Origin of the sequence: Methylobacterium indicum (genome assembly GCF_017347565.1) — a bacterium.
Taxonomy (GTDB): Bacteria; Pseudomonadota; Alphaproteobacteria; order Rhizobiales; family Beijerinckiaceae; genus Methylobacterium; species Methylobacterium indicum.
The window spans coordinates 5460180-5517850 of record NZ_AP024145.1 but is presented as its reverse complement, the minus strand read 5'-3'; the positions used below and the strand labels follow the sequence as shown (position 1 = coordinate 5517850).

Here is a 57671-nt window from a genome sequence, read left to right as displayed (position 1 = left end):
TCGTTCCCGTCCGCCACGTAGTCCGGCAGGATACCGATGCCGGCGCCGGTCTCGACCGCGAGCTGGAGCGCCGAGATGTTGTTGACCGTGAAGTGGATCGTGCGGTGCTCGCGGCCCTCGCGCCCGACGGTGGCGAGCCAGTGGGTCGCCATCAGGTAGGAGGGCTGGTCGCCGCCGAACGAGACCAGGCGGTGCTTGTCGAGGTCTTCGATCGTCTTCGGCTCGCCGAAGCGCTTGATGTATTCGAGCGAGGCGAAGACGTGGTAATGCACGGTGAACAGCCGGCGCTGGATCAGGTCCGGCTGGGCCGGGCGGCGGAGCCGAATGGCCACGTCGGCCTCGCGCATGGCGAGGTCGAGCTCCTCGTTGGTCAGGATCAGCTCGACGCGCACGTCCGGGTGCAGATCGAGGAACTCCGCCACCCGCTGCGACAGCCAGGCGGTGCCGAGGCCCACCGTCGTCGTCACCTTGAGGTCGCCGGACGGACGCTCGCTGGTCTCGACGAGGCGCGCGCGCGTCGTCTCCAGCCGCATCTTCATGTCCCGGGCGGCCCGGAACAGGAGGTCGCCCTGCTCGGTCAGGATCAGCCCGCGGGCATGGCGATGGAAGAGCGGCGCCTTCAGCTCGCGCTCCAGCGCGCTGATCTGGCGGCTGACGGCCGACTGGCTGAGGCCGATGTCGTCGCCCGCCTTGGTGAAGCTGCCCGCCTCGGCGACGTTGAGGAAAATCCGGATCTTGTCCCAGTCCACGGCCGTCAACCCCTCGCCAGAGCCCCGGCCGGCTCGAGACAAGCCGGCGAGGCCAGAGCGAACGCCACAAGGCCGGAACCGGGGCTCATCCCCGGCCCCGGTCACATTCTGCTACTCGGCCGCCGCCTTGCGCGGCTCTTCGCCGATCGCGAGGTTCGCCAGGTACTTCTCCGCCTCGAGGGCCGCCATGCAGCCCATGCCAGCGGCGGTGATCGCCTGCCGGTAGACGTCGTCGGTCACGTCGCCCGCCGCGAACACGCCGGGGATCGCCGTCATGGCGGTGCCGGGCGTCACTTCGAGGTAGCCGCCGGCCCGGAAGGGCAGCTGGCCTTCGAACACGCCGGTCGCCGGCTGGTGGCCGATGGCGATGAACACGCCGTCGGCCTTGCGCTCGGTGATCGCGCCGGTGACCGTGTCGCGCAGGCGCAGATGCGTGACCGAGGGGGCCGGCTTGTCGCGCCCGCAGATCTCCTCCACCGCGTGGTTCCACACCACCTCGACGTTCGGGTGCTTGAACAGGCGCTCCTGCAGGATGCGCTCGGCCCGGAAGCTGTCGCGGCGGTGGACCACCGTGACCTTGGAGGCGAGGTTCGCGAGGTAGAGCGCCTCCTCGACCGCGGTGTTGCCGCCGCCGACGACCACGACCTCCTTGTTGCGGAAGAAGAAGCCGTCGCAGGTGGCGCAGGCCGAGACGCCGAAGCCCTGGAACTTCGCCTCGGAGGGCAGGCCGAGCCACTTGGCCTGGGCGCCGGTGGCGATGATCAGCGCGTCGCAGGTGAAGACCGCGCCGGAATCGGCCTCGAGCCGGAACGGCCTCTGCGCGAGATCGACCTTGGCGATGTATTCCGAGACGATGCGGGTGCCGACATGCTCGGCCTGGGAGCGCATCTGCTCCATCAGCCACGGGCCCTGGATCGCCTCGGCGAAGCCGGGATAGTTTTCGACGTCGGTGGTGATCATCAGCTGGCCGCCGGGCTGGAAGCCCGAGATCAGCAGCGGCTCGACCATGGCACGGGCGGCGTAGATCGCGGCGGTGTATCCGGCCGGGCCGGAACCGATGATCACGAGCTTCTCGTGCTGGGGAGCCTGCGGGGTCGTCGACATAGGAATCTCCGGGGCTGCCGCCGGCCGGGTTCTAGGGAACCCCTGGGCGGGCGAGCGCGTGGCGATGCCCCATATAGGCATTCGCCACAGCCTGCGCGATCGCGAGTGTCATGTCTAAGGGTTTGGGGCGCAACGCTTCAACCCGTCCGTCGAAGGCATGCACAGTTCCGTGCCGTTTCAGGTCCTCGAACAGCGTGCGATGGCGGGGGTAGACGTTCGCCGGCTCGAACAGCCGCACCGGAACACCGGCGGCGCAGGCCTCGACGACCATGTTGGCCGAATCGCCCGTCGCCACGATCGTGTCGGCGAGTGCCAGCATCGCGAGGTAGGGATTCCCGCCGCTGCCGTCCCAGGCGAACCCGCCGCGGCGCCGCACGAGATCGGCGAGGGCCGCGCGCAAGGCCGCGGGCGTGCGCCGCGAGGCGGTGATCATCAGGCTCGCACCCTCCGACAGGCGCTCCAGCCCGTCGAGCAGGCGCGCCGCATCCGCCTCCGAGAAGTGCCCGTGCCGGCTGTCGCCGCCGACCAGCACGGCGATGCGGGGCGAGGGGAGGGCGGACAGGCGCGGATCGGGATGGGCGCGCGCCGCGGCGAGACGGGCGGGCGAGACCGGGTGGGGACCGGCCTCGGTCACGATGACGTTGGCGCCCCGGAGCCGGTCATGGGTCGGAACCCAGATCAGGTCGGCGGCCCGCGTCCCGATGCGCGGATCGCGCAGGAACACCGTGAAGGTCTCGTTCCCGGAACGGCGCTTGATGGCACGCAACGCCGGCACCGCGCGCCGGCCGGTCGCGATGGCGAGGTCCGGCCAGGGCGGGGCGAGCGCCCGCTCGCGCGGATCGGCCGGGCCCCGGGGCGCGAGCCAGGAGAAGGGCGGGCGCGGCGCGATGCGCCGCTCCTCGGCACAGGGCCCCAGCGCCTGCGCGAGGCCGCGGCAGGGCGCGAGGTCGCCGACCTTGCCGTCGGTCACGAGCCAGACCGTCGTATCGGGCGGCAGAAGATGGCCGGGCAGAAGACCGTCCGGAGGAGAGGAAGCATCCACGATCGTGGCGATGCGGCGGAGGGCCAAGCGCTGTCAAGCCGGAGCGGCAGAGATCCGCCGGCAACCGGCCGATTGCGCCGCGCTCCGCCGATGCTCTACGAGGGCCGTCATGGCACCCGTCGTACGCTTCGCTCCCTCGCCCACCGGCTTCCTGCATATCGGCAATGCCCGGCCGGCCCTGTTCAACGCCCTGTTCGCCCGCCGGGCGGGCGGCCGGTTCTGGCTGCGCCTCGACGATACCGACACGGCGCGCTCGACGGCCGAATTCGCCGCGGCGATCGAGGAGGATCTGGGCTGGCTCGGCATCGTCCCGGACGGCATGTTTCGCCAGTCGGAGCGCCTCGCGATCTACGACGCGGCCGCCGAGCGCCTGAAGGCGGCCGGCCGGCTCTACCCGGCCTACGAGACCGCCGAGGAGCTGGATCGCCGGCGCAAGCGCCAGCTCGGCCGCGGCCTGCCGCCGGTCTACGACCGCGCCGCCCTGAAGCTCAGCCCTGAGGAGCGGGCCGCCTTCGAGGCCGAGGGACGCCGGCCGCATTGGCGCTTCCGCCTCGATCCCGGCACCGTGACCTGGGACGACCTCGTGCGCGGCCCCTGCCACGTCGAGGCCGACAGCCTGTCCGACCCGGTGCTGATCCGCGAGGACGGCAGCTACCTCTACACGCTGCCCTCCGTGGTGGACGACGCCGAGACCGGCGTGACCCACGTCATCCGGGGCGAGGACCACGTCACCAACACGGCGGTCCAGATCCAGATCTTTTCCGCCCTCGGCGCGCCGGTCCCGGTCTTCGCCCACCACAACCTCCTCACCACGGCGAGCGGCGAGGGGCTGTCGAAGCGCCTCGGCCACCTCTCCCTGCGGGGCCTGCACGACGCCGGCTACGAGCCGATGGCGGTGGCGGCGCTCGCCGTCCTCACCGGCTCGGCCGAGGCGGTGCGGCCGGTCTCCGACCTCGACGAGCTCGCCGCCCTGGTCGACCTCGCCCACGTCTCGCGCGCACCGGCGAAGTTCGACGAGCACGAGCTCGACGGTCTCAACGCCCGCGTGGTCCACGGCCTGCCCTCCGCCGCGGTGGCCGGTCGCCTCGCCGCCCTCGGGGTCGCGCCCGAGCGGGCCGAGGCGTTCTGGGAGGTCGTGAAGGCGAACCTGACCCGCGTGTCGGACGCCGCGGACTGGTGGCGGGTGGTCGAGGGGCCGGTGACGCCGGTGATCGGCGAGACCCCGGACCTCTTCGCCGTCGCCCGCGAGGCCCTGCCGCCGGAGCCCTGGGACGCCACGACGTGGAAGCGGGTGACGGAGACGGTGCGCAACGCCACCGGCCTCAAGGGCAAGGCTCTGTTCCTGCCCCTGCGCCTCGCGCTCACCGGCCTCGACCACGGTCCGGACCTCGCCGGCCTGCTGCCGCTGATCGGGCGGGAGCGGGCCTATGCGCGGCTGAGCGGCGAGACGGCCTGACCGAGATCAGGCCACCACCGGCCACGGCCGGAGCGCGGGCCGGATCCGCTCGAAGGCGCGGGCGAGCCGCAGCACCCCGACATCGTCGAAACGCCGGCCGGCAATCTGCAGGCCGACCGGCAGTCCGTCCGGCGTGAAGCCCGCCGGGACCGAGATCGCCGGCTGCTCCGACATGTTGAACGGCACCGTGTAGGCGATGTGGTGCATCGCCCGGGCGGGGTCGTTGGTCGGCGAGGCGTGCTCGGCCGGGAAGGCCGGGTTCGGCGAGACCGGACCGATCAGGAAATCGAACGGCCGGATCGCCGCGAGCGCGGCATCGCGCATCGCCGCCATCTGGGCCATGCCGTGGAAGACCGCCGCGCCGCTCAAGGCCCGGCCGCCCGCCGCCCAATCGCGGATGAAGGGCAGGACGCGGGCGCGCCGCGCCTCGTCCAGCGCTTCGATGTCGAGGGAGGCGCGCTGGCGCCAGAACCGGTCGAGCCCGTCCAGCATCTCCTGCGTCAGGAAGGCGGGTACCGGCTCGACGATGGCGCCGGCCTGCTCCAGGAGGGCGACCGCCGCCTCGATCACCGCGCGGTTGCCCGGATCGAGCGGCAGGCCGGCGCCCGCCTCCATCACGAGGCCGAGGCGCAGGCCCTTCAGGTCGATGCCGTCGAGGTCGAGCCAGGGCAGGTCGGCGGGGGGCAGGCCGGTCGGATCGCGGTCGTCCGGGCGGCTGACCGAGCGCATCGTCAGCGCCGCGTCGGCGACGCTGCGGGTGAGGGGGCCGGCGCAGCGGCCGTAGAAGGCGTTGTCGATGGGAACGCGACCGTGGCTGGGCTTGTGGCCGACGACACCGCACCAGGAGGCGGGCAGCCGGATCGAGCCGCCGATATCGGTGCCGAGATGGATCGGCCCGTAGCCCGCGGCCGCCGCCGCGCCCGAGCCGGCCGAGGAGCCGCCCGGGCCCCTGGCGAGGTCCCAGGGGTTGCGGGTGAGGGGGTGGAAGCTCGACAGCCCGGAGGACAGCATGCCGTAATCCGGCATCGTCGTGGAGGCGAGGATCACCGCACCGTCCTCGCGCAGGCGGGCGGTGGCCGGCGCGTCGGCCGGGCTCGGGGGCGCGTCGTCCCGGGCGGCGGTGCCGAGCGGCATCGGTACGCCCTTGATGGCGATGTTCTCCTTGATGGTGACCGGCACCCCGTCGAGGGGCAGGGCCTCGCCCTTCATCCAGCGCGCCTCGGAGGCCCGGGCGGATGCGAGCGCGGCCTCCGGCGCGAAGGCGTAGAGCGCGTGAAGGTGCGGCTCCTGCGCCTCGGCCCGGGCGATCACCGCCTGCGTCACCGCGACCGGCGAGACGGTGCGGCGTGCATAGAGGGCGAGAAGCTCCGTCGCCGTGAGATCGGCGAGGGTCGCGGACTGTGTCGGATGGTTCATCGTGTCAGCGCGCCTCTGGCGTCTTGTCGGGCCGCCCGGCGAGGGCGACGTAGAAGCCGAGCCCGTCCTGGGACGGCAGGGTCTGCAGGCGCTCGACCCAGCCGCGCCGCTTGGCGTCGAGGAGCTGGCGGCCGACCGGCTGGAACAGGGTCTCGCCGCCGCCCGGCACCGGCCCGTCGAACCGCACCGCCACGGTCTTGCCCTTGGCGAAGCGGCTGCGCTCCAGCATGTCGGCGAGCGAGGCCTCGGCCTGCGCCCGGGGTGCGCCGCGCAGGTCGAGCACCGATTCGGCGTCGGTCACCCCGAGGGAGCCGCGCAGCTTGTTGGCGTAGAATTCGTCGAAATGGGGCAAGGGCGGCTCGGGCGTCAGAGGGGAATGCCATCGTAGAGCGCGGCGACGGGGATCTCCCCGCCGAGATCGGGCAGCGGAATCGTGTCGCCGCGGCCGAGGACGCGCGGGGACCAGTCCGGGCCGTTCCCACGTGACCAGACCTCCACCCGGGCCTCGTCCTGATAGACGATCAGGTAGGCGCGCAAGGTCTGGAGGCCCTGGTAGAACGCCGCCTTGCGACCGCGGTCGTTGTTCATGGTCGAGGGCGACAGCACCTCGGCGACGATCAAGGGATCGCGGGCGTAGCCGTCAGGAAGAAGTGGACCGCAACGGACGACGAGATCGGGGATGGGGGCGTAATCGTCGATGAAATCGTTGCGCAGGCCGAGCCCGGGCAGCGCTCTGCATCCCAGCTTCTCCGCCAGCGTCGCAAGCTGGCGACCCAGGTTCATGACGATTTGCTGATGCCGCTCACCCGGCGGCGCCATCAGCACCGCCTCGCCGTCGAGAAGCTCCCAGCGCTCCTCGTCCGGCCGGTCGCGGATCATTGCGATGAAATCGGCGACCCGCATCCGCGGGGCGCGCCGCAGCGCGAGCGACATGACGACTCCCTGTCACCGGCGCGATGGTAGCACCGGGCGGGAGCGGACGACAGCCCGCGGCGGTGAGGCACCGCGCCCGACCTTCGGGCGCGGTGCCTGGTTTTCAGGCGCTTTAAGCCCCGTGCACCAGCACGTTGCGGAACTGCCAGGGATCGCTCTCGTCGATGTCCTCCGGGAAGAGGCCCGGGCGGCCCGAGAGCGGGGTCCAGTCGGTGTAGACCCCGACCACGGGGCCGAGATACGGCGTCTGGACCTCGAGGCAGCGGCGGAAATCGACCTCGTCGGCCTCGACGATGCCGGCCTCGGGGTTCTCCAGCGCCCAGACCATGCCGGCGAGCACGGCGGAGGTCACCTGGAGGCCGGTGGCGTTCTGGTAGGGCGCGATGCGGCGGGTCTCCTCGATGGAGAGCTGCGAGCCGTACCAGTAGGCGTTCTTGCCGTGGCCGTAGAGCAGCACGCCGAGCTCGTCGATACCGTCGACGATCTCGTTCTCGTCGAGGATGTGGTGCTTCTCCTGCACCTTGCCGGCCTGGCCCCACATCTCGTGCAGCGAGAGCACCGCCTCGTTGCAGGGATGGTAGGCGTAGTGGCAGGTCGGCCGGTAGACCGCCTTCCCGTCCTGGCGCACCGTGTAGTAGTCGGCGATCGAGATCGCCTCGTTATGCGTGACGAGGAAGCCGAACTGCGCCTGCGCGGTCGGGGTCCAGGAACGTACGCGGGTGTCGGCGCCCGGCTGCAGCAGGTAGATCGCCGGGGCGTCGTTGGGCAGGGTGCGGCCGTTCTCCGGCATCCAGGTCTCGTGGGTGCCCCAGCCGAGTTCCGCCGGCTGGTTGCCCTCGGAGACGAAGCCCTCGACCGACCAGGTATTGACGAAGACGCCCTGCGGCTTCTCCGACTTGGCGCGCTGGGTGTCGCGCTCGGCGATGTGGATGCCCTTGACGCCGACCTCGCGCATCAGCGCGGCCCACTCGTCGCGGGTCTTCGGCTCGGGAGTCTCGAGGCCGAGCTCGGACGAGAGGTTGAGGAGCGCCTGCTTGACGAACCACGACACCATGCCGGGATTCGCGCCGCAGCACGACACCGCGGTCGGACCGCCCGGGTTGCGGCGGCGGGCCTCGAGCACCTGCTCGCGGAGCGCGTAGTTGGTGCGGTCGGCAGGACCGGCATTCTTGTCGAAGTAGAAGCCCGGCCACGGCTCGGCGACGGTGTCGATGTAGAGCGCGCCGATCTCGCGGCACAGCTCCATGATGTCCCGCGACGAGGTGTCGACCGAGAGGTTGACGCAGAAGCCCTGGCCGCCGCCCTCGGTGAGGAGGGGAGTCAGGACCTCGCGGTAATTGTCCTTGGTCAGCGCGACCTGCTCGAAGCGCAAGCCGTGCTGGTCGGCAAGTGCCTTGTGGGCGTCCGACGGCTCCACCACCGTGAACCGGGCCTTGTCGTAGGTGAAGTGGCGCTCGATCAGGGGCAGGGTGCCCCGGCCGATCGAGCCGAAGCCGATCATCACGATGGGGCCGCTGATGCGGCCGTGGACGGGCCAGTCGGTCATGGCGCTGAAGGTCTCCGGAATGATGGTCTGCGGTGAGCCCCGCCTGCGGGGGAAGCGCCCCCAGGCCGGTCGGTTCGACTAGCAGGCCAGGATGACGCGCGGGCGACGGGCTGATTGACCTCTCGGCTCCCCGGGGTCAACCCCGGGACGAGCCGCCGGCCCGAAACGCCCACCCGTCACCACCGGGTTAACCTGGCCGTCGAATTCGACATGCCGGAATCGCATGGCGCCGCTGCACCCGCGACGCTTGTGTGCAGCGCGGCAGCGTCCATATTGCGTTGCAACAAGAACACCGGAAACGCCCGCGCGCAATCTCACAGGAGATCCCGATGCTCGCGGTCATCACTCACTCTCTCATCGCCCCCGCCATCGACGAGCGCTCCGACATGGAGCCCGGCATCCTCACCCTCGTGAGCCGCATGGTCCACGCGATCCACGCCGCCAACCAGCGTCGCCTGGAGCGCCAGATCGGCGAGTACGTCGAGGTCAACGGCGGACGCATCACCGACGATCTCGAGCGCCGGATCGGCCAGCACTTCTGCTGATCGCGCCGCCCCGGTTCACCGGGGCACCGCACTCGATGGTCAAGCAAGGCGCCAGGGGCGGCACACGCCCCTCAGGCGCCTTCTTGATGTTGGGGCGCTGCTCGGCTTCGACTGATCGCGCAGCGGGCTCGACGCGAGCTGTCCTCCCCTCGAGACTGCGCACGGGTCCGGGGCAGCCGAGGGCGGGCCCGAACCGCGGAAGCCGAAACCGGATCGCCTTCGGTACCGATGTCAGACGGAAGCTCCCGCGATCACCGCACCGCTCGTGCCCGCCCCCGATCGCGAAGCGCCAAGGCGGTCAGCCACAATGCCAGTATCGCCGTGATCGGCCAGGCGAGGAGCCAGGCGAAAAATCCGAAGAACAGCAGATCGGTTTGCCATCCCGCCGAGGCTTTGGGGTGGCATCGGAAGGACATCTGGGCGGAAACGTCCTGAAATCCTGCCATCTCCTCCGTCAGGGCCGCGCTCAACCGGTACTGGCCGGGAGGAAGAGGAAGCGATGTGCTCACGGCGCGGTAGAAGCCCTCCGCGTCGAACCCGTCGCTCCCGGTATTCTCTGCTTTGCCCCAGGCCACCAGCTGCCCGGCCATGTCGCGGAAGGACCATTGCAACGGAATGTCGATCCCCTCGGCCGTTCCGTATTGCCCGACGAGGCGCCGCATGTCCTCGCGTGCGCGCGTCTTGCTGGACAGACGGAGACGGAGCCTGTGCGGGCAGGACAGGCGGACGAACACGTCCGTCTCGACACGACCGGGAGGCGACAAGGAGAGGGACGCGTCCAGGGGATCGGCTGTGATCCATCGCGACCAGATGCCGAAGGCGACCGCGAAGGCAACGACGACGAAGAGAGCGACCGTCAGCCACCGGTATCGGATGAAGAAGGCGCCCATGATTCCCGCATGTGCTGGGTGTTGCAGGTCGCACGAACCGGCGACGAACCGCGGCCTTTGCACGACCGGGCCCGATATCCGTCCCTCGGCCTCAGCCGCCCTCTTCGAGACGGGGGGCGTCGACGCGAGAACGGTTCGATCAGCACGCGAGCCCGGACAGTTTCTCAATCCCCCACCAGCGCCAGATCGTCCCGGTGCACCATCGCGGCCCGGCCGGGATAGCCCAGCACCGCCTCGATCTCCCGGCTCGACCGGCCGAGGATGCGGGCGGCGTCGTCGCTGTCGTAGGCGACGAGGCCGCGGGCGAGAACGAGGCCGTCGCCCGAGCGGATCGTCACCGCGTCACCGCGGCTGAAGCTGCCCTCGACACGGGTGACTCCGACAGGAAGCAGGCTCGCCCCGCCCTGCAGCGCACGGGCCGCGCCGGCATCGATCGTCAGGGTGCCACGGGGTTCGAGCGAGCCGCCGATCCAGGTCTTGCGCGCCGCGCCCGGCGTCGAGCCGGCGAGGAACCACGAGCAGCGGGCGCCGCCCGCCACCGCCTTGAGGGGATTCTTGCCCCGCCCGTCGGCGATCATCATCTGGGTGCCGCCCTGGATCGCGATCTTGGCCGCCTCGACCTTGGTGCGCATGCCGCCGCGCGAGAGTTCCGAAGCCGGACCGCCGGCCATGGCGTCGATCTCCGGGGTGATCCGGGCGATGACGGGAAGGTGGCGGGCCGTCGGATCGCTCGCGGGCGGGGCGGTATAGAGCCCGTCGATGTCGGAGAACAGCACCAGGAGGTCGGCGCCGATCATCGTGGCGACCCGGGCGGCGAGGCGGTCGTTGTCGCCGTAGCGGATCTCCGAGGTCGCGACCGTGTCGTTCTCGTTGACGACCGGGACCGCACGTTCCTCGAGGAGCTTCAGGGTGGTGGCTCGCGCGTTGAGATAGCGCCGGCGCGATTCCGTGTCCTGCGGCGTCACCAGGATCTGGCCGGCGACGATGCCGTGATGGGCGAGCGCCTCCGACCAGTGGCGGGCCAGCGCGATCTGGCCCACGGCGGCGGCGGCCTGGCTCTCCTCCAGCCGCAGGGGACCGGGGCCGAAGCCCAGCACCGTGCGGCCGAGGGCGATCGAGCCCGAGGACACCACCAGCACGTCGACGCCGCGCCCGTGCAGGTCGGCGATGTCCTCGGCGAGGGCCGCGAGCCAGGCGTGGCGCAGCCGCCCCCGCGCCCGGTCGACGAGGAGCGCCGATCCGACCTTCAGGACGACGCGGCGGAACTGGTCGAGGGTGGGCGTGAAGGGAGGGGTGTCCCGGGGACCGGGCGCGGAGGGCGTGAGCATGGAACCGAACGTCAGGGTGCGGCGGGAATGAGGTCCGTGTGGACGTCGTCGTTCCCCTCGACGAGGAGCGGCAGATCCCGGGCCCGTGCGACCGCGTAAGCCTGCCGCCGCCCCGGTTCAACTGCCCGGATGGCCGAGAATTCGGCCAGCCCGGATAAACCCGTCGCGAGCCGTGATGGACGCTGCGATCGAAACGGTCGCCGGTCCCTCACGCCTCGAGGTCGGCGGCTTCCTGGGCGGCGTCCTGCGCGGCGGCGGCCTCGTTGAGGCCGGGGCGGGGCAGGCGCACCAGGACGATCGTGCCGACGCCTTCCTCGGAGCGGATGCGCAGGCCGCCGCCATGCAGCTCGGCGAGCGAGCGGGCGATGGCGAGGCCGAGGCCGGAGCCCTTGTAGCTGCGGGCGAAGTTCGTCTCGACCTGCTCGAAGGGGTAGCCGAGCTTCGGCAGGGCCGCCTTCGGGATGCCGATGCCGCTATCCTCGACGAAGATGTGGACCGCGTCGATCGCGCGGCGCGTGCGCACCGCGACCCGGCCGGCCTCGGGCGTGAACTTCACGGCGTTCTGCAGCAGGTTGACCAGGATCTGGTGCAGGGCGCGCTCGTCGGCCATCACCAGGGTGTCGGCACTCATCTCGACGCTGACCGTGAGACCCTTGGCGCGGGCCGGCTCGGCGATCAGCTTGAGGGCGCGCTCCAGCGCCTCGCCCACCGCCACCGGCTGCTTGACGAGCTTCACCCGGCGGGCGTCGATCCGCGACATGTCGAGGATGTCGTCGATGACCGAGAGCAGGTAATGCCCGCTCGACCGGATGTCGCGGCAATATTCGCGGTACTTCTCGGAGCCGAGCGCCCCGAAGACCTCGCCCTCCATCACCTCGGCGAAGCCCAGGATGGCGTTCAGCGGGGTGCGCAGCTCGTGGCTCATATTGGCCAGGAACTCGGACTTGGAGCGGTTGGCGCTCTCGGCCTGGGCCTTCTGGTCGAGGTAGCGCTCGGCGAGGTCGGCGAGCTGCTGGGTCTGGATCTCGAGGGTGCGGCGCGAGCGCTTGAGGTCGGCGATGGTGGCGATGAGCTGGCGCTCGGATTCCACGAGGCGCTCCTGGTGCCGTTTCAGCGCCGTGATGTCGGTGCCGACCGAGACGTAGCCGCCATCCTTGGTGCGGCGCTCGCTGATCTGCAGCCAGCGGCCGTCCGCGAGCTCGGCCTCGAAGGTGCGGGCGCCGGCCTCCGGGAACTCGCCGGCGGGAATCTCGCGCCGCACGGTCGGCAGGGCGGCGCGCCCCATGATGGCGTCGTAGCGGCGCCCGGGCTGCGCCTCGTCGGCGGTGAGGGCATGCAGGCGCCGGAACTTCGAGTTGCACAGGACCAGGCGGTTCTGCGCGTCCCAGAGCACGAAGGCCTCCGACACCGCTTCGACGGCGTCGCGCAGGCGCATGTCGGCGGTGGCGGTCGATTCGGCCAGCCGGCGCTGCTCCGAGATGTCGATGACGATGCCGACGAGGTGGCGGCCGTTATCCTCCAGATCCTGGACGATCTCGGCCCGGGCCTTGAGCCAGACCCAGTCGCCGCCGGCGGCGCGGATGCGGAACTCGTGGTCGACGGTGGTGTCGCGGGCCGCCAGCTGGCGCGCGAGGCCGTAGAGGTCGGTGTCGTCCGGGTGGACCAGGGCGTTGACGTCGCCGAAGGAGAGGAATTCCTGCTCCCGGACGTAACCGAGGAGCTGGTACATCGAATCCGACCAGTAGATCCGGCCGCGCGGGATGTCCCAGTCCCACAGGCCGCAGCGCCCGCGGCCGAGCGCCGTGTCGAGACGCTGGCGCACCTGCTCGCAGACCCGGTCGACGGCCCGGGCCCGGTCGGCCTGGAGCGCGTAGGCGAGGCCGGTGCAGACCACCACCAGGGCCACCGCGCCGACCAGCACCGCCGCGGTCCGCGCCCGGGTGCTCCAGATCGCCGTCACCGAATCGAGGGTCTGGACCACCGCGACCTGCGCGACCCCGCTGCCCCCCGTCACCGTCCGCACGGTGGCGAGCGCCCGCTCGCCGTTGCCGAGCACCACCGGGAGCACGCCGGCGCGCTCGCCCATGATGCCGAGGACCTGAACCTCGCCGACGAGTTCGGCGAAGCCGCGGGGCAGGCCCGGGCGCTCCGGCATGGCGGCCAGGATCGCGTCATCGGCGCCGATCAGCAGCACGGTCCGGCCGGGTGGCAGGCTGCCGACGGGCAGGAGACGCACCAGCCGCTCGCGCAGGACGGCCGGCGTCACGGCTTCCGCAAGCCCGGGCATCGGCGCGGGCCGGGCCAGCGCGGTCGGCAGCGTCCCGGCCAGCAGGCGGGCCACGAGGTCGATCTCGCGCCGCGCATCGCCCACCACCTCCTCGCGGTGACCGGTGAGCTGCAGGGCGGTGACGGTGGCGAGGCAGATCAGGAAGGCCGCCAGCATCGCCGGAACGGCGAAGCGGAGCCAGGATTCGGCATGGGCGAGCCGCTGGTGCGCCGTCTTCGAAGACCGGCTGATCCCGAGGATCGTCGCGGCACGCTCCGAGAAGGGGGCGGGATCCGCCTCCAGCATACCCAAACCCCCAACGGAACAGAAAGACAGATGCCGCGGAGGTTTCCAGCAGGCCCCCGAATCGAGGCTCAATCTGGCATTTCCACAAGCATTTTGTCCAGCGTCTCGCGTCGTGGAAATGAAGTGTTAACCACTGAGCCCGACCCCCACCGGACGGACGGGATGCGCGATTCTACCTGTCGTAACAGAGGTTTGTGCATTATCTCGCCGGAGCGAGCGACCGTCCGGCGATGTCGCTGACGTCGGGGGAGAGGCCCGGTGCCTCCGCGACCCGGCGCAACGCCGCCTCGGCGTGCCGGCGGCGGCCGCCCTCGACCATACGCCAAGTATTGAAGGCGGTTAGCAGCCGCGCCGCGACTTGCGGGTTTTTTCCGTCGAGGGCCAGCACGACCTCCGCGGTCAGGTCGTAGCCGGCGCCGTCGGGCCGGTGGAACTGGCTCGGATTGTTCAGGCTGAAGCTCGCGATCAGGGAGCGGACCCGGTTCGGGTTGCCGAGCGAGAAGGCGGCGTGGTGCATCAGGCCGCGGACCCGCTCCAGGGTGCCGGCCTCCGGGATCATCGCCTGGAGGGCGAACCACTTGTCGAGCACCAGGGGCTCGCCGCGATAGGCCTCGCCGAAACGGGCGAGCGCAGTCTCCCGGGCCTCCCCCGGCACGAGGCTCAAGGTGGCCAGCGCCGCGAGGCGGTCGGTCATGGTCGCCGCCCCCGCGAGCTGCGCCACGGCCAGCGCGGTTCCGGCCTCAGGGTCGGCCGCCGTCACGAGGTCGAGGGCGGCGTTGCGCAGGGACCGGCGTCCGGCGCTGGCGGCATCGGGGCTGAAGGGCGCGCCCTCCGGCTCGGCCAGGGCCTCGCGCAAGGCGAGGAGCCGGGGGCCGAGGTCGCGGCCGAGCTGCACCCGCAGGGTCTGGCGGGCGCGCCAGATCGCGTCCGGGTCGATCTCGGCGCCGATCGCCTGGGCGATCTCCTGCTCGCCCGGCAGGGTCAGGACCAGGGCCGCGAAGGCGGGATCGGCAAGAGTCCCGCCAGCCGCGGCCTCGCCGTCGAGGAAGGTCGCCAGCGCAGCGGTGAGGCTCGCGCCGTCCGGCCCGGCCTCGCCAGCCAGGGGGGCATCCGCGCGGGCCCGCCCGACCAGCACCTCCATGGCGAGGCTCTGGGCCGCCTGCCAGCGGTTGAAGGCATCCCCGTCATGGGCGAGCAGGGTCAGGCGCTCGTCGCGGGTCAGCGCGTGCTCGACCTTCACGGGCGCCGAGAAGCCGCGAAACAGCGACGGCACCGGGGCCGCATCCAGCCCGCCGAAGACCAGGCTGTCCTCGGCCCGGTCGAGCACGAACACCCCGTCGCGCACCCGCTCGCTCGCCGCCTCGACCGGTCCCCCGCCCGGGGCGACGAGCCCGAGGACGACCGGGATCACCAGCGGCTGCGGCGCGGCCGGGGCGGCGGCCTCGGTGGCGACGACCGGCAGGCTCTGGCGGAAGGTCAGGGTGTAGGTCCGCGCCGCCGCGTCGTAGGTGCTCGACACCGCGACGGTCGGGGTGCCGGCCTGGGCGTACCAGCGGGAAAAGGCGGAGAGATCCCGCCCGCTCTCGGCCGCGAAGGCCGCGAGGAAGTCCTCCACCGTGGCGGCGGTGCCGTCGCAGACCGTAAAGTAGCGGTCCATGCCGGCCCGGAAGGTCTCGGGCCCGAGGAGCGTGCGCAGCATCCGGACGATCTCGGCGCCCTTCTCGTAGACCGTCGCGGTGTAGAAGTTGTTGATCTCGCGATAGGCCTGCGGCCGCACCGGATGGGCGAGGGGCCCGGCATCCTCCGGAAACTGGCGGGCGCGGAGCGTCCGCACCTCGGCGATGCGATGGACCGGGCGCGAGCGCTCGTCGGACGAGAATTCCTGATCGCGGAAGACCGTCAGACCTTCCTTGAGGCAGAGCTGGAACCAGTCGCGACAGGTCACCCGGTTGCCGGACCAGTTGTGGAAGTACTCGTGGGCGATGATCGCCTCGATGTTGGCGTAGTCCGCGTCGGTCGCGGTCTCGGGGCTCGCCAGCACGTACTTGTCGTTGAAGATGTTGAGGCCCTTGTTCTCCATCGCCCCCATGTTGAAGTCGGAGACCGCGACGACGTTGAAGACGTCGAGGTCGTAGGCGCGGCCGAAGGTGCGCTCGTCCCAGGCCATCGAGCGGGCCACCGCGTCGAGGGCGAAGTCGGCGCGGCCCTCCTTGCCGGGCTCGACATAGACCGCGATCTCGACGTCGCGGCCCTCCATGGTGGTGAAGCGCGAGCCGACGCGGCCGAGCCGGCCGCCGACGAGGGCGAACAGGTAGGCGGGCTTCGGGTGGGGGTCGTGCCAGATCGCGTAGTGGCGGCCCGGGCCCGCCTCGCCCTGCTCGACCGGGTTGCCGTTGCCGAGGAGCACCGGCGCCGCCTCCCGGCTGCCCTCGATCCGGGTGGTGAAGACCGCCATCACGTCCGGCCGGTCGAGGAAGTAGATGATGCGCCGGAAGCCGTCGGCCTCGCACTGGGTGCAGTAGACGCCGTTCGAGCGGTAGAGCCCCATCAGCTTGGTGTTGGTGCTCGGGTTCACCTGCGTCTCGATCTCGAGGACGAAGGGACGCTGCGGCGGCTGGTGCAGGGTGAGCGCCCGGGGCGTCACCGCGACCGCGCCGGGCCCGGTCGGCTGGCCGTCCAGTGCGATGGCAAGCAGGGCCAGCTCGTCGCCGTCGAGGACGAGCGGCGCGCCCGGCTCGCCGGCGGGGTTCGGCCGCAGCGCCAGCGTCGCGGTGATCCGGGTCTCGGTCGGATGCAGGCGCACGTCGAGGTCGACCCGGTCGATCAGGTAGTCGCTGGGGCGGTAGTCGGCGAGGCGGACGATCGTCTGCATGGCGGGTCTCGCGGGCGCTCGCGAACGGCGCGGGGTTCGGACGGGATCTGAGGAATCAGGCTTTGCACCGCCGCCGGCCCCAGCGCAACGCGGGATGCGCGGGGCTCCCCGCGGGGGCACCCGTGCCCTAGCTACGACGCCGAAACCGGACGGCCCCCGCGCATCCGGCCACGAGGACGAGAGAGCCCCATGGAATACCTGCACACGATGGTCCGCGTCGCCGATCTCGACCGGGCGCTGGACTTCTACTGCAACAAGTTCGGCCTGCAGGAGGTGCGCCGCACCGAGAGCGAGAAGGGCCGCTTCACCCTGGTGTTCCTGGCCGCCCCGGGCGATGCCGCGCGGGCGAAGGACACGAAGTCCCCGCTGCTGGAACTGACCTACAACTGGGACCCGGAGGAGTATACCGGCGGGCGCAACTTCGGTCACCTGGCCTACCAGGTCGACGACATCTACGCGACCTGCCAGAAGCTCCAGGATGCCGGCGTGACCATCAACCGCCCGCCGCGGGACGGCCACATGGCGTTCGTGCGCTCGCCGGACGGGATCTCGATCGAGATCCTGCAGAAGGGCGGCGCGAAGCCGCCGCAGGAGCCCTGGGCCTCGATGCAGAACACCGGCAGCTGGTGAGATAGGGCGGGCGGGCCGCCTTCGCGGCTCGCCCGCTCGCAGGTCCCGGGCTCAGGCCTCGGCGGTCGGCGTGATGCCGAGCTCGGCGAGCTTGGCGTGGATCGCCGTGACCGATCGCTTGAGCTTCAGGCTCATGACGGACGCCGGGATGCCCTCCCGCGCCATGGTCCGGAGCTGCTGCACGGTGTCGAGCGTCCAGCCCGCCTCGATGTTCTCGCTCATCAGGGTTGCCTCCGTGGCGGCGGCCGCGTGCGGCGGCCTTGATACGGGCAGGTAGGGAGTATCCCGAGCGCGGCAACCCGCGCGAGGAGCCGCGAGGGGCACGGCCGCCCCGACGCGGGCACGCGCGCGTCGCCTGTGCCTTGACGCCGGCGCGCCCGCGTCGCACATCGGCGCCGTCAGCCGGCCGGGCGGCCGCTCCGGTTCTGTCAGCGGGTTCGCCCGTGCGCGGGACCGGGGAGGAAAGTCCGGGCTCCATGAAGAGACGGTGCCGGATAACGTCCGGCGGGGGCGACCCCAGGGACAGTGCCACAGAGAGCAGACCACCGCACCGCGGGTCCTTCGGGATTCGCTGCGGCCAGGGTGAAAGGGTGCGGTAAGAGCGCACCGCGGACGCGGCAACGCGGACGGCACGGCAAACCCCACCGGGAGCAAAACCGAATAGGGGCGGCACGCGCGCTCGTCGCGCAGGGCTTCTTCAGGCCCGTCGCCCGGGTTGGTTGCTCGAGGCGGCCGGTAACGGTCGTCCCAGAGGAATGGCCGCCACGTCAGGGGGATCCTCGCGGATGCCCCGGGCCATACAGAACCCGGCTTACAGGCCGGCTGATACCCAATTTCTCGACAGTGATGCCTCCGGGCCGGCGCTCAGCCGCCGCCGCCCGGGACGCATTGCCGAGGTAGAGCCCGGTCGGCCTCCCGAACAGGCGACGACGCCTCGACTTTCCGTCGGCGCCCGCCGGCGTCACAAGCCTTCGTTAACCTTGCTGGTCTCTGATGGCACATGGACGGGTGCTGCCCGTCGCGTGTGCCCTCGCGTTGACGACCCCAGAGGCCCATGATACCCCGAGCCACCCCGTTCCCGGCGATTCCCGCACCGGCGACCATGCCCCGCCGAAGCGGGCCCGATGGTCGCGCGGCGATGTCGGGCGTGGACAGAGCGGCGCCCTGGCGCCGGACCCGGCCGGCCTCGGCCCGGCTCGTGCGGACAGCGGAGCACCATGGATCGTCACGCGTCAGAGCGCGCTCGCCGCGCGCGGTGTGTCGTCGTCTCGGGAGGCCGGCCGTGACCGACGCGCCCCACATTCCTGTTCTGCTCGATGAGGTCCTGGGCGCGCTTCGCCTCGGCGAAGCGCCGGCCCGGGTGATCGACGGCACCTTCGGGGCCGGCGGCTACACCAGGGCCATCCTGGCGGCCCATCCGGGCAACCAGGTGCTGGCCATCGACCGCGACCCGACCGCGATCGCCGCCGGCCAGGCCCTGGTGGAACGGGAGGCCGGTCGCCTCGTGCTGGTCCAGGGCCGCTTCGGCGACCTCGACGCGCTCGCGCGGGACCACGGTTTCGCGGACGCCGACGGTGTCGTCCTCGATATCGGCGTGTCGTCGATGCAGCTCGACCAGGCCGAGCGGGGCTTCTCGTTCCGGTTCGACGGTCCCCTCGACATGCGCATGGAGCGGGCCGGGGAGAGCGCGGCGGATCTCGTCAACGAGGCCTCGGAAGCCGCGCTCGCCGACGTGATCTACCATTACGGCGAGGAGCGCCGGGCCCGGGCGGTCGCCCGCGCCCTGATCGAGGCGCGCCGGCGCGGCCGCATCGAGACCACGGCCGCCTTGGCCGAGATCGTCGCCGGGGTCGTGCGGGCGGAGCCCGGCAGCGGCATCCACCCGGCGACGCGGACGTTCCAGGCCCTGCGCATCGCGGTCAACGACGAGCTCGGCGAGCTACAGCGGGCGCTCCATGCCGCGGAGCGCACCCTGCGCCCCGGCGGGCGCCTCGCGGTGGTGACCTTCCACTCGCTGGAGGACCGCATCGCCAAGCAATTCTTCTCGGCCCGCAGCGGCCGCGCGGTGGCGGCCTCGCGCCACCAGCCGATGGCGGCGCAGCCGGCACCCCGCAGCTTCACCCTCGCCACCAAGGGGCCGGTCGCCGCGGGCGAGGCCGAGTGCCGGGCCAATCCCCGCGCCCGCTCGGCCAAGCTCCGGGCCGGCGAGCGCACCGACGCAGCACCGCCGCCGCCCTTGAGCGCTCTGGAGGCCCTGGCCTCCCTGCCCGAGCCCCAGACCCGGGGAGGGCGCCGGTGATCCGCCTCCTGCACCTGGCGGCGATCGCCGGGCTCATCGCCTCGGCCATCTACGCCTACTCGATCAAGTACGACACGCTCTACCAGGCCGAGCAGGTCGCCAAGCTGAAGACGCGCCTGCGCAAGGAGCGCGACGCGATCGCGGTCCTGCGCGCCGAGTGGCAGCTCCTGACCCGGCCCGACCGGCTCCAGGGCGCCGTCGACAAGTACCTGACGCTGGAGCCGATCGGCACCGGCCATCTCGCGCGGCTCGCCGACCTGCCCGCCAAGGTCGATCGCGGCGACGAGATCGCCCGCAAGCTCGAGGCGCTCGGCCTCGGCGCCACCGCGACCCCGGCCGCCAAGGAACGCGCGCCCTCGACCACCGGGGCCACCGCGGCCCGGCCCGAGGAGCCCCGCACCACCGGCTCCACCTCCACCCGCACCCCGACCGCCAAGAGGTAGGCGCCGTGACCCAGGATCCGGACTTCCAGGCTCACGCTCCCCTCGAGACGGACGCCGCGCCCGAGGCCGGCACCGCGCAGCCCGTGGACGACGCCCCCCCGCCCGCGCCCCGGCGCAGCCTCGCCTCCATGCTGCGCGGCGGCGTGACGGCGATGTTCCGCCTGTCGGTGGAGCGCAGTTCCGCCCGCGTCGGCCTCGTCAGCCTCGTCTTCGGCGCGGTGTTCCTCACCCTGATGGGCCGGCTCGCCAGCTTCGCGCTGTTTCCCGACGATCCGGTCACCGCCTCGGCCCGCCGCGCCGAGGCCGGCGGCACGACTCAGATCCGGCCCGACATCATCGACCGCAACGGCGAGATCCTGGCCACGGACATCCGCACCGTCTCGGTCTTCGCCGAGCCGAAGAACATCTACGACAAGGACGAGGCGGTCGAGCTGCTCACCGCCGTGCTGCCGGAGATCAACGCCCGCGACCTGCGCGAGAAGCTCTCCTCGAAGAAGGGCTTCGTCTGGGTCAAGCGCGAGATCACCCCGCGCCAGCAGGTCGAGGTCCACCGCCTCGGCATCCCGGGCGTCGGCTTCCTGCCCGACCACAAGCGGGTCTACCCGAACGGCACCGCGGCCGCCCACATCCTCGGCGTGACCAACCTCGACAATGTCGGCATCGCCGGCATGGAGAAGTACATCGACCGCCAGGGTCTGCGCGACCTCACCAGCCTCGGCTTCGTCGAGAAATCGGCCGACATGGCGCCGGTCCAGCTCTCGATCGACCTGCGCGCCCAGCACGCGGTGCGCGACGAGCTGGCCTGGGGCATGGAGCATTACCGCGCCAAGGCGGCGGCCGGCGCGATCCTCGACGTGACCACCGGCGAGGTGATCGCGCTCGCCTCGCTCCCCGATTTCGATCCGAACGAGCCGAAGGACGCGCTCGACCCCGACCGGATCAACCGGATGAATGTCGGCGTCTACGAGATGGGCTCGACCTTCAAGGCGATGACGCTCGCCATGGCGCTCGATTCGGGCAAGTTCACCGTCAACTCGACCTTCGACACCCGCGGCGGCGTGCTGCACTGGGGCCGGCAGAAGATCCACGAGTATCACGGCACCAACCGGGTCATCACGATGCCGGAGGTGTTCACGCACTCGTCGAACATCGGCTCGGCCAAGATGGCGCTCGGCATCGGCGTGCCCGGCCACAAGGCCTTCCTGAAGAAGATGGGCCTGCTCGACCGGATGCGGACCGAATTGCCGGAGAGCGCCGAGCCGATCATCCCGCCGCGCTGGACCGAGATCAACACCATCACGATCGCGTTCGGCCACGGTCTCGCGGTGGCGCCGCTCCAGGCCTCGGCCGCGGTGGCGGCGATCGCCAATGGCGGCTTCCTGATGACGCCGACCTTCCTCAAGCGCACCGAATCGGAAGCGCGCGAGAAGGCGACGCAGGTGCTCTCGGCCCAGACCAGCGAGGCGATGCGCTACATCATGCGCCTCAACGCCACCGAGGGCTCGGCCAAGAAGGCGGCGATTCCGTACTACTACGTCGGCGGCAAGACCGGCACCGCCGAGAAGGTGATCCGCGGCCGCTACGTCAAGAACCGGCTGTTCACGACGTTCATGGCGGTCGCGCCGATGGACAAGCCGAAATACCTGTTCGTGACCATCATGGACGAGCCGCAGCCGGTGGCGGCGGAATCCGGCCCCTACGCCACTGCCGCCTACAATTCGGGCGTCGTGACCGGCCGGGTGATCGCCCGGGTCGCTCCGATCCTCGGACTGCCGCCGCAATTCGAGCCGCCGGTCAAGCCGTTCCCGCTGATGGTCAAGCTCGGCGCCTATCACGTCAACATGCTGGACGGAAAATGAGCCCCACCCTCGGCGACCTGTTCGCGGAGGCCGGTGCGGATGCCGGTCTTCCCGTCACCGGCCTGACCGCCGACAGCCGCAAGGTCGAGCCCGGCTTCGTCTTCCTGGCGGTGCCCGGCAACGCCGCGGACGGCCGCCTCTTCGCGGCGAAAGCCGCGGCGGCGGGTGCGGTCGCGATGGTCGCGCAGGGCGAGCGCCCGGCCGACCTGCCCGATTCGGTCGCCTATCTCTCGGTCCCCGATGCCCGGGTCGCGCTCGCCGCCGCCGCCACCCGGCTGCATCCGGGCCAGCCCGGCACGGTCGTCGCCGTCACCGGAACCAGCGGCAAGAGCTCGGTCGCGGATTTCGTGCGCCAGATCTACGGCCGCCTCGGCCGGCAGGCGGCGAGCCTCGGCACGCTCGGGGTGATCACCACTTCGGGCGCCGCCTACGGCTCGCTGACGACGCCCGACCCGATCACGCTGCACGGGACCCTCGATCGGCTCGCCCGCGACGGCGTGACGGAACTGGCGATGGAGGCCTCCTCGCACGGCATCGAGCAGAGCCGCCTCGACGGGGTGCGCCTGACGGCCGCCGGCTTCACCAATCTGGGCCACGACCACCTCGACTATCACGGTACGCCGGAGGCCTACCTGCAGGCCAAGCTCCGGCTGTTCACGACCCTGCTGCCGCAGGACGGCACGGCGGTCGTCAACGCCGACGGGCCGCAGAGCCAGGCGGTGATCGCGGCGGTTCGCGACCGCGGCCTGCGCCTCGTCACCACCGGCCGGGCCGGGGAGGGGGTCCGCCTCGTCTCCGCCCGCCAGGAGGATTTCGCCCAGCGCCTCGAGATCGCGGTCTCCGGGACCACCCACACGGTCGATCTGCCCCTCGTCGGGACGTTCCAGGTCGAGAACGCGCTTCTCGCCGCCGGCCTCGTGCTCGCGACTCCGGCCGGCGTCGGGCGCGAGTCCGAGGTCGTCGCGGCTCTCGGCCACCTCGCCGGGGTGTCCGGGCGGCTGGAGCGGGTCGCCACCGTGCGCGACGCGCTCTGCATCGTCGATTACGCCCACAAGCCCGACGCGCTCGCCAACGTCCTCGACGCCTTGCGCGCCTTCACCACCGGGCGCCTCGTCTGCATCGTCGGCTGCGGCGGCGACCGCGACCGCGCGAAGCGCCCGCTGATGGGCCGGATCGCCGCCGAGAAGGCCGATCGGGTCATCGTCACCGACGACAATCCCCGCAGCGAGGACCCCGCGACGATCCGCGCCGCGATCCTGGCGGCGGCGCCGGGCGCCGAGGAGATCGGCGACCGGGCCGAGGCCATCCGGTCGGCGGTACGCGACCTTCGTGCCGGCGACGTGCTGCTGGTAGCCGGCAAAGGTCATGAAACCGGCCAGATCATCGGCGACCGCAGATTGCCCTTCTCCGACCGCGACGCGGTCCTGAGCGCGATCGAGGAGACCCGCGCATGACCGAGCCTCTCTGGACCCTGGACGACGCCGCCGCCGCCATGGGCGGCCGGGTCGTCGCGGACGCCTCCGCGCCGCGGGACCTGTCCGGAATCTCGATCGACACCCGGACCCTGAAGGTCGGGGACCTGTTCTTCGCCATCCGGGGCGAGGCCCGCGACGGCCACGACTTCGTGCACGACGCGCTCGCCCGCGGCGCCGGCGCCGCCGTGGTGGCCGAGGAGCGGGTTGGCGATCTCACGGATGCCGGCCCGGTGATCGCCGTGCCGTCCCGGGGCGAGGACGGCGTGCTCGCCGCCATGCAGGGCCTGGCGGTCGCGGCGCGTGCCCGGACGGGCGCACGGGTGCTCGCCGTCACCGGCTCGGTCGGCAAGACCGGCACCAAGGAGGCCCTGCGCCACGTGCTCGCCGCGCAAGGCGCCACCCACGCCTCGGTCGCCTCTTACAACAACCACTGGGGCGTTCCCCTCACCTTGAGCCGGATGCCGGCATCGAGCGCCTTCGGGGTGTTCGAGGTCGGCATGAACCATGCCGGCGAGATCGCTCCCCTGACCCGGCTGGTGCGGCCCGAGATCGCGATCGTCACGACCGTCGAGCCGGTCCATATCGAGCATTTCCGCTCGCTGTCGGGCATCGCCGACGCCAAGGGCGAGATCTTCTCCGGCCTGGAGCCCGGCGGCGTCGCGATCATCAACCGCGACAACCCGAATTTCGAGCGGCTGAAGGCGCATGCGCTCGCCTCCCGGGCCGGCCGCATCGTGAGCTTCGGCGAGCATCGCGAGGCCGACGTGCGGGCCGAACGCATCGTGATGCGCCCCGACCTCTCGATCGTCGACGTGCGGGCGATGGGCCAGGCGGTCACCTACCAGCTCGGCACCCCGGGCCGGCACACGGCGCTGAACTCGCTCGCGGTCGTCGCCGCCGTGCAGGCGCTCGGCGCCGATCTGGCGCTCGCCGCCCTCTCGCTGGCGCAATTGCGCCCGCCGGCCGGCCGCGGCGCCCGCACGATGCTGCGCATCGGCGACGGCGAGGCGCTCCTCGTCGACGAGAGCTACAACGCCAATCCGGCCTCGATCCGGGCCGCCCTCAGCACGCTCGCCGGGGTCGAGACCGCGGGCCGCCGCATCGCGGTCCTGGGCGACATGATGGAACTCGGCACCGATGCGCCCGCCCTGCACCGCGACCTGGCGGCGGCGATCGAGGAGCACGGCATCGACCTCGTCCTCACCGCCGGCCCCCTGATGCAGGAGCTGTTCGAGGCGCTGCCGGCCTCCCGCCGCGCTGCCGCCCGGCCGAGCTCGGCCGAGCTCGTCGATCCGCTGCTCGACCTCCTGCGCCCCGGCGACGCCGTGGTGGTCAAGGGCTCGAACAGCACCCGCATGGGGCGGATTGTCGAGGCGCTCAAAGCCCGCTACGGCGGCGCCGACCAGGATCTCGCCGTCGGCCGGTCCGGCTGAGCGACCCTCGAAGGACTTCTGACGCGGCGGCGCGGGCCTCAGAACCCGGGGCTGCCGCTCGCCCACGATCGGATGAATCCGGGATGCTCTACCTCCTCTCCGACCTGAGCGGCGTGTTCTCGCCGCTCAATGTCTTCCGCTACATCACCTTCCGGACCGGCGGCGCGCTGTTCACGGCGGGCTTCTTCGTGTTCTGGTTCGGGCCCTGGATCATCTCGCTCCTGCGCCTGCGCCAGGGCAAGGGCCAGCCGATCCGCGAGGACGGCCCGCAATCGCACCTGCTGACGAAGCGCGGCACGCCGACCATGGGCGGGCTGATGATCCTGGCGGGCACGCTGGTGGCGGTGCTGCTCTGGGCCAACCCGCGCAACCACTACGTCTGGATCGTCATGATGGTGACGCTGGGCTTCGGCGCGATCGGCTTCTACGACGACTACCTCAAGGTCACGAAGCAGAGCCACAAGGGCTTTTCCGGCAAGTTCCGCCTCGGCCTCGAGGCGCTGATCGCGATCGCGGCCTGCGTGGCGGTGGCCGAGTACTCGGCGCCGGGCCTCGCCTACCGGCTCGCCTTCCCGGTCTTCAAGGACGCGATCATCAATCTCGGCCTGTTCTACGTCGCCTTCGCGGGCTTCGTGATCGTGGGCGCGGGCAACGCGGTCAACATCACCGACGGCCTCGACGGGCTGGCCATCGTGCCGGTGATGATCGCGGCGGCCACCTTCGGGATCATCGCCTACCTCGTCGGCAACGTGATCTACGCCTCCTACCTCCAGGTGAACTACGTCCCGGGCACCGGCGAGCTCGCGGTGATCTGCGGCGCGCTGATCGGGGCGGGCCTCGGCTTCCTGTGGTTCAACGCGCCGCCGGCCCAGATCTTCATGGGCGATACCGGCTCGCTGGCGCTCGGCGGCCTGCTCGGCACCGTCGCGGTGGCGACCAAGCACGAGATCGTGCTCGGCATCGTCGGCGGCCTGTTCGTGCTGGAAATCCTCTCGGTCATCATCCAGGTCGCGTCGTTCAAGCTCACCGGCAAGCGCGTCTTCCGCATGGCGCCGATCCACCACCACTTCGAGCAGAAGGGCTGGAAGGAGCCGCAGGTCGTGATCCGGTTCTGGATCATCGCCGTCGTCCTGGCGCTGCTCGGCCTCGCGACCCTGAAGCTGCGGTAAGGATTGCTTCTCGCCGCCACGCCCTTTCCCGGACGACCGAAGCGAAAAGGAGATCCGGGATCCGGCAGAGAACGGGCCGCGACGCGGCTCCGCAGGTTGCAACGGTGCAGACAGCGGTCGCTTCGCGAGTCCTTGCGCCGGGTCCCGGATCTCCGTCCGCTGACGCGACCGTCGTCCGGGACAGGAAGAGCGCCGGGATCGCCCGTACCGCACAGCTTGACGAAGCCGCGCTCGCCGTCCCACTAACCGCCTGAGAGACGCGCCGGGTCCCGGCCCGGCGCCGCCCCGGCGCGAAGGCCCGATCGCACGCATGACACCCTCCACCACCTTCGCCGGCCAGTCCGTCGCCCTGTTCGGTCTCGGCGGCTCGGGCCTCGCCACGGCGCTCAGCCTCACGGCCGGCGGCGCCCATGTCGTCGCCTGCGACGACAACCCGGCGCGGATGGAGGCGGCGCGCGAGCGGGGCATCGCGACCGGCGACCTGCGCCGGGCGGAGTGGGGCGGCTTTGCCGCCCTGGTGCTTGCGCCGGGCGTGCCCCTGACCCACCCGGTGCCGCACTGGACCGTTGACCTCGCCGAGGCGGCGGGCGTGCCGGTGATCGGCGACATCGAACTCTTCTGCCGCGAGCGCGCGGCGACGAGCCCGGACGCGCCCTTCGTCGCCATCACCGGCACCAACGGCAAGTCGACCACCACGGCGCTGATCGCCCACGTCCTCACGGCCGTGGGCCGCGACGTGCAGATGGGCGGCAATATCGGCACGGCGATCCTGTCGCTCGCGCCGCCCTCGCCCGACCGGGTCCACGTCATCGAGCTGTCCTCGTTCCAGATCGACCTGACGCCCTCGCTCGCCCCCACCATCGGCGTGCTCCTCAACCTCACGCCCGACCACCTCGACCGCCACGGCGACATGACGCGCTACGCCGCCATCAAGGAGCGGCTGGTGACCGGCGCCGCGCATGCCGTGGTCGGGGTCGACGACGAATACTGCCGGGCGATCGCCGGACGCCGGCAGGGTCCGATCACCCGCATCCATGTCGGCGAGGCGGGGGAGGGGCCGGGCATCCTCGCCCGCAACGGCATCGTGATCGACGGCCGCCGGGAGCCGGCGGAGCCGGTGGCGGATCTCGCCGGCATCGGGTCGCTGCGCGGCGCCCATAACTGGCAGAACGCCGCCATCGCCTACGTGGTGGCGCGCGAGCTCGGCGTGACGCCGGACGCCTTCGCGGCGGCCCTCGCGAGCTTTCCGGGCCTGCCGCACCGGATGGAGGAGGTCGGGCGCCGCGGCTCCGTCCTGTTCATCAACGACTCGAAGGCCACCAATGCCGATTCGACCGAGAAGGCGCTCTCGGCCTTCCAGCGCGTCCACTGGATCCTCGGCGGCAAGCCGAAGGAGGGCGGGATCGCGAGCCTCGCGCCGTACTTCCCCCGCATCGCCCACGCCTACCTGATCGGCGCGGCGAGCGACGACTTCGCCGCGACCCTCGACGGGCACGTGCCGTTCAGCCGCTGCGGCACGCTGTCCGCCGCGGTCGTCGAGGCCGCCGCCGCGGCCGAGGCGGACGCGTCGGGCGAGCCGGTGGTGCTGCTCTCGCCGGCCTGCGCCTCCTACGACCAGTTCCGCAGCTTCGAGGATCGCGGCGACCAGTTCCGCGATCTCGTCCGGGCCCTGCCGGGCCTGCGCCCCCCCGGCGCCTGAGAGGCCCGGATGCCGGGATCGCCCCGTGGCCGAGCGCCGGCCTCGGGCCCCCTGTGCCGGGGGCGCCGTTCCCAGGGCGGGCAAATCGGCGTATGGGGCTTGCCGCCGGACGGGCCTCGCGCGGGCCCGGCGCGCGCCCGGGCGGTGCTTCCCCGCCCTCGTGCCGGCCCCTCCATGCGCTGCCAGCCGGTGCCATGCTGCCTCCCCATCATCTCCTGCCCGCCGAGCCCCCGACCTCCGCGACCGGGCACGTCCCGCACCGGCCCGGCCCACGCAAGATCATCAGCTGGAACCTGCTGCGACGGACCGGCGCGACGGTCGATGCCCTCGAGGCGCTGATCGCGCAGGAGAAGCCGGACCTGCTGCTGATGCAGGAGGCGACCGTCGACATCACCGAGCTGCAGGCCCGGGTCGGGGGGCACTATGCCTGGGCCCCGCTGCCGAAGCGCATCCACGGCCTCGCGATGTGGAGCCCGACCCCGTGGCTGAACCCGCCGCGGGTGATCACGCTGCCGTCGGGCGCGCTGATCGACCGGGTCTGCCAGATCCTCGATCTCGGGTCGTTCGGGGTCGCCAACGTCCACCTGTCGCACGGGCAGGTGCTCAACCGGCGCCAGCTGCGCCGCATCGCCCAGAATCTGCCGGTGCGCGCCGCGGTGCTCGGCGACTACAATATCGTCGGGCCGGCGCTGCTGCCGGGGTTCCAGGACGTCGGACCGCGCCATCCGACCCACGCCATGGTCGATCTCGTGCCCCTGCGCCTCGACCGCTGCCTGGTGCGCGGGCTCACCTGCCGGGGCCAGGCGGTGCTGCCGCGGGGTGCCTCGGATCACCGGCCGATCGTGGTCCATCTCGAACCCGGCAACCCGCAGGGGCGGCGGGAGCCGCTGCGCGACCGGATCGCGGCGTTCCGCGACCGGGCCGAGGATTTTCGCAAGCGGGTGCCGCTCAAAGATATGGCAGCAGCAATCGGACGGCGGCGTCGCGCAGGCGCACGGCCATCCCGCGAGAGTTGAGGTCGTCGGCGGTGAGCCGCGCCTCCATCTTGGCCTGCATCAGCCGGTTGAGATCGGCGGCGAAGGCGGGGTCGTAGACCTCGACGTTGAGTTCGAAGTTCAGCCGGAAGCTGCGGCTGTCCCAGTTGGCGCTGCCGACGAAGCACCAGGCATCGTCCACCACCATCAGCTTCGAGTGGTCGAAGGGCGGCCGGTCGAGCCAGATCCGCACGCCGGCCTCGAGCAGCGGCCCGACATGGGCGCGGGTCGCCCAGTCGACCACCCGGTGGTTGCTCGCCTGCGGAATGATGACGTCGACGATCACGCCCCGCATCGCCGCGAGGCCGAGCGCCGTCAGCAGCATCTCGCTCGGCAGGAAGTAGGGGGTGGCGAAGCGCACCGAGTGACGGGCGGTGGCGAGCGCCTCCAGCACCACGAACTCGATCTTCTCGATGTCCGCATCCGGCCCCGAGATGACGACGCGGGCGAGCGAGGCGCCGGCCGGGGGGATCTGCGGAAACCAGGCCGGCCCCTCCAGGTCCTCGCCCTTCACGAAGGCCCAGTCGCGCCAGAACGCCTGGGCGAGCTGGCCGACCACCGGTCCGTCGATGCGGAAATGGCTGTCGCGCACCGGATCGGGCGGGTCCTTCGCCATGACGTTCTCGTCGGCGATGTTGACCCCGCCGACGAAGCCGACCCGGCCGTCGATCAGAAGAAGCTTCTTGTGGGTGCGCAGGTTGAGGAACGGCATCCGCCAGGGCAGCGCCGAATGCATGAACAGGCCGGCCGGGATGCCGAGAGACCGCAGGCGCCGGTACATCGCCGGGAAGAAGTAGCCGCTGCCGATGCCGTCGATCAGGACGCAGACCGCGACGCCCCGGGCTTTGGCGGCGGCCAGCGCCGCCGCGAAGGCCCGGCCGCTGTCGTCGTCGCGCATGATGTAGCTCGACAGGGCGACGCTGGTCTCGGCCTCGGCGATCGCCAGGAGCATCGCCGGGTAGGCCTCGTCGCCGTGACGGTAGCGCCGGATGCCGTTGCCGGCGACCAGCGGCAGGCCGCTGATGCGCTCGACCGCCCGCCGCAAGGGGGCGAACGCCTCCGGCACCTCGGCCACCGGCGCTGGCGGGGCGCCGGGCCGCGGTCCGGGCAGCACCGGCAGGCGGCGGGCGCGGCGGCTCACCCGGTTGATCCCGAACATCACGTAGAGGAGGCTGCCGAGCGCCGGAGAGAGCCAGCCGAGCCCGATCCAGCCGATCGCCGCGCCGACCTCGCGCTTGTTCATCAGCACGTGGACCGTGACGATGACCGCCAGCGCCAGGCCGAGGGGCGCCAGCACCTCCGACTGGATCGACGCCGGGATACCGAGCCAGCGGTAGATCTCGTGTTCCACGCGGGTCTCCTGCCGGCACGCTGCCTTGACCTTCGGGATCAGCGGGGCCGTCCGAGGAAATATCCGGGAACGGACAAAGCGCGGGATCCCCTCTCCCACATGGGAGAGGGGGGAACCCGCGCCTCATCCCGTCACCGATCTGCCCTACCCGATACGGGACGGCGAACCGGGAATCTACACGAGCGCTCCGACCGTCCACCGCAGCCATAAAAAATCCCCCGCCCCGGGGAGGGGCGAGGGATGACGCGTCACACCGTCATGCCGACGATCAGGCGCTCAAAGCTTCCTTGGCCCGCTCGGCGCGCTTGCGGTCGTTCGGGTCGAGGACGGCCTTGCGCAGGCGGATCGACTTCGGGGTCACCTCGACCAGTTCGTCGTCCTGGATCCAGGCGAGCGAACGCTCGAGGGTCATGCGGATCGGCGGGGTCAGGCGCACCGCCTCGTCCTTCGAGGTGGTGCGGATGTTGGTGAGCTTCTTGCCCTTGAGCACGTTCACCTCGAGGTCGTTCTCGCGGTTGTGCTCGCCGATGATCATGCCCTGGTAGACCTTCCAGCCCGGCTCGATCATCATCGGGCCGCGATCCTCGAGGTTCCACAGGGCGTAGGCCACGGCCTCGCCCTGGTCGTTGGACATCAGCACGCCGTTGCGGCGGCCGGCGATCTCGCCCTTGTAGGGCTCGTAGGCCTTGAACAGCCGGTTCATGATCGCGGTGCCGCGGGTGTCGGTCATCAGCTCGCCCTGGTAGCCGATCAGGCCGCGGGTCGGAGCGTGGAACACCAGGCGCAGGCGGTTGCCGCCGGACGGGCGCATCTCGATCATGTCGGCCTTGCGCTCCGACATCTTCTGCACGACGACGCCGGAATACTCCTCGTCGACGTCGATCACGACCTCCTCGATCGGCTCCATGATCTCGCCGGCCTCGTCCTTCTCGAAGACGACGCGGGGACGCGACACGGCGATCTCGAAGCCCTCGCGGCGCATCGTCTCGATCAGGATCGCGAGCTGAAGCTCGCCGCGGCCCGAGACGTAGAACGAGTCCTTGTCGGCGGCTTCCTCGATCTTGAGCGTGACGTTGCCCTCGGCCTCCTTGAACAGGCGGTCGCGGATCATGCGGCTCGTGACCTTGTCGCCCTCGGTGCCGGCGAGCGGCGAATCGTTCACGATGAACGACATCGTCACGGTCGGCGGGTCGATCGGCTGGGCCTGGATCGGGGTCTCGACCTGCGGGTCGCAGAAGGTGTCGGCGACGGTGCCCTTCACGAGGCCCGCGATCGACACGATGTCGCCCGCCTCGCCGACCTCGATCGGCTGGCGCTCCAGGCCGCGGAATGCCAGGATCTTCGAGACGCGGCCGGTCTCCACGACCTTGCCCTCGCGGTCGAGAACCTTGATCGCCTGGTTCGGCTTCACGGTGCCCGAGGCGATGCGGCCGGTGATGATGCGGCCGAGGAACGGGTTGGCCTCGAGCAGCGTGCCGAGCATCCGGAACGGGCCGTCCTCGGTCTTGGCCTGGGGCACGTGCTCGAGCACGAGGTCGAAGAGCGGCGCCAGGCCGTCCTCCTGCGAGCCCTCGGGCGAGGTCGCCATCCAGCCGTTGCGGCCCGACCCGTACAGGATCGGGAAGTCGAGCTGCTCGTCGGTGGCGTCGAGCGCCGCGAACAGGTCGAACACCTCGTTCACCACCTCGGTGATGCGGGCGTCCGGACGGTCGACCTTGTTGACCGCCACGATCGGGCGCAGGCCGATCTTGAGCGCCTTCGAGACCACGAACTTGGTCTGCGGCATCGGGCCCTCGGCGGCGTCGACGAGCACGATCACGCCGTCGACCATCGAGAGGATGCGCTCGACCTCGCCGCCGAAATCGGCGTGGCCGGGGGTGTCGACGATGTTGATCCGGGTGTCCTTCCAGACCACCGAGGTGGCCTTGGCCAGGATGGTGATGCCGCGCTCCTTCTCGAGGTCGTTCGAGTCCATCGCGCGCTCCTCGACCCGCTGGTTCTCGCGGAACGAGCCGGATTGCTGGAGCAGCTTGTCGACCAGGGTCGTCTTGCCGTGGTCGACGTGGGCGATGATGGCGATATTGCGCAGCTTCATGGGATATCCGAAGCAAACAAAGCCCGGCACGCCGCGGGCCGCCAGGATGGCAGCCGGACGCATCGAGCCGGGGGAAAACTATTGCGTCGCAATATAAGGTGTGGCGTCACTTCGCAAGAGGGCGCGTGACAGGGGGTGTGACGCGCTCCCCTGGCTCGTCGCCTCACTCCGCCGCGGCGGAGAGCGGGTCCGGCTCCGCGCCGGCGGCCTGCCGCTCGATCAGCACCGCCCGGCGCTCGGCGATGGCCCGCCTCGCCTGATCGAGGCCGAGGGTGAAGGCCGCCACCCCGGCATTGTCGATGGCGCCCGTCCCCGCCCGGGCGAGCGCCGCGGCCAGGATCTCGTCGGCCTGGCGCTCGAGGTCGGCGAGCTCCAGTTCGTCCTCGACGTCGCGGCAGGCGCGCACGATGGCGAGCAGCTGGCGCAGGAGCGCCATGTCCCGCGCCCGCGACTTGTTGGCGGCCCGCGACACCAGGGTGGCGGCGGCCGAGCCGAGGATCGAGACGCACATCACCAGGAGGTAGAACCAGTCGCCGTAGCGCTCGAAGAAGCTCTCGACCTCGCCCTCGTAATAGGCCTGCGCGCCGGGATGGACGGGCAGCGACGCGCTCTTCGAGGTGTCGGGCGCCTCGATCTGGTTGGCGAGCGGCACCTCGACCGCGAGCGCGGGCCGGTTGACGAACAGGAGCCGCGTCAGCTCCGACACCACCGAATCGGCGATCCGCGCCTGGGCCACCAGCCGGTGGCTGACCCCGACGGTGGTGATGGTCTCGGCCGGGCGCGGCGGCGTGCCGCCGAAGGTGCCGCGGGCGATCTCGACGCTCTCGAGCGCCGGCCAGCGCCGCGCCAGCACCGCCGCGTCGCCGATCGGGACGAAGGCCGGGGTGCCGCCCGTCCGCGCGATGCTCGCCAGGACGTCGCCGGCGGTGCGACCGACGAGGGGGCTCACCGTCAGGACGGCGTCGACCTTGCCCTCCCGCAGGGCCTCGCCGGCCTCCCGGCCGTCGCCCAGCGGAATCGTCGTCACGGAATCCGCCGGCACGTCGTAATGCGCGAGCAGGCTCTCGAGCAGCCGGACGTTGGCGGCGGGGTTGCGCACGATCCCGATCCGCTTGCCCCGCAGGTCGGGCACGGCGGCGAGGGACGGATCGGTCGCCAGCAGGAGGGCCGCGTCGCGGTGGAGGATCGCGACGGTCTGGGTGCTCGCCGGGATGCCGACGTCCGAGCGCACCACCGCGAGGTCGGCCCGGCCGATCTCGGCCATTCGCGCGCTCTCGGCGACGCCGCTCGTCGGAACGAGCCGCAGGCGCACCTCCTCGTGGGTGCGGGCGAAGGATTGGGCTACGGCCGCCATCAGGCGGGCATCCTCGCTGCCCGCCGGCCCGACAGCGACCCGCAACGTCGTGGGCTGCCCGAGCCACTGATAGGCGAGCAGCCCCGTCGCCACCAGGGCGAGGAGAGCCGCGAGGACGAGGGGGAGGTGGCGCCGCATGGTCGGGTGACCTTGGGACCGCGCGACCGCTTCGGCAATTCGGCCGATTGGCGCGGGGCCGGCGCCGGCCCCGGGGGCCTACAATCCGGCGATGCGATCGATGGCGAATTTCGCGTTGGCGACGATCCGGTCGCGATGCTCGGCCGGGAGCTTGGCCTCGGTCAGGAGCCGGATGCAGGCCTGCAGGGTCTCGACGGGGCGCCCCGTCCACGAGGTGGCGACGGCGAATTCGTCGATCAGCGCCCAGTCGTAGATCCAGGCCTCGACGGCCCGGCCGGCGGCGGGCCGGGCGATCGCGACGCCCCGCGCAGCGAAGGCGTAGGCGTCGTCGTAGCGTCCGTGGAGGCGCGCGTGGCGCGCCCCGCCATGCAGCGCCTCGGCCCGCGACGCGGACACGTCGGCCGCCCGCGCGAACGCCGCCAGCACCGCGTCCGGCGCGTCGCCGAGCGCGGCCTTCAGGCGCGCCGCGCCGTAGAGGGCGAGGTAGACCTCCTCCCGGTCGGGCCCGCCGAACGCGCCGCGCGCGTCGTAGCGGTCGTGCGCCTGGCGCAGATCGCCGGCCGCCTCCAGGATCTGCCCGAGTTCGTAGCCGCAGGCCGGGTCGCGGATGTCCCGGGCACTCGCCAGGCGGGCGGACCGGAACGCGCCCCGGTCGTGCCGGGTCGCGAGGGTGGGCCCGAGCGCGTTGTAGATGCTGTGGTTGTCCACGGCCCCGGACTGGGCGAAGCGCTCCAGCGCGGCCATTCCCGAGAAGGTCGAGCGGGAGGTCCCGACGAAGAACTCCGACGCGAGGGCGATCTCGAAATCCATCAGCGAGAGATCGAGAAGCGTCGCGTCGTCCGGCCGGAGGTCCGGCAGCAGATCGGATTTCCAGACCGCCTCGATATCGTGGCGCTCGCGCAGCGACCGGCGGATCTCGTCCTTTCCCTCGACGAGGGCCGCCTCGTCGCAGACGACGTAGATCGTCGATCCGGCCGCGGGATGGGTCGCCCGGAACTTGCGGGCGATGCTCTCGGCGGTGTGCCGGTTGTCCTCGTTGTCGCCGGCATCGGGATCGACGCGGCTCTGCACGTGAAAATCCCAGTCGCGCTCGATGCGCATCTGGATCACGTGGGTGATGCTCCTTCGACCGAAGGCGATGTCCCGCAGACGCGACACGTCGGGCGAGGTCCGGGCCCTCGGTACCAGGGCGCGGAAGAACCGGGCGACGAGGCTGTCGCCGTCGAGCGTCCCGGATGCGGCCGCGCCGGCGATGTGGCGTTCGCCGGCGTGGAAGTAATCCCAGCCGCCTTCATCGCCCGCGGGCGGTCTGTCGAGGATGGCCACGCCGACCGATTCCGCGAAGTCCCGCAGGCGCGCGACGTCGAACGCCGTCGCGATCGGCACGCGCTTGTGGACGAAGGTGATCTGATCGAAGATCACGATGTCCGGCAGGACGACGCGGCGCGGTCCTTCGGTGACGGCCGCGAGGAAGAGACCGAGGAGGGCGATCTTCTGGTTGTTGATCCCACCCCTGTTGTAGGAATAGCCGAGCGCCTGATCGGGGATGGCGAAGTCCAGAATCACGAACCGTGCCTCTTGGTGAATCCCGGTCCGTCGATAGACCTTCGACACGGTGGACCGCGACCCGAGCGCCGGTCGCACCGGCGCGATCGACGGCCGGCCGGGCGCGCCGATCATCCACGATGCATCGCGGGCTGCCAACCCCGTCGCCGAGGTCTGTGCCTCGCGGGCCCCGGAGGCCGGGATTTGCTCGAGAAGATCCAGCCGCCGTCGGGACTGTCGTTACGGTTCGGCATCCCCGCCGCGGGCGGCGCTTGGCGAGAGACGGGGCGGCTCACCGGTAGGTGGCTTCCATAGGGCAGGTCCAGCCGCCCGATTCCGCGCCCGGCGCGGCGGCCCGCGTCGGGTGTGTTGCCGTTACAGGGCCACCCGCAGGCCCAGCGCGACCACCGCCACGATCGCCGCCCCCAGGGCGGGGCCGAGGGTCGCGATCACCAGGGCGCCCGGGTGGTAGCCCGGGGCCGCGAGGTAGCGCTGATGCGCGTTCTTCTCCTGCCGGAGCAGCGGCGCGGCACCGCGCGCCGCCGCTCCGGGCGTCCAACCCTGTCGCATGATGCCGTCCCCGCCCGCTTGAGCCGGCCCGTGATCGGGCGGCGCGAGACCTGTTGTGTGGGACCCATGAGGCGCCGGACGGCGTGAAGAGGTGGTGAATCCGATCCCTCGGATTCTCCCTTGTCGTGAATCGGGGGTTAGCGCGCCTTGATCGGGTCGAGGCCGGTCTCGGCCACGGTGCCGGCATGCTCCGGGGCCGAGAGCCAGGCGATCAGGGCGCGGGCCGCCTCCGGATGCCGGGCGCCCTTGGGAATGCCGGCGGAGAAGACCGTGACCTTCTGGACCTCCGGCGGGATCGGCCCGACGATGGTGATGCCCTTGACCGGCTTCAGCTCGGCGACCTGCTGGAAGCCGAACTCCGCGTCGCCACGGGCGACGACGTTGCCGACGCGCTCGGCGACGATCATCCGGCTCTTCGGCGCCAGTTCCTTCTCGAGGCCGAGCTTCCCGTACATCTCCTTCTCGATGTAGACGCCGCTGGCGCTGTCCGAGTAGGCGATCGAGGTGGCGCCGAGCAGAGCCGTCTTGAAGGCGTCGAGGGTCGCGATGTCCGGGACCTTGGCGCCGGCCTTCACCGCCAGCGCGATGCGGGAATCGGCGAGCGCGACCTTGCTGCCCGGCTCGATCCTGCCCTCCTTGTCGAGGGCGTCGAGGGCGTAGCCGACCATGATCACCACGTCGGCCGGCTCGCCGCGGGCAAGCCGCACCGGGATCGCCTCCGGTGCCGTGCCCATCGACGGACCGTAGGCGGTCGCGACTTTGTCGCCGGTCTTCGTCTCGAAGCCCGGTACCAGGGCCTGGTAGGCGGCGGTGAAGCCGCCGGAGATCATCACCCGCACCTCCGCGGCCTGGGCCGGGCCGGCGAGCGCGAGTCCCGCCAGCCCGAGGGCGGCGAGGAGGGGGAGGGCGTGCCGCCGGCTCCGCCGGGCGTTCGCGCGTGATGTCGTGTCGCTCATGGTTCCTCCCGACGGTGACCGTGCCGGCCCCTCCTCCGTCGATAAGCCGTGGACGGCGCCCCCGCCACCGATTCCGCCGGATTAGATTTCTCTGTCAAACGTGCGGCGGATGGCGCTAGAGAGAGCGAAGTCGAAGGCAAGCCCGACATCGGGAGGAAATCAGCATGGCAGGTCCGGTCCACGGTCCGCAGGGGTCCAAGGTCGCCACGGTGTTGCGCGTCACGAGCGGCAACTTCCTGGAGATGTTCGACTTCTTCCTGTTCGGCATCTACGCGAGCCACATCTCGAAGGCCTTCTTCCCGGCCGAGAACGAGTTCGCCTCGCTGATGTTCACCTTCATGGCTTTCGGCGCCGGCTTCCTGATGCGGCCGCTCGGCGCCATCTTCCTCGGCGCCTATGTCGACCGGATCGGCCGGCGCCAGGGCCTCATCGTGACGCTCGGCATCATGGCCGCCGGCACGGTGCTGATCGCCTTCGTACCGTCCTACCAGACCATCGGCCTCGCGGCGCCGTTCCTGGTGCTGATCGGCCGCCTGCTCCAGGGGTTTTCCGCCGGCGTCGAGCTCGGCGGCGTGTCGGTCTACCTCGCCGAGATGGCGACGCCCGGCCGCAAGGGCTTCTACGTCTCCTGGCAGTCGGGCAGCCAGCAGGTCGCCGTGATGGTGGCGGCGCTGATCGGCTTCGCCTTGAGCCGCGCGCTGATGCCGGCCCAGATGTCCGAGTGGGGCTGGCGCATCCCGTTCTTCATCGGCTGCATGATCGTGCCGTTCCTGTTCTACATCCGGCGCTCGCTGGAGGAGACCCAGGAGTTCCTGCACCGCAAGCACCGCCCGTCGCTGCCCGAGGTCTTCACGTCTCTCGGCCAGAACTGGAAGATCGTGCTGCTCGGCATGCTGCTGGTGGTGATGACCACGGTGTCGTTCTACACCATCACGGTCTACACCCCGACCTTCGGCAAGAGCGTGCTCAAGCTGTCCGAGACCGACAGCCTGATCGTCACCTTCCTCACCGCCCTGTCGAACCTGTTCTGGCTGCCGGTGATGGGCGCCCTGTCCGACAAGATCGGCCGCAAGCCGATCCTGCTGGCCTTCTCGGCGCTGACCCTGCTCACCGCCTACCCGGCCTTGGCCTGGCTCACCTCGAACATCTCGTTCACCAACATGCTGATCACGCTCCTGTGGCTGTCCTTCCTGTATGGCAGCTACAACGGCGCGATGGTGGTGGCGCTGACCGAGATCGTCCCGGCCAACGTCCGCACCACGGGCTTCTCGCTCGCCTATTCGCTCGCCACCGCGATCTTCGGCGGCTTCACCCCGGTCGTCTCGACCTGGCTGATCCAGGCGCTCGACAACAAGGCGGCGCCGGGCCTGTGGATGGCCTTCGCGGGGGCCTGCGGGTTGATCGCCACCCTGCTGATCTACCGCCGCCGCGAGGGCGCGGCCGACGCGCTGCCGGGCTCCGTCCGCCCGATGGCGGGCGAGTAGCCCGCGCCGGGCTGCAAGCCCGCGTCAGGCCAGCAGCCCGTCGAGGGAACGGATCACCCGGACCGGCGCGAGGTCCGGGTATTCGTCCGGTTGGCCGGTTCGATTGACCCAGACCGGGGCGAAGCCGTAGGCCGCCGCCCCGGCGATGTCCCAGCGGTTCGAGGACAGGAAGACGATCCGCTCCCGCGCGACGCCGAAGCGCGCCGGCGCCAGGTCGTAGGCCCGGGGCGCCGTCTTGAAGGTGCCGGCCGGATCGACCGACAGGACCGCGTCGAGCCGCCCCTCCAGCCCCGCCGCGTTCACCGCCGCATCGAGCATCGCGGTGTCGCCGTTCGACAGGATCGCAGTCCCGAGCCCCGCCCGGCGCAGGGCGTCGAGGGTGGCGGGCACCTCGGCATAGGCGTCGAGCGAGCGATAGGCCTCGAGCAGGCCGCTCCGGAGGCCCCGATCCACGTCTGGGTGCTTGGCGAGGGCGAAGTCGAGGGCCCGCTCGGTCAGCGTCCAGAACGGCGCGTAGCGCCCGCACAGCGACAGCACCCACGAATATTCGAGCTGCTTCTGCCGCCAGGTTTCCGACAGGGCCTGCGCCTGCGGGCCGATCGCGGCGGCGTGGCGCTGCACGGCGGAATGGACGTCGAGGAGCGTGCCGTAGGCGTCGAAGACGACGGCGTCGGCGCGGTCGAGCGGGGCGGGGAGGGACATGGCGGGCACTCTCACGGAACGATCGTGAACCCGCGGCGGCGGTGGCGGGTTGCGACCGTGAGGCACGGCGAGGCGGATGGAGGCCGGATTCCGCACCCGTCCCGGAAACCACCCGGCGTCCCGGCGCTTCATAGGGATCGGACACCCCGCCCAGTTCCCAGGGACCTTCCCATGCCGCATCTCCTCGTCATCGGCGCCAGCCAGGGCATCGGCCTCGAGACGGCCAAGGCGGCGCTCGCGGCAGGGCACCGGGTGCGGGCCTTCGCACGCTCGGCGGCGACGATCGCGCTGTCCGATCCCAACCTCGAACGCTTCCCCGGGGACGCCCTATCCTCCGCCGACGTGACGGCGGCGCTCCAGGGCGTCGACGCCGTGGTGCAGGCCCTCGGGGTGCCCGCCCGCGACCTGCTCGGGCCGGTGCGCCTGTTCTCGGACGCGACGAACGTGCTGGTCCCGGCGATGGAGAAGGCGGGTGTGCGCCGGCTCGTGGCGGTGACGGGTTTTGGCGCCGGCGACAGCCGGGCGGCGATCGGTCCGCTGCAGCGCCTGCCGTTCCGCCTCGTCTTCGGGCGCGCCTACGACGACAAGGACGCCCAGGAGATCCGCATCCGCCAGAGCGGCCTGGACTGGACCCTGGTGCGCCCCGGCGTGCTGACCGGCGGCGCCGCGACCGGGCGCTACCAGGTGCTCGACCGGCCGTCCTCGTGGAAGAACGGGCTGATTTCCCGGGCCGACGTGGCGCGGTTCATCGTCGGGGAGATCGCCGGGAACGCTCATGTCGGCCGTCCCGTCGTCCTGATCAGCCACGCCCTGCCGCTGTGACGCCATGGACAAGCTTGCCTACTACGCCGTCACCCTGATCGAGTCGGTCCTCGGCGTCTTCGGGATCCGGACCTTCTACGACCAGCCCCGCTACGCGGCGGTGGAGCGGCTCGACCGCGGGGTCGAGATCCGGGCCTACGAGGGCCGCGTCGCGGTCGAGACCGATGCGCGCGGCCAGGGCGACGGCGAGGCGTTCGGGCGGCTCTTCCGCTACATCACCGGCGCCAACCGGGCCGGCGACCGCATCGCCATGACGGCCCCGGTGGAGGCGGCGGCCCCGGGAGGGGCCGGCGGCCGGCGCATTGCCATGACGGTGCCGGTCGAGCAGGGGACGGGCGGGACGATGCGGTTCTTCCTGCCGCACGCCGTCGCGGCTGCCGGCGCGCCGGAGCCGATCGAGGCCGGCGTGCGACTGGTGCGGGTGCCGCCGGAGCGGATCGCGGCGCTCCGCTTCTCCGGCCGCGTCACCCCGGCGGCGAGGGCGGAGCAGGAGCGCGTCCTGACCGAGGTGCTGGCAACGGCCGGCAAGGCGACGGCCGCGTCGCCGTTCTTCATGGGCTACGACCCGCCCTTCGCGATTCCGTTCCTGCGCCGCAACGAGGTGGCGGTGCGGCTGGGAGAGTGAACCGACGCGTCCAATCGGACTTGCGTTGGCAGGCCAACGCTTTGCCCGCTCAGGTTCTTGTTTTGTCGCAGATTTTCAGTACCGAACCGGTAACCGCTTCGGCGAAATCCGCCTAGAGCGCTTCACGATCGCGTTGCAATCGCGAAGCTCTCTAAGTCTTTGTTTTGCCGCATTTTCTTCGACGAACCGGCATCCACTTCGTCGGAAAATGCTCTAGCGCCCGTCCGCCCGCGCCACCGCCCGCTTGATCACCTGCTGCACCTCGACGTTCGACAGGAAGAGGTCGTGGTTGATGAGGCCGCTGCCGTAGTCGGACGCGTCGGCGACGCGCACGCCGAGCGCCTCGAGGCGGCTGCGGTCGGCGGCACCCGCCCGCGTCACGCCGCCCGCGATGGTGCTGGAGAGTTCGAGCGCCCGGTCGTTCGTCGAGGAGATCACCGTGATCTTCTGCGCCGCGGTGCCGAGGCGCTCGATGCCGTTGGTGAAGAGGTCGATGTCGATGTCGGGGGCGGCGAGCACGATGGCGCCGATCCGGTCGAGGGCGGCCTCGCCGGCATCGGCCCGCAGCATGCGCAGGGTCTCGAGGGTGAGGAGCGTCCCCATCGAGTGGGCGACGACGTGGATCCGCCCGCCCTGCGAGGTGGCGAGCGCCCGCAACAGATCCTCGAAGGCGTCGCGCGACCACAGGGCGCTCTCGCGGTCGTAGCCGTAATCGAAGGTCTTGCCGGCCGAGGGCCAGGTGAACAGGCCCGACACGCCGCGGAAGCGGATGCCGTCGGAGAGCTGCGCCGCGCTGACCGCCGCGGTCTCGAACGATTCGCGGTAGCCGTGGACGTAGAGCAGAACGTCGCGCCCGAGCGCCGCCTCCGCGAAGGCGGTGGCGGCTTCCGGCCCGGTGACCACCCGGGGCGCGGCGGCGATGCGCCAGTCGCCGGTGACCACCGACGAAACCTTGCCGATCAGCGACCGGTCGGGGACCGTGAGCCGCACGGTCGCGAAGGAGAGGCCGCGGCCACGCTGGTCGGTGAAGTAGGGCGGGCGCCCGGCCGGGTCGGCGGGGCGGCGGGTCGTGGCGACGAGGAGCACCGGGCTCACGTCGAGGGCGGATTGCTTCTCGGGGCCCGGGGAATCGCCGAGCAGCCCGTCGCCGAAGCAGCCGCCCAGCGACAGGCTGGCGAGGGCGGAGAGGCCGAGGCGGGCGAAGCCCCGGCGCGTCGGCGCGGCAGTCGTGGTCATGGCGTCCTACTCGGGGCGTCCCGCTCGGGGCCGGCATCGCGCCGGCTGTGCCCCGGCATTCAGGCCGAGGATGCGGCATGATCGTGGCCGTGGCGCGTCGCGCTGGGGACGACCGTGGGGAAGGGCCCGGGCAGGGTCCGGCCTGTTGCCCGAAGGTTACGCTTCCCCGGCCTTTCGTCCACAGCCCGGGCCCTCGACGGAGACCCGGCGAGGCGGCAGAAAGGTCGCCATGACCGTCCCGGCCCCCGACCTCGCCCAGCTGCTCTCCGGCAACCGCGCCGCACTTGCCCGCGCCATCACGCTGGTCGAGTCCAAGCGGGCCGACCACCGCGCCGCCGCCCGCGAGCTGCTCGACGCCGCCCTGCCGCATGCCGGAAAGGCGGTGCGGGTCGGCATCACCGGCGTGCCCGGCGTGGGCAAGTCCACCACCATCGACGCGCTCGGCGCCGCCCTGACCGCGCGGGGCCACAAGGTCGCGGTGCTCGCCGTCGATCCGAGCTCGTCGCGCACCGGCGGCTCGATCCTCGGCGACAAGACCCGGATGGCGCGGCTCGCGGTCGATCCCAACGCCTTCATCCGGCCCTCGCCCTCGTCGGGCACGCTCGGGGGCGTCGCCGCCAAGACCCGCGAGACGATGCTGCTGTGCGAGGCCGCCGGGTTCGACGTCGTGCTGGTCGAGACCGTGGGCGTCGGCCAGTCCGAGACCGCGGTCGCCGACCTCACCGACTTCTTCCTCGTCCTGATGCTGCCCGGCGCCGGCGACGAATTGCAGGGCATCAAGAAGGGCATCCTCGAACTCGCCGACATGATCGCGGTCAACAAGGCCGACGGCGAGGAGGGGATGCGGCGCGCCATGGCGGCGGCGGCCGAGTACCGCGCCGCGCTCCACATCCTGACCCCGGCGAGCGCCACCTGGTCGCCGCCGGTCGCCACGATCTCGGGGCTCGCCGGCCAGGGCCTCGACGCCCTGTGGGACGCGGTGCTCGACCATCGCCGGAAGCTCACCGCCACGGGCGAGATCGCCGCCAAGCGCCGGGACCAGGACGTGAAGTGGATGTGGGCGCTCGTCCACGAGCGGCTGCACCAGCGCCTCACCGGCAGCGCCGAGGTCCGCAAGGCCACGGCGGAGGCCGAGCGGAGGGTGGCGGCGGGCGAGCGCTCGCCCGCGGCCGGCGCCGACCTGATCGCCGAGCTGATCGGCCTGTAGCTCAGTACCCGACGGTGAAGCGTCGGCGGAGATGCGCCGGGCGCTCGATCTCGTCGACGAGGGCGACGGCGTAATCCTCGTAGGAGATGCGGCTGCCCCCCTCGCCGACGAGGAGCGCGTCGCCCCCGAGGCGGAACCGGCCGGTGCGCTCGCCCGGCTCGATCAGCGCCGAGGGCGACAGGAAGGTCCAGTCGAGGTCGTCTACTTGGCGCAACGCGTCGAGGAAGGCCGCGCCCTTCAGGGCCTCCGCCTTGTAGGCGGCCGGAAAGTCGGGCTGGTCGATCAGCCGCCGCCCCGGTGCCACCTCGAGCGAGCCGGCGCCGCCGACCACGAGGTAGCGCTTCACGCCCGAGTCCCTCACGATCCCGATCAGGGCCGCCGGATCGGTGTCGGCGAAGCGCAGCGCGCTCACCACGGCGTCGTGCCCGGCGAGAAGCCGGCTCAGGGCCGCCGGATCGCGCACGTCGCCCGCCGCCGGCGCGACCTGCGGCGAGGCCGCGCCCGGATGGCGGCTGATCGCGGTGACGGCGTGGCCCCGCGACGCCAGCTCGGCGACGAGACGCGCGCCGACGTTCCCGGTCGCGCCGATGACGGCAACCTTGGTCATGGTATTCTCTTGGTTCGGTTTCGCGATCTGGTCACTGTTCGAGACCGTCGACAGAGCTAGGCCCGTCATACGATCCGCGCAAGACGTCACCGCCGCGCGACCAGGTCATCGCGCAGTGACCATGGAGAAGAAACAGTGCTCGACGATTTGAAGTCAGGCGAAACCTTGGATCAGGCCTGCCCGATCCGCGACGTGCTCGACCGGATCGGCGACCAGTGGAGCCTGCTCGTCCTGGCCACATTGGCACCGGGGGTGAAGCGGTTCAGCCAGATCGAGCGGGAGATCGGCGACGTGTCGAAGCAGATGCTGTCGAAGACCCTGCGCCGGCTGGAGCAGGACGGCTTCGTGGCGCGCGAGGTCCACGCCGAGGTCCCGCCCCGCGTCGAGTACCGGCTGACCCCACTTGGGCACTCGTTCCTGGAGCCGATGCGCGGGCTGATCCGCTGGGCCGAGGCGAACCAGGGGGCGATCCTGGCGGCGCGAGGGCGGGCAGCGACCGCCTGACGCCGCCGGTCGGCGGAAACACCGCCGGATGCCCGGAGAAAGCCGCGATCGTCCGGCAACGTTTTGTTAACCAAACTTCGCGAAAATCCTGGGCATAAAAAAAGGCCGGGACGAATCCCGGCCTCCCGCAAGGGGTCTCAGAGGTCCGAGACCGGCTCAGCCCAGGTTGAGCCGGTCGACCTTGGTGCCGCGCAGCGATTCGGGGATCGCCGAGAAGTCGCTGTAACCGGCCTCGCGCGCCATGGCGTCGAGGGCCTGCTGCTCGTCGGCGGCGCCGCCGGTCCAGAGAATCGCCCCGGTCTCGGCCTGCCTGACCTGGAAGATGGCCATCGCGCAATTCCTTCCCTCGATGACTGGTATTCGAACCGTCAACGCGGACCGGGCCGCAGAAGTTGCAGCCGCTCGGCCATTGCGGAATGTCAGGCCTTGGGTGTAGAGAATGAACGTTCATTCTCACCTGTGAGCCCGCGTGCCGCCCTCCCAGAGTCCCGCCCGCCTCGATTCGGCCGAGGAGCGCCGCACCCGCATCCTCGATGCGGCGGAGGCCTGCTTCGTCCGCCACGGCTTCCACCGCGCGACGATGCACGACGTGGCGGCGGAGGCCGGGATGAGCCCCGGCAACCTCTACCGCTACTTCCCGTCGAAGGACGCGATCGTCGCCGGCCTCGCCGAGCGCGACCGCGCGGCGGTGGCGGAGGACTTTTCCGGCATCGAGGCCGCCCCCGACCTGATGCAGGCCTTCACCGGCCTCGCCCGCCGCCACCTCGCGGAGGCTCCGGCCGAGAAGGCGGTGCTCTGCCTGGAGATGTGGGCCGAGGCGACCCGCAACCCCGCCATGGCGGCGATCTGCCGGGATTTCGAGCGCGAGATCGCGGGGCGCCTGTCCGGCCTCTACCGTCAGGCGCAGGCCCGCGCCCCGCAGCCCGCTCCCGGAGCCGACCCGGAGGCGCTCGCCCGCCTCGCCATGGTGATGGCCGACGGCATCATGGTGCGGCGCGCCCTCTCGCCCGATTTCGCCACCGGCCCCGTCATCGACGCCATGCTGACCGTGATCGGCGCGGCGCTCGACGGCCGCTTCGACCCGACGACTTTTCCGGAATCCGACCGATGACCCGCCCCCGTCGCCGCGCCGGCATTCCGGCCCTCACCTTCGCCGCGACCCTTGCCGCTGCTCTGCCGGCTGCCGCTCTCCCGGCCATGGCCGCCGAGACGGCGCCGCCGGCGGCCCCCATCGTCGCGGCGGCACCCGCGCCCGCCGTCACCGTCGCGGTGGCGGCCGAGCGCGAGATCGTCGAGCGCGCGGTCGTCACCGGGACCCTCGTGCCCCGCGACGAGATCCTGGTCTCGCCGGAGATCGAGGGCTGCCGCATCACCGAATTGCTGGTGGAGGAGGGGGACCGGGTCGCCAAGGGTGCGGTGCTGGCGCGGCTCTCCCGCGAGATGATCGACACCCAGCTCGCCCAGAACGCCGCCGCCATCGCCCGGGCCGAGGGCGCGGTGGCGCAGGCGCGCAGCACCATCGTGCAGGCGGAGGCCGCGCAGACCGAGGCCGCTCTGTCCTTCGAGCGCGCCCAGTCGCTGATGAAGACCGGCAACGGCACCGCGGCGGTGCTGGAGCAACGGGAATCCGCCGCCAAGGGGGCGGACGGCCGGCTCTCGGCCGCGCGCAACGGGCTCGCCATCGCGCAGGCCGATCTCGCCCAGGCCCGCGCGCAGAGGACCGAGCTGGACCTGAAGCTCGCCCGCACCGAGATCCGCGCGCCGGAGGGGGGCATCGTCAGCCGCCGCACCGCCCGGGTCGGCGCCACGGCGAGCGCCTCGGGCGAGCCGCTCTTCCGGCTGATCGCCCGCGGCGAGATCGAGCTCGAGGGCGAGGTGCCGGAGACCGGGCTGGCGCGCCTGCGCGCCGGTGCCCCGGCGAGCCTCGACCTCGACACCCCGGACGGGCCGGTCTCGGTGTCGGGGCGCGTCCGGGTGGTCTATCCGGAGATCGACCGGGCGACCCGCCTCGGCAAGGTCCGCATTAAGCTCGACGCCGATCCGCGCCTGCGCATCGGCGCCTTTGCCCGCGGCGCCGTCGAGGCGGCGCGCCGCACCGGCGTCGCCGTGCCGCTCGCCTCGGTGGTCTACGGCCCGTCCGGCCCGACCGTGCTGGTGGTCTCGGGCGAGCGGGTCGAGTTGCGCTCGATTCGTACCGGTCTGTCGGCCGGCGGCTTCATCGAGGCCCGCGACGGGGTCAAGGCCGGGGACGCCGTGGTCGCCCGGGCCGGCAGCTTCCTGCGCGACGGCGACCGGGTGCGGCCGATCTACCCCGCGATGCCGGCAACCGCCGAGGCCGGACGTCCCTGACGCCCGCTTCTCGCTTCTCCCGCGTCCCCGACGCCCTCGTCCTGTTTCTCCGGCGTCCCTGACGCCCGCCTCGTCCGCCTTCCTCTCCTGACCGGGTCCGCTCGATGCGCCTGAACGTCTCCGCCTGGGCGATCCGCAAGCCGATCCCCTCGATCGTGCTCTTCCTGGTGCTCGGGCTGCTCGGCCTCGTGAGCTTCCGCAGCCTGCCGATCACTCGCTTCCCCAACATCGACATCCCGATCGTCTCGGTGACCGTGACCCAGGCCGGCGCCGCGCCGAGCGAATTGCAGACCCAGGTCACCAAGTGGGTCGAAGACGCGGTGGCGGGGGTGAAGGGCGTCAAGCACATCATCTCGTCGATCACCGAGGGCACCTCGACGACGACGATCGAGTTCCGCCTGGAGGTGAACACCGATCGCGCCGTCAACGACGTCAAGGACGCGATCGCCAAGGTCCGGATGAACCTGCCGCGGACGATCGACGAACCGATCATCGCCCGGGTCGAGATCGCCGGACTGCCGATCATGGTCTACGGGGCGTCGGCCCCCGCGATGACGCCCGAGGACCTGTCGTGGTTCGTCGACGACGTGGTGGCGCGCCAGATCCAGGGCCTGCGCGGCGTCGGCGGCGTCGAGCGCCTCGGGGGCGTCGCCCGCGAGGTCCGCGTCACCCTGAAGCCCGACCGGCTGCTGGCGCTCGGCATCACCGCGGCCGACGTGAACCGTCAGTTGCGGCTCACCTCCGCCGACATGGCCGGCGGCCGGGCCGAGGTCGGCGGCCAGGAGCAGTCGATCCGGACGCTCGCCGCCTCGTCGAGCCTCGACACCCTGGCGGCGACCTCGATCGTCCTGCCGGGTGGCCGCAAGGTGCGCCTCGACGACCTCGCGACGCTCAGCGACGGGGCCGAGGAGCCCCGCACCTTCGCCCGCCTCAACGGCCAGCCGGTCGTCGCCTTCGCGATCTCGCGGGCGAGCGGCGCCTCCGACGCCTCGGTGGGCGAGGTGGTGTCGAAGAAGATCGAGGATCTCGGCAAGGAATATCCGGGCGTCCGCTTCGACCGGATCGATTCGTCGGTCACCAACACCATCGGCAACTACGAATCCGCCATGCACAGCCTGATGGAGGGCGCAGGCCTCGCGGTGCTGGTGGTGTTCCTGTTCCTGCGCGACTGGCGTGCGACGCTGATCGCGGCCGTCGCGCTGCCGCTCTCGGTCTTTCCGACCTTCTGGGCGATGAGCGCGATGGGCTTCTCGCTCAACGCGGTGAGTCTTCTCGCCATCACCCTCGTCACCGGCATCCTGGTCGACGACGCGATCGTGGAGATCGAGAACATCGTTCGCCACATGCGGATGGGCAAGTCGCCCTACCGCGCGGCGATCGAGGGCGCCGACGAGATCGGGCTCGCCGTCATCGCCATCACGGCGACGCTGATCGCGATCTTCGCCCCCGTCTCGTTCATGGGCGGCATCGCCGGGCAGTACTTCAAGCAGTTCGGCCTCACCATCGCGGCGGCCGTCTTCATGTCGCTCCTGGTGGCCCGCCTCATCACCCCGATGATGGCGGCCTATTTCCTGCGCGACCACGGCCACCACGAGGAGCGCGAGGGGCCGGTGATGCGGGTCTACAACCGCCTCGTCCTGTGGTCGGTGCGGCACAAATACGTGACGCTGGTGGTCGGCCTGGCGCTGTTTGCCGCCTCCATCCTGTCCACCAGCCTGCTGCCGGCGGGCTTCCTGCCCAAGGAGGACGCGGCCCGCACCCTGATGGTGGTGGAGCTGCCCCCGGGCGCACGCCTCGACGACACGATCGCGGTCACCGACCGGATCGCAGCACGCATCCGCACCCTGCCCGAGGTCCGTTCGGTCTTCGTCGACGGCGGCCGCCAGCTGCCGGGCAAGAAGGAGGTGCGACTCGCCACCTTCACCATCAACCTGACGCCGAAGAACGCGCGCCCCCGCAAGCAGGCTGACGTCGAGGCGGCGATCATGGACCTGATGCGCGACGAGGCGGACGTACGCTACTGGTCGCTGCGCGAGGGCGGCCAGCGCGACTTCACCCTCATCGTCGCGGGTGGCGACACCGCCCAGGTGACCGAGGTGGCGGACAAGATGCAGCGCGAGGTCGCGGCCCTGCCCAACCTCGTCAACGTGATGTCGACCGCCCCCCTCGACCGCACCGAGGTCCGCATCCGCCCGAAAGCCGGCGTCGCCGCCGATCTCGGCGTCTCGACCGACACCATCGCCGAGACGGTGCGCGTCGGGACGATCGGCGACATCGGCCAGAACCTCGCCAAGTTCAACGCCACCGACCGGCAGATCCCGATCCGGGTGCAGCTGCCGACGGCCTTGCGCGGCGACCTCTCGGCGCTGGAAAGCCTGAAGGTGCCGGCGAAGAACGGCACCTCCGTGCCGCTCGCCGCGGTGGCCGATATCAGCCTCGGCCGCGGACCCACCGCGATCGACCGCTACGACCGCGCGGTGCGCGTGGCGCTGGAGGCCAACATGCAGGGCTCGGACGCGCTCGGCGAGCAGATCAAGCTCGCGATGAACACGCCCACCGCCCGCAACCTGCCGCCCGGCATCTCGTTACGCCAGACCGGCGATGCCGAGGTGATGGGCGAGGTGTTCGAGGGCTTCGCCATGGCGATGGGCGCCGGCCTGATGATGGTGCTGGGCGTGCTGATCCTGCTCTTCGCCTCGTTCTTCCAGCCGCTGACCATCCTGTTCTCGCTGCCGCTCTCGATCGGCGGGGCGATCCTCGGCCTCCTGATCTTCAACCGGCCGATCTCGATGCCGGTGGTGATCGGCATCCTGATGCTGATGGGCGTGGTGACGAAGAACGCCATCATGCTGGTCGATTTCGCCGTCGAGGAAATGGCCCGCGGCGTCGATCGCGTCACCGCCATCACCCAGGCCGGCGCCAAGCGCGCCCGGCCGATCGTGATGACGACGATCGCCATGGCGGCCGGCATGGTGCCGAGCGCGATGGCCTTCGGCATCGGCGGCGAGTTCCGCTCACCCATGGCGATCGCGGTGATCTCGGGCCTGATCGTCTCGACCCTGCTGTCGCTGCTGTTCGTGCCGGCGATCTTCCTCCTGATGGACGATCTCTCGCGCCTGATGGGCCGGCTGTTCGGCCGGTTCGTCGGCGCGGTGGACGAGCCGCCGGGGCACGAGGGAGCGCATCGGCCGGCGGCGGCGGAGTAGGGGAGGCGGGCGCCGCCGTTCCGCACGGGACCGACGCATCTCCTGAGACGGGCGAGGGGCGTGCGACGGGTTTCCGCCAACCCACGCAACGCCTCTGTCACCCGCGCGCGTCGCGGATGCGGTGACCGAACGCCTGCTCGCCTCGGGCGGTCGGGCGGTCCGCCATGCGTGAGACGCCCGACATGTCCTCATCATGGACCAATTGTCATGAAACCGCGCCGATATATCGGCTGTTGATCGGCAACTGACCATGAGGAAGAGGCCATGATCAAGCCGCTGATATCCGCCACACTCTGCGCCGCGTGCCTGCTGTCGGTGACGCCGGTCTTCGCTGCCGAGAATACCATCCCGCAGGGCAAGCGGGACGAGATGTCTCAGAAATACACCGAGCACCAGATCAAGCAGCAGAACCGAGAGAACCGGGAGGCCAATCGCAACGTCGACAGCCTCATCACCAACCGGAAGTAAGTCGCAGCGATCGTCCCTCGCGGGATTTGACATCCACCGATGTCATCCCGGGGCCGCGCAGCGGAACCCGGGATCCATAACCGCCGAGGCTTCGGCATGACGCGGAACGCGCTCTGCCGCGCCCTGCACCGTCAGCATTGATGGATCCCGAGTTCTCGCCGCGCGAGCCCCGGGATGACCGTCGGGATCGATCGGCTATCAGGGTGACGCGTGCGGGAGCGAACCCGCTACTGGCCCCGCCGTGCCTGCGCGGCGAAGCGCACCGCCTCCTCGGCCGCTCGGAACTGCGCCTTGGCCTTGTTGATGCATTCCTGCTGCTCGGAGGCCGGATCGGAATCGTGCACGATGCCGGCTCCGGCTTGAACGTGCATCCGGCCGTCCTTGACGATGGCGGTGCGCAGCACGATGCAGGTATCCATCTGGCCGTCGGCGCCGAAATAGCCGATGCAGCCGCCATAGGGCCCGCGCTTCTCGCGCTCCAGTTCGTCGATGATCTGCATCGCCCGCACCTTCGGGGCGCCCGAGACCGTGCCGGCGGGGAAGCCCGCGGCGAGCGCCGAGAGGGCGTCGTGCCGGGGATCGAGGCGGCCCTCGACGTTCGACACGATGTGCATGACCTGGCTGTAGAATTCGAGGAAGAACGAATCCGTCACCCGCACGCTGCCGATCTCGGCGACGCGGCCGACATCGTTGCGGCCGAGATCGAGCAGCATCAGGTGCTCGGAGCGCTCCTTGGGATCGGCCAGGAGCTCGTCGGCCAGCGCCTTGTCCTGCTCCGGCGTCGCGCCGCGGGGCCGCGTGCCGGCGATCGGCCGGATCGTCACCGCGCCATCGCGCACCCGCACCAGGATCTCGGGCGAGGAGCAGACGATCTGGAAGCCGCCGAAATCGAGGTAGCACAGGAACGGCGCCGGGTTGACGCGGCGCAAAGCCCGGTAGAGCGCCAGGGCCGGCAGGCCGAACGGCGATTCGAAGCGCTGCGACAGCACCACCTGGAAGATGTCGCCGGCGGCGATGTACTCCTTGGCCCGCGCCACCATGGCGTGGAAGTCCTCGGGAGCGACGTTCGAGATCTGCGCCGGCGTCGGGATCTCGGCCGGGTTCTGCCGCGCCTCGACCGGCAACGGGCCCTCGAGCGCGTCGGCGGCCGCGTCGAGCCGGGCGAGCGCCCGCTCGTAGGCGGCCCTGGCCGAGAGGCCAGCGATCGGCCGGATCGGCGCCACGAGCGCGATCTCGTCGCGCACGGCGTCGAAGATCACCATCACGGTCGGACGGACCAGGATCGCGTCCGGCACCCCGATCGGATCGGGATGGGCGGGGCCGAGCCGCTCCATCTCCCGCACCATGTCGTAGCCGAGATAGCCGAACAGGCCGGCCGCCATCGGGGGCAGGCCGGGCTCGGCCGGAATCGCGCTCTCGGCGATCAGCGCCCGCAGACTGTCGAGGGGAGGGGCGTCCTCGGGCGCGAAGGCCGCGAGGTCGGGCGCCACGGCCCGTTCGGCCCTGCCGTCGGCGCAGCGCCAGGCGAGGTCGGGGTCGAGCCCGATCATCGAGTAGCGGCCGCGCACGGCGCCGCCCTCGACCGATTCGAGCAGGAAGGCCGCGCCCTCGCGGCCGGCCTTCAGCTTCAGGAAGGCGGCGACCGGGGTCTCGAGATCCGCCACCAGGGTGGTGCGCAGGAGGACCGGCCGGCCCTCGGCATAGGCGGCGGCGGCGGCGGCGGCCTCGGGGGAGGGGGCGACCGGCACGGGATCAGTACTCGCCGCCGATGGCGCGCCGGAAGGCCGCCTCGTTGACGGAGATGCCGGCCTGCTTCTGCACGTCGGCGATGTACTGGGCCAGGATGTCGTCGGCGAGCGCCGTGCGGTACTGCTGCTCCACGGCGACCGCGCCGGCGGCGCTCGGCACGAAGGCCGGTACCGTGGCGCTCGTCACCCGAAAGACCACCCGGGCGGTGTCCTCGCCGGCGGCGGTGCCGGCCTTGCCGACCGGCGTGGCGAAGATCCGGGCGACGCTCTCGGTCGACAGGCCGTCGCGGCCGCGGCCGCGGGCGAGGTCGGTCACGGTCTTCGCCTCCTGGCCGAGGGACTTCGCGACCTCCTCGATCGCCTCGCCCTTGTCGAGCCGCTCGGTCGCCTCGCGGGCCTTGGCGGCGAGGCGGCGGGCGACCTCGTCGGCCTTCCACTGCGCCACCACGGCATCGCGGACCTCGGTGAGCGGCTTGTCGTGGGCCGGGTCGACCTTGGTCACGTCGTACCAGACGTAGCCGCCGGCGCGGGTGCGCAGGGCCTCGTTGTCGGCCCCCATCTCGCTGCGGAAGATCGCCGCCAGCGTCGCGTCCTTGTCGGGAATCGCCTCGACCGCCTTGCCCTGGGGATCGCGGCCCTGCGCGTCCACCGCCGGCACGCTGACGAGGGTGAGACCCTGCTCGCGGGCGATGTCGGCCAGCGGCTTGGCGCCGGCGCGCTGGTCCTCGATCGCGTCGTGGACCTTCTCGAGCCCGTCCCGGGCCTTGTCGAGGGCGACCTCGGCGCGGATCTCCCCCGCCACGTCCTCGAACGGCTTGCGGGCCGCCGGCTGCACCGCGGTCACGCGCAGCAGCACCGTGCCGAACCGGCCCTTGACCGGCTCGCTCACCGTGTCCGGCTCGGCCGCGAAGGCGGCGTCGGCTACCGCCGGGTCGAACAGCTCGGACTTGGTGAAGGTGCCGAGATCCAGCGCCTTGGCGTCGAGGCCGCGCTCGGTGGCGACCTGATCGAAGGTGACCGCGCCGCTGCGGATCCGGGCGAGCGCCGCCGCCGCATCGGCGTCGTTCGGGAAGACGATCTGCTGGATCGTGCGCTTCTCGGGGGTGCCGAAGCGGGTCTTCTCGCTCTCGTAGCGGGCGCGGGCCTCGGGCTCGGTCACCGCGTCGGGCTTGGCGATGGTCGCCGGATCGAGGACCAGCAGGTTGACGCTGCGATATTCCGGCGCCCGGAACGCGCCCTTGCGCTCGTTGTAGAAGGTCGTGACCTGCTCGTCGGTCGGGGCCGGGATCTCGCCGGCCGCCGAATCCGGCAGGGTGACGATGGCGGCGGCGCGCCGCTCCGAGGTGTAGCGGTGGATCGCCTCGCGGGCGGCGAGGGAGACCGGCAGCTCGGCGGTGATCGCGTCGGCGAGCTGGAGGCGGGCGGCGACCGCGCGCTGCTCCTGCACGAAGCCCTGCTCGGTCAGGCCGGCCTGCCGCAAGGTATCGCGGAAGGTGTTGACGTCGAAGGCGCCGTTCGGACCCTTGAAGGCCGGCTCCTCCTGGATCAGCCGCACCACCGTCGAATCGGGGATGCGCAGCCCCAGATCCTTGGTCTTCTGGTCGAGCGAGGCCTCGGTGATCAGCTGGGCCAGCACCTGGCGGTCGAGGCCCAGCGCCTTGGCCTGGTCCGGCGTGATCGGCCGGCGGCTCTGGCGCGAGAGGCGCTGGAGCTGGTTCTGGTAGGCGGTCCGCAGGGATTCGGCCGGGATCTGCGTGCTGCCCACCGTCGCGACCGCGTTGCTGCCGCCGCCGCGGAAGATGTCGCCGATGCCGAAGATGGCGAGGCCCGCGATCAGGAGGCCGAACACCACCGTCACCACGATCTTGCCGAGCCAGCTCTGGCTGGCGGCGCGGAACCCCTGGAGCATCGCGATCCTCAGAAAAACCCATGAGGGCGCCTGTCCGCGAGGCGGCGCCCGGTTCCGGCCGCGATACCGCATAAGCGCCGCAAGGCAAAGGGCGGGCCTCCCCGGACGTTTGCCGCTCGGCGGCGGACCTGTTACCCGGCAACGCTTGTCCAGGACCGACGAGGCTGGATCGCCTGTGCAGGATCGGGGGAGAGAGATGACGACCGAACGGCCGCGCCCGCTGGTGGCGGGAAACTGGAAGATGAACGGCCTCCAGGCCTCGCTCGCGGTCGCCGAGGCGGTTCGCGACGGCCTCGATGCCGGCCTCGCCGCGCGCATCGACGTGCTGGTCTGCCCGCCCGCGACCCTCGTCGGCGCGACCGCCGCCGCGCTGAAGGGCTCCCCGGTCCAGGTCGGCGGCCAGGATGTCCATGCCGAGGCGAACGGCGCCTATACGGGCAACGTCTCGGCCGAGATGCTAGCGGATCTGGGTGCGCGCTACACCATCGTCGGCCATTCCGAGCGCCGCGCCTACCACCGCGAGAGCGATGCCGACATCCGCGCCAAGGCGCTCGCCGCCCGCCGTGCCGGCCTCGTGGCCATCATCTGCGTCGGCGAGACCCGAGAGGAGCGCGAGGCCGGCCGCACCCTCGACATCGTGCGCGGCCAGCTCGCCGGCTCGCTGCCGGACGGCGCGACGGCCGCCGACACGGTGATCGCCTACGAGCCGGTCTGGGCGATCGGCACCGGGCTCACCCCGACGGTGGACGACGTGGCGCAGGTCCACGCCCTGATCCGGCGGGAGCTCGAAGGCCGGCTCGGCGCGGAGGGCGCCAGGATGCGGATCCTCTACGGTGGCTCGGTGAAACCCTCGAACGCCGCCGAACTGATGAGCGTGGCCAATGTCGACGGCGCGCTCGTCGGCGGCGCGAGCCTGAAGGCCGAGGACTTCTTGGGGATCGCGGCGGCGTATCGCTGAGGCGACGGCAAGACGATTCGGCGAGGCCCCCTGCGAGGGGGTCTCGACCCATGACGATATCGAGGGCCCGTCGCGGCCCCGACACGTTCTTCTCGCATGGTGGTCCGTTCCGGCATGCACCAGCGGAGCCGCTGTCAGAAACGCGCCTCCGGATGAACGAGACGGCGGTCCTCACGCTCCCGGACGCACCTGGAGGAATCCCGGCGAGCCTTCAGCGCGCGACGCTCCGCTGCACGACACGAACGATTTCGGAACGCCTCGGCGCGTCGCGCTGACGGGCGACACCGGTTTGGCGCGCCCGAACGCGAGGCGGGCGCGACGGGCTACGAAGCCCCTGGTGGGCGGTGACGGGCTCGAACCGCCGACCCTCTCGGTGTAAACGAGATGCTCTACCAACTGAGCTAACCGCCCGGGTGCCGGCATCGTTAAGGGGCTCGGGCCGCGAGTGCAAGACGCCGAGGCCAAGATGCTGCTGCCAGCCTAATGCTGCTGCCAGCTTGCTCCGGGCCGGACTCTGCACGGAGCGAGCTCCGGCAGGGAACGAGGCCCTGCACGCCGGAGCTAGCGAGGCGTTTTGCGGATGCGACGCGGGCCGCGAGTGGTGGCCCGCCGACGCGCCCGACACCCGTCCCGCACCCCCTCCCGGCTTTCTTGAGCCGGCGGCTTGACAGGGTAGGGGGCGCCCCATACACCGCAGCCATCGCAGCACTGCGAGACGCCGGGCGGACGTAGCTCAGTCGGTTAGAGTGCCGGCCTGTCACGCCGGAGGTCGCGGGTTCGAGCCCCGTCGTCCGCGCCACTTCCTTTACGGATAAGGCGTTTCTGTAGTGCAAAGCGCCATGTGCGGACGTAGCTCAGTCGGTTAGAGTGCCGGCCTGTCACGCCGGAGGTCGCGGGTTCGAGCCCCGTCGTCCGCGCCACTTCCTTCGAGGGAGTGGCAGCCGAGGCTACATGGTGAAGCGAGCGCGCCGCGCGGGCGTAGCTCAGTTGGTTAGAGTGCCGGCCTGTCACGCCGGAGGTCGCGGGTTCGAGCCCCGTCGCCCGCGCCACTCGCCGCACTGCACAAAAATCCCCCGATCCGCAGCTTACGCTAAGGCAACGTCAAGCATCGCGCCCCTAAGGCATTCCCCAACGAAACTCGGGGATGCGGATGTCTTGGTCTAACATGAGCGTGAGCCGAAAGTTCGCCGTCCTGATGGCGGCGGCGGTGCTCGGGCTGGGGGCGGTGGTTCTCTACGCCTTGCGGGCAAACCACGACAGCCTGATCAACGAGCGCGTGGCGAAGCTCCGGGCCCTGACCGACGTGGTGGTGGCGACCGCGACCGGCCTCGACGCGGATGTGAGGGCCGGTGCGCTGACGAGGGAGGCCGCGATGGCGACGTTCCAGCGGCGCGCCAACGCGATGCGCTACGACGGCGACAACTACGTCGCGGTCTACGACTATACGGGCAAGGCGCTGGTGATGCCGCCCAAGCCCGACTGGGTCGGCAAGGACATGAGCGGCCTGAAGGATGCGAGCGGCATGCTGCTCGTCAAGGCGATCACCGACATCGCCCGGTCCGGGACGCCCGGCACCCTGCGCTACGTCTTCACCCGCCCGGGCGGCGAGGCCCACGTCCCGAAGCTGAGCTACATCCAGGGCTTCGCGCCGTGGACGCTCGCGATCTTCACCGGCGTCTACGTCGACGACATCGACGCCGCGTTCTGGCGTCACGCCCTCTGGCTCTGCACCATCGCCGGCGTGGCGATCCTCGGCATCGGCCTCTTCGGCGTCCTCGGCTGGCGCTCGATCGTCGGCGGGCTCGCCGGCCTGACCGACGCCACCGCGGCCCTGGCGAATGGGCGCTACGACGCGGCGATCCCCGGAACCGGGCGGCGCGACGAGATCGGCCGGATCGCCCGGGCCATCGACGGCTTCCGTGTCGTCCTCGCGGAGCGCGAGAGCCTGGCGGCCGAGCGGGATGCCAGCGAGGCGCAGGCCCGCCGCGCCGCCCAGATGGCCCGCGAGGTCGAGACCTTCGAGACCGCGGTGGCGCAGGTCCTGGCCCAGGTCGACGCGGCGGCAAGCGACCTCGACGCGACCGCCCGGGCCCTGTCCGGCACCGCCGCCGAGGCCGCGAGCCGCGCCGGGACGGCGGCGACCTCCGCGGCGGAGGCGTCGCGCCGGGCCGGCGGCCTGTCCGCCGCCGCCGAGGGCCTCGGCCGGTCGATCGACGCCGTCGGCAGCGACATGCGCGAGGCCGCCACCATGGCCCGGGACGCGGTGACGGGAACCGACCGCACGGCGGCGGTGATGCAGAGCCTCGGCGAGGCCGCCGCCCGCATCGGCGACGTCGTCACGGTGATCGCCGGCCTCGCCTCGCAGACGAACCTGCTGGCGCTCAACGCCACGATCGAGGCGGCCCGCGCCGGGGAGGCGGGACGCGGCTTCGCGGTCGTCGCCGCGGAGGTGAAGCAGCTCGCCGGCCAGACCGACCGGGCGACCCAGGAGATCTCCGCCCAGGTCGCGGCGATCCAGGATACGACCCGGCGCGCGACCGCCGCCATGGGCGAGGTCGCCGAGCAGGCCCGGGCCATCAACGGCGTGACCGACCGGGTCGCGACCGCCGTCGAGACCCAGGTCGGGGCGACCCAGGCCATCGTGCGCGGCGTGGCGGAGGCCGCTGCCGGCACCGCCACGGTGAGCGGCGCGGTCGAGGGCCTCGCCCTCGACGCCGAGGCCACCGGCGACGCCGCCCGCCACGTGCTTCAGGCCGCCGACACCGTGGCGCAGCAATCCGCCAGCATCGGCGCCGAGGTGAGACGGTTCCTGGCGACGCTCCGGGCCGCCTGAAGGCCGCCCGCACATCGCCACAATCACCGGACAGGTGGCGCCGCCCGCGTGGATATGCCGGGCTGCGCCGCCTGCCCGAGGATCGACCCGACGATGTCCCAGCCGCTCCGTTCGACGGCTCCCGCCCACCCGGCCGGGCGCCCGCACCACGGCGTGGCCCGGCGCCCGCTCGTGCTCGCCGCCCTCGTCGGAACCGCCCTGGCGCTCGCCGGGTGCAGCGGCAGCGCGCTCCTGCCGGCTCCCGACTTGCCGACGACCCCGGTGATCCTCGACGAGGCGGCTGCCGCGGCGGCGATCTCGCGCTACCGCGCGAGCCACGGCCTCGGCCCGGTGGTGGTCGATTCCTCGCTCATCCGCGCCGCCTCGTACCAGGCGGAATCCAACGCCCGCGCCGGCCGGCTCTCGCACGAGGTCGGCGGCACCTTCGACGTGCGGCTCAAGCGCGCCGGCTTCGGCGGCCGCTACGCCGCCGAGAACCTCAGCGCGGGATCCGCCACCTTCGACGAGGTG

At 71.5% G+C, this 57671-nt stretch carries 47 protein-coding genes, 4 tRNA genes and 1 other RNA gene (2 of these 52 cut by a window edge); 27 read left to right on the top strand and 25 right to left on the bottom strand.

Going from position 1 to position 57671, the window contains the following annotated elements; translation table 11 throughout:
* From miv_RS25615 to miv_RS25605, 3 genes are all read right to left on the bottom strand, one after another.
* On the bottom strand, window positions 1-749 hold the 5' portion of the coding sequence (locus tag miv_RS25615) for a LysR family transcriptional regulator (RefSeq protein ID WP_048428304.1). Its footprint begins 142 nt before the window's first position; only the first 749 of its 891 coding nucleotides appear in the window; its start codon is at window positions 747-749; its stop codon lies beyond the left edge, outside the window.
* 111 nt (window positions 750-860) lie between these two features.
* Complete coding sequence (gene trxB, locus miv_RS25610; protein ID WP_048428303.1) at window positions 861-1853, bottom strand: thioredoxin-disulfide reductase; 993 nt, start codon at window positions 1851-1853, stop codon at window positions 861-863.
* A 31-nt stretch (window positions 1854-1884) separates the two neighbouring features.
* Complete coding sequence (locus tag miv_RS25605) at window positions 1885-2922, bottom strand: mitochondrial fission ELM1 family protein (protein WP_244748705.1); 1038 nt, start codon at window positions 2920-2922, stop codon at window positions 1885-1887.
* Between the two features lie 82 nt (window positions 2923-3004).
* On the opposite strand from miv_RS25605, the gene gltX reads away from it, so the two are divergent.
* A complete protein-coding gene (gene gltX / locus miv_RS25600) occupies window positions 3005-4351 on the top strand; it encodes a glutamate--tRNA ligase (protein WP_207179646.1) in 1347 nt (448 codons plus the stop codon).
* 6 nt (window positions 4352-4357) lie between these two features.
* Here gltX and miv_RS25595 read toward each other — a convergent pair whose 3' ends face one another.
* From miv_RS25595 to miv_RS25580, 4 genes are all read right to left on the bottom strand, one after another.
* Window positions 4358-5767, bottom strand: coding sequence for an amidase (locus miv_RS25595; RefSeq protein WP_207179645.1), 1410 nt, complete (start codon window positions 5765-5767; stop codon window positions 4358-4360).
* 4 nt (window positions 5768-5771) lie between these two features.
* The gene (locus miv_RS25590; RefSeq protein WP_048428300.1) at window positions 5772-6119 is read right to left on the bottom strand and encodes a hypothetical protein; all 348 of its coding nucleotides are present in this window, start codon (window positions 6117-6119) and stop codon (window positions 5772-5774) included.
* Window positions 6120-6133: 14 nt separating this feature from the next.
* Window positions 6134-6700 carry a Uma2 family endonuclease gene (locus miv_RS25585; RefSeq protein ID WP_207179643.1) on the bottom strand — a complete coding sequence of 189 codons (567 nt, stop codon included), beginning with the start codon at window positions 6698-6700 and terminating at the stop codon, window positions 6134-6136.
* Between the two features lie 112 nt (window positions 6701-6812).
* Entirely contained in the window at window positions 6813-8246 is a 1434-nt protein-coding gene (locus miv_RS25580) for a homospermidine synthase (RefSeq protein WP_048428298.1), read from the bottom strand.
* A 329-nt stretch (window positions 8247-8575) separates the two neighbouring features.
* Here miv_RS25580 and miv_RS25575 point away from each other — a divergent pair, with 329 nt between their 5' ends.
* Window positions 8576-8791, top strand: a complete 216-nt coding sequence (locus tag miv_RS25575; protein ID WP_048428297.1) for a hypothetical protein — start codon at window positions 8576-8578, stop codon at window positions 8789-8791.
* Between the two features lie 251 nt (window positions 8792-9042).
* On the opposite strand, the gene miv_RS25570 is transcribed toward miv_RS25575, so the two are convergent.
* The 4 genes from miv_RS25570 to pepN all read right to left on the bottom strand — a co-directional run bounded on the left by miv_RS25570 (window position 9043) and on the right by pepN (window position 16453).
* Complete coding sequence (locus tag miv_RS25570; RefSeq protein ID WP_207179641.1) at window positions 9043-9681, bottom strand: hypothetical protein; 639 nt, start codon at window positions 9679-9681, stop codon at window positions 9043-9045.
* A 164-nt stretch (window positions 9682-9845) separates the two neighbouring features.
* Entirely contained in the window at window positions 9846-11009 is a 1164-nt protein-coding gene (proB, locus tag miv_RS25565; RefSeq protein WP_207179639.1) for a glutamate 5-kinase, read from the bottom strand.
* Window positions 11010-11217: 208 nt separating this feature from the next.
* Window positions 11218-13581, bottom strand: a complete 2364-nt coding sequence (locus miv_RS25560) for a PAS domain-containing sensor histidine kinase (protein ID WP_207179637.1) — start codon at window positions 13579-13581, stop codon at window positions 11218-11220.
* 199 nt (window positions 13582-13780) lie between these two features.
* Entirely contained in the window at window positions 13781-16453 is a 2673-nt protein-coding gene (pepN, locus tag miv_RS25555) for an aminopeptidase N (protein WP_207179631.1), read from the bottom strand.
* A gap of 189 nt (window positions 16454-16642) precedes the next feature.
* Between pepN and gloA the strand changes: the two genes are divergently transcribed.
* Window positions 16643-17083 (top strand): lactoylglutathione lyase, encoded by a 441-nt coding sequence (gene gloA, locus miv_RS25550; RefSeq protein WP_048428292.1) that lies wholly within the window; start codon window positions 16643-16645, stop codon window positions 17081-17083.
* Between the two features lie 51 nt (window positions 17084-17134).
* Here the strand turns inward: gloA and miv_RS25545 are convergent, their stop codons facing one another.
* Window positions 17135-17305 carry a hypothetical protein gene (locus miv_RS25545; RefSeq protein WP_158004045.1) on the bottom strand — a complete coding sequence of 57 codons (171 nt, stop codon included), beginning with the start codon at window positions 17303-17305 and terminating at the stop codon, window positions 17135-17137.
* A gap of 176 nt (window positions 17306-17481) precedes the next feature.
* Here miv_RS25545 and rnpB point away from each other — a divergent pair.
* The 9 genes from rnpB to miv_RS25500 all read left to right on the top strand — a co-directional run bounded on the left by rnpB (window position 17482) and on the right by miv_RS25500 (window position 28476).
* An RNA gene (rnpB, locus tag miv_RS25540) (RNase P RNA component class A) lies at window positions 17482-17913 on the top strand.
* Window positions 17914-18365: 452 nt separating this feature from the next.
* The gene (rsmH, locus tag miv_RS25535) at window positions 18366-19382 is read left to right on the top strand and encodes a 16S rRNA (cytosine(1402)-N(4))-methyltransferase RsmH (RefSeq protein WP_207179630.1); all 1017 of its coding nucleotides are present in this window, start codon (window positions 18366-18368) and stop codon (window positions 19380-19382) included.
* Window positions 19379-19825 carry a cell division protein FtsL gene (ftsL, locus tag miv_RS25530; protein WP_048428290.1) on the top strand — a complete coding sequence of 149 codons (447 nt, stop codon included), beginning with the start codon at window positions 19379-19381 and terminating at the stop codon, window positions 19823-19825. Before rsmH ends, ftsL begins: the two co-directional genes overlap by 4 nt.
* Before the next feature lie 128 nt (window positions 19826-19953).
* Window positions 19954-21684, top strand: coding sequence for a peptidoglycan D,D-transpeptidase FtsI family protein (locus miv_RS25525; protein WP_089504182.1), 1731 nt, complete (start codon window positions 19954-19956; stop codon window positions 21682-21684).
* Window positions 21681-23138, top strand: a complete 1458-nt coding sequence (locus miv_RS25520) for a UDP-N-acetylmuramoyl-L-alanyl-D-glutamate--2,6-diaminopimelate ligase (RefSeq protein WP_207179628.1) — start codon at window positions 21681-21683, stop codon at window positions 23136-23138. Before miv_RS25525 ends, miv_RS25520 begins: the two co-directional genes overlap by 4 nt.
* Window positions 23135-24592, top strand: a complete 1458-nt coding sequence (locus tag miv_RS25515) for a UDP-N-acetylmuramoylalanyl-D-glutamyl-2,6-diaminopimelate--D-alanyl-D-alanine ligase (protein WP_058619136.1) — start codon at window positions 23135-23137, stop codon at window positions 24590-24592. Before miv_RS25520 ends, miv_RS25515 begins: the two co-directional genes overlap by 4 nt.
* Window positions 24593-24675: 83 nt before the next feature.
* Window positions 24676-25761, top strand: coding sequence for a phospho-N-acetylmuramoyl-pentapeptide-transferase (mraY, locus tag miv_RS25510; RefSeq protein ID WP_048428286.1), 1086 nt, complete (start codon window positions 24676-24678; stop codon window positions 25759-25761).
* A gap of 310 nt (window positions 25762-26071) precedes the next feature.
* On the top strand, window positions 26072-27460 hold the full coding sequence (gene murD / locus miv_RS25505; RefSeq protein ID WP_207179625.1) for a UDP-N-acetylmuramoyl-L-alanine--D-glutamate ligase: 1389 nt from the start codon (window positions 26072-26074) through the stop codon (window positions 27458-27460).
* 194 nt (window positions 27461-27654) lie between these two features.
* Window positions 27655-28476: an endonuclease/exonuclease/phosphatase family protein gene (locus miv_RS25500; protein ID WP_207179624.1), complete on the top strand. Its 822-nt coding sequence runs from the start codon at window positions 27655-27657 to the stop codon at window positions 28474-28476.
* Here the strand turns inward: miv_RS25500 and miv_RS25495 are convergent.
* The 6 genes from miv_RS25495 to miv_RS25470 form a co-directional block, all read right to left on the bottom strand.
* Window positions 28409-29845, bottom strand: a complete 1437-nt coding sequence (locus miv_RS25495; RefSeq protein WP_207179623.1) for a phospholipase D-like domain-containing protein — start codon at window positions 29843-29845, stop codon at window positions 28409-28411. The genes miv_RS25500 and miv_RS25495 overlap by 68 nt on opposite strands.
* A 268-nt stretch (window positions 29846-30113) precedes the next feature.
* Window positions 30114-31940: a translational GTPase TypA gene (gene typA / locus miv_RS25490; protein WP_048428283.1), complete on the bottom strand. Its 1827-nt coding sequence runs from the start codon at window positions 31938-31940 to the stop codon at window positions 30114-30116.
* 163 nt (window positions 31941-32103) lie between these two features.
* On the bottom strand, window positions 32104-33432 hold the full coding sequence (locus miv_RS25485) for a TAXI family TRAP transporter solute-binding subunit (protein ID WP_058619140.1): 1329 nt from the start codon (window positions 33430-33432) through the stop codon (window positions 32104-32106).
* A gap of 78 nt (window positions 33433-33510) precedes the next feature.
* Complete coding sequence (locus tag miv_RS25480; protein ID WP_207179622.1) at window positions 33511-34998, bottom strand: O-fucosyltransferase family protein; 1488 nt, start codon at window positions 34996-34998, stop codon at window positions 33511-33513.
* Between the two features lie 354 nt (window positions 34999-35352).
* A complete protein-coding gene (locus miv_RS25475; RefSeq protein ID WP_048428281.1) occupies window positions 35353-35547 on the bottom strand; it encodes a hypothetical protein in 195 nt (64 codons plus the stop codon).
* Between the two features lie 137 nt (window positions 35548-35684).
* Window positions 35685-36503 (bottom strand): substrate-binding domain-containing protein, encoded by an 819-nt coding sequence (locus tag miv_RS25470; protein WP_207179621.1) that lies wholly within the window; start codon window positions 36501-36503, stop codon window positions 35685-35687.
* Window positions 36504-36667: 164 nt separating this feature from the next.
* Here miv_RS25470 and tcuC point away from each other — a divergent pair, with 164 nt between their 5' ends.
* Window positions 36668-37987, top strand: a complete 1320-nt coding sequence (gene tcuC, locus miv_RS25465; RefSeq protein ID WP_048428279.1) for an MFS transporter — start codon at window positions 36668-36670, stop codon at window positions 37985-37987.
* Window positions 37988-38011: 24 nt separating this feature from the next.
* Here the strand turns inward: tcuC and miv_RS25460 are convergent, their stop codons facing one another.
* Window positions 38012-38689: a haloacid dehalogenase type II gene (locus miv_RS25460; RefSeq protein WP_207179620.1), complete on the bottom strand. Its 678-nt coding sequence runs from the start codon at window positions 38687-38689 to the stop codon at window positions 38012-38014.
* Between the two features lie 171 nt (window positions 38690-38860).
* Here miv_RS25460 and miv_RS25455 point away from each other — a divergent pair, with 171 nt between their 5' ends.
* The gene (locus miv_RS25455; RefSeq protein ID WP_048428277.1) at window positions 38861-39511 is read left to right on the top strand and encodes an NAD(P)-dependent oxidoreductase; all 651 of its coding nucleotides are present in this window, start codon (window positions 38861-38863) and stop codon (window positions 39509-39511) included.
* A 4-nt stretch (window positions 39512-39515) separates the two neighbouring features.
* Entirely contained in the window at window positions 39516-40136 is a 621-nt protein-coding gene (locus miv_RS25450) for an SOUL family heme-binding protein (protein WP_207179613.1), read from the top strand.
* A 213-nt stretch (window positions 40137-40349) separates the two neighbouring features.
* On the opposite strand, the gene miv_RS25445 is transcribed toward miv_RS25450, so the two are convergent.
* Window positions 40350-41372 carry an alpha/beta hydrolase gene (locus miv_RS25445; protein WP_207179611.1) on the bottom strand — a complete coding sequence of 341 codons (1023 nt, stop codon included), beginning with the start codon at window positions 41370-41372 and terminating at the stop codon, window positions 40350-40352.
* Between the two features lie 229 nt (window positions 41373-41601).
* On the opposite strand from miv_RS25445, the gene meaB reads away from it, so the two are divergent.
* Window positions 41602-42579, top strand: coding sequence for a methylmalonyl Co-A mutase-associated GTPase MeaB (meaB, locus tag miv_RS25440; RefSeq protein WP_207179608.1), 978 nt, complete (start codon window positions 41602-41604; stop codon window positions 42577-42579).
* A 1-nt stretch (window position 42580) separates the two neighbouring features.
* Here meaB and miv_RS25435 read toward each other — a convergent pair whose 3' ends face one another.
* The gene (locus tag miv_RS25435; RefSeq protein WP_207179607.1) at window positions 42581-43186 is read right to left on the bottom strand and encodes an NAD(P)-dependent oxidoreductase; all 606 of its coding nucleotides are present in this window, start codon (window positions 43184-43186) and stop codon (window positions 42581-42583) included.
* Between the two features lie 165 nt (window positions 43187-43351).
* On the opposite strand from miv_RS25435, the gene miv_RS25430 reads away from it, so the two are divergent.
* Complete coding sequence (locus miv_RS25430; protein ID WP_244276578.1) at window positions 43352-43690, top strand: winged helix-turn-helix transcriptional regulator; 339 nt, start codon at window positions 43352-43354, stop codon at window positions 43688-43690.
* Window positions 43691-43846: 156 nt separating this feature from the next.
* Here miv_RS25430 and miv_RS25425 read toward each other — a convergent pair whose 3' ends face one another.
* Window positions 43847-44020, bottom strand: coding sequence for a hypothetical protein (locus miv_RS25425; RefSeq protein ID WP_165602011.1), 174 nt, complete (start codon window positions 44018-44020; stop codon window positions 43847-43849).
* Between the two features lie 139 nt (window positions 44021-44159).
* On the opposite strand from miv_RS25425, the gene miv_RS25420 reads away from it, so the two are divergent.
* The 4 genes from miv_RS25420 to miv_RS25405 all read left to right on the top strand — a co-directional run bounded on the left by miv_RS25420 (window position 44160) and on the right by miv_RS25405 (window position 49713).
* Window positions 44160-44801, top strand: coding sequence for a TetR/AcrR family transcriptional regulator (locus miv_RS25420; RefSeq protein WP_048425428.1), 642 nt, complete (start codon window positions 44160-44162; stop codon window positions 44799-44801).
* Window positions 44798-46039, top strand: a complete 1242-nt coding sequence (locus tag miv_RS25415; RefSeq protein ID WP_207179605.1) for an efflux RND transporter periplasmic adaptor subunit — start codon at window positions 44798-44800, stop codon at window positions 46037-46039. The genes miv_RS25420 and miv_RS25415 overlap by 4 nt, the downstream gene beginning before the upstream one ends.
* 104 nt (window positions 46040-46143) lie before the next feature.
* Window positions 46144-49245: an efflux RND transporter permease subunit gene (locus tag miv_RS25410; protein WP_207179603.1), complete on the top strand. Its 3102-nt coding sequence runs from the start codon at window positions 46144-46146 to the stop codon at window positions 49243-49245.
* 264 nt (window positions 49246-49509) lie between these two features.
* Complete coding sequence (locus miv_RS25405; RefSeq protein WP_058618928.1) at window positions 49510-49713, top strand: hypothetical protein; 204 nt, start codon at window positions 49510-49512, stop codon at window positions 49711-49713.
* A 227-nt stretch (window positions 49714-49940) separates the two neighbouring features.
* Here miv_RS25405 and trpE read toward each other — a convergent pair whose 3' ends face one another.
* Window positions 49941-51461 (bottom strand): anthranilate synthase component I, encoded by a 1521-nt coding sequence (trpE, locus tag miv_RS25400; protein WP_207179601.1) that lies wholly within the window; start codon window positions 51459-51461, stop codon window positions 49941-49943.
* A 4-nt stretch (window positions 51462-51465) separates the two neighbouring features.
* Window positions 51466-53370, bottom strand: coding sequence for a peptidylprolyl isomerase (locus miv_RS25395; protein WP_207179599.1), 1905 nt, complete (start codon window positions 53368-53370; stop codon window positions 51466-51468).
* A 196-nt stretch (window positions 53371-53566) separates the two neighbouring features.
* Here miv_RS25395 and tpiA point away from each other — a divergent pair, with 196 nt between their 5' ends.
* Complete coding sequence (gene tpiA, locus miv_RS25390; protein WP_048425434.1) at window positions 53567-54328, top strand: triose-phosphate isomerase; 762 nt, start codon at window positions 53567-53569, stop codon at window positions 54326-54328.
* A gap of 335 nt (window positions 54329-54663) precedes the next feature.
* On the opposite strand, the gene miv_RS25385 is transcribed toward tpiA, so the two are convergent.
* Window positions 54664-54739, bottom strand: a tRNA-Val gene (locus miv_RS25385).
* A gap of 311 nt (window positions 54740-55050) precedes the next feature.
* On the opposite strand from miv_RS25385, the gene miv_RS25380 reads away from it, so the two are divergent.
* From miv_RS25380 to miv_RS25360, 5 genes are all read left to right on the top strand, one after another.
* Window positions 55051-55127, top strand: a tRNA-Asp gene (locus tag miv_RS25380).
* Window positions 55128-55171: 44 nt separating this feature from the next.
* A tRNA-Asp gene (locus tag miv_RS25375) sits at window positions 55172-55248 on the top strand.
* Window positions 55249-55300: 52 nt separating this feature from the next.
* Window positions 55301-55377, top strand: a tRNA-Asp gene (locus miv_RS25370).
* Window positions 55378-55493: 116 nt separating this feature from the next.
* Complete coding sequence (locus tag miv_RS25365) at window positions 55494-57161, top strand: methyl-accepting chemotaxis protein (protein ID WP_244748704.1); 1668 nt, start codon at window positions 55494-55496, stop codon at window positions 57159-57161.
* Between the two features lie 93 nt (window positions 57162-57254).
* On the top strand, window positions 57255-57671 hold the 5' portion of the coding sequence (locus miv_RS25360) for a CAP domain-containing protein (RefSeq protein ID WP_207179597.1). Its footprint extends 138 nt past the window's final position; only the first 417 of its 555 coding nucleotides appear in the window; the start codon lies at window positions 57255-57257; its stop codon lies off the right edge, out of view.

Coding starts and splice junctions, on each gene's coding strand:
- trxB (WP_048428303.1), bottom strand. CDS start 1,853: ATGTCGACGACCCCGCAGGCTCCCCAGCACGAGAAGCTCGTGATCATC.
- gltX (WP_207179646.1), top strand. CDS start 3,005: ATGGCACCCGTCGTACGCTTCGCTCCCTCGCCCACCGGCTTCCTGCAT.
- miv_RS25595 (WP_207179645.1), bottom strand. CDS start 5,767: ATGAACCATCCGACACAGTCCGCGACCCTCGCCGATCTCACGGCGACG.
- miv_RS25585 (WP_207179643.1), bottom strand. CDS start 6,700: ATGTCGCTCGCGCTGCGGCGCGCCCCGCGGATGCGGGTCGCCGATTTC.
- miv_RS25580 (WP_048428298.1), bottom strand. CDS start 8,246: ATGACCGACTGGCCCGTCCACGGCCGCATCAGCGGCCCCATCGTGATG.
- miv_RS25575 (WP_048428297.1), top strand. CDS start 8,576: ATGCTCGCGGTCATCACTCACTCTCTCATCGCCCCCGCCATCGACGAG.
- miv_RS25570 (WP_207179641.1), bottom strand. CDS start 9,681: ATGGGCGCCTTCTTCATCCGATACCGGTGGCTGACGGTCGCTCTCTTC.
- proB (WP_207179639.1), bottom strand. CDS start 11,009: ATGCTCACGCCCTCCGCGCCCGGTCCCCGGGACACCCCTCCCTTCACG.
- miv_RS25560 (WP_207179637.1), bottom strand. CDS start 13,581: ATGCTGGAGGCGGATCCCGCCCCCTTCTCGGAGCGTGCCGCGACGATC.
- pepN (WP_207179631.1), bottom strand. CDS start 16,453: ATGCAGACGATCGTCCGCCTCGCCGACTACCGCCCCAGCGACTACCTG.
- gloA (WP_048428292.1), top strand. CDS start 16,643: ATGGAATACCTGCACACGATGGTCCGCGTCGCCGATCTCGACCGGGCG.
- miv_RS25545 (WP_158004045.1), bottom strand. CDS start 17,305: ATGAGCGAGAACATCGAGGCGGGCTGGACGCTCGACACCGTGCAGCAG.
- miv_RS25525 (WP_089504182.1), top strand. CDS start 19,954: ATGCTGCGCGGCGGCGTGACGGCGATGTTCCGCCTGTCGGTGGAGCGC.
- miv_RS25520 (WP_207179628.1), top strand. CDS start 21,681: ATGAGCCCCACCCTCGGCGACCTGTTCGCGGAGGCCGGTGCGGATGCC.
- miv_RS25515 (WP_058619136.1), top strand. CDS start 23,135: ATGACCGAGCCTCTCTGGACCCTGGACGACGCCGCCGCCGCCATGGGC.
- mraY (WP_048428286.1), top strand. CDS start 24,676: ATGCTCTACCTCCTCTCCGACCTGAGCGGCGTGTTCTCGCCGCTCAAT.
- murD (WP_207179625.1), top strand. CDS start 26,072: ATGACACCCTCCACCACCTTCGCCGGCCAGTCCGTCGCCCTGTTCGGT.
- miv_RS25500 (WP_207179624.1), top strand. CDS start 27,655: ATGCTGCCTCCCCATCATCTCCTGCCCGCCGAGCCCCCGACCTCCGCG.
- typA (WP_048428283.1), bottom strand. CDS start 31,940: ATGAAGCTGCGCAATATCGCCATCATCGCCCACGTCGACCACGGCAAG.
- miv_RS25485 (WP_058619140.1), bottom strand. CDS start 33,432: ATGCGGCGCCACCTCCCCCTCGTCCTCGCGGCTCTCCTCGCCCTGGTG.
- miv_RS25475 (WP_048428281.1), bottom strand. CDS start 35,547: ATGCGACAGGGTTGGACGCCCGGAGCGGCGGCGCGCGGTGCCGCGCCG.
- miv_RS25470 (WP_207179621.1), bottom strand. CDS start 36,503: ATGAGCGACACGACATCACGCGCGAACGCCCGGCGGAGCCGGCGGCAC.
- tcuC (WP_048428279.1), top strand. CDS start 36,668: ATGGCAGGTCCGGTCCACGGTCCGCAGGGGTCCAAGGTCGCCACGGTG.
- miv_RS25460 (WP_207179620.1), bottom strand. CDS start 38,689: ATGTCCCTCCCCGCCCCGCTCGACCGCGCCGACGCCGTCGTCTTCGAC.
- miv_RS25455 (WP_048428277.1), top strand. CDS start 38,861: ATGCCGCATCTCCTCGTCATCGGCGCCAGCCAGGGCATCGGCCTCGAG.
- miv_RS25450 (WP_207179613.1), top strand. CDS start 39,516: ATGGACAAGCTTGCCTACTACGCCGTCACCCTGATCGAGTCGGTCCTC.
- miv_RS25445 (WP_207179611.1), bottom strand. CDS start 41,372: ATGACCACGACTGCCGCGCCGACGCGCCGGGGCTTCGCCCGCCTCGGC.
- meaB (WP_207179608.1), top strand. CDS start 41,602: ATGACCGTCCCGGCCCCCGACCTCGCCCAGCTGCTCTCCGGCAACCGC.
- miv_RS25435 (WP_207179607.1), bottom strand. CDS start 43,186: ATGACCAAGGTTGCCGTCATCGGCGCGACCGGGAACGTCGGCGCGCGT.
- miv_RS25425 (WP_165602011.1), bottom strand. CDS start 44,020: ATGGCCATCTTCCAGGTCAGGCAGGCCGAGACCGGGGCGATTCTCTGG.
- miv_RS25415 (WP_207179605.1), top strand. CDS start 44,798: ATGACCCGCCCCCGTCGCCGCGCCGGCATTCCGGCCCTCACCTTCGCC.
- miv_RS25410 (WP_207179603.1), top strand. CDS start 46,144: ATGCGCCTGAACGTCTCCGCCTGGGCGATCCGCAAGCCGATCCCCTCG.
- miv_RS25405 (WP_058618928.1), top strand. CDS start 49,510: ATGATCAAGCCGCTGATATCCGCCACACTCTGCGCCGCGTGCCTGCTG.
- miv_RS25395 (WP_207179599.1), bottom strand. CDS start 53,370: ATGCTCCAGGGGTTCCGCGCCGCCAGCCAGAGCTGGCTCGGCAAGATC.
- tpiA (WP_048425434.1), top strand. CDS start 53,567: ATGACGACCGAACGGCCGCGCCCGCTGGTGGCGGGAAACTGGAAGATG.
- miv_RS25365 (WP_244748704.1), top strand. CDS start 55,494: ATGAGCGTGAGCCGAAAGTTCGCCGTCCTGATGGCGGCGGCGGTGCTC.